At 47.7% G+C, this 57,671-nt stretch carries 53 protein-coding genes, 3 tRNA genes, 1 other RNA gene and 1 pseudogene (2 of these 58 cut by a window edge); 22 read left to right on the forward strand and 36 right to left on the reverse strand.

Annotated elements, in window-relative coordinates:
• The 3 genes from dnaX to ffs form a co-directional block, all read right to left on the reverse strand.
• A protein-coding gene (gene dnaX / locus FA954_RS00955) for a DNA polymerase III subunit gamma/tau (RefSeq protein ID WP_037996555.1) crosses the window boundary here: on the reverse strand, positions 1-1,638 show its 5' portion. It extends 72 nt beyond the left edge of the window; only the first 1,638 of its 1,710 coding nucleotides appear in the window; its start codon is at positions 1,636-1,638; its stop codon lies off the left edge, out of view.
• Positions 1,639-1,776: 138 nt separating this feature from the next.
• A complete protein-coding gene (locus FA954_RS00960; RefSeq protein ID WP_170151243.1) occupies positions 1,777-2,787 on the reverse strand; it encodes a two-component system sensor histidine kinase NtrB in 1,011 nt (336 codons plus the stop codon).
• Between the two features lie 445 nt (positions 2,788-3,232).
• Positions 3,233-3,497, reverse strand: an RNA gene (ffs, locus tag FA954_RS00965) — signal recognition particle sRNA large type.
• Between the two features lie 193 nt (positions 3,498-3,690).
• Here ffs and FA954_RS00970 point away from each other — a divergent pair.
• The 3 genes from FA954_RS00970 to treR are packed head-to-tail and all read left to right on the forward strand — an operon-like array spanning position 3,691 to position 7,699.
• Entirely contained in the window at positions 3,691-5,268 is a 1,578-nt protein-coding gene (locus tag FA954_RS00970) for a PTS transporter subunit EIIC (RefSeq protein WP_138614818.1), read from the forward strand.
• 17 nt (positions 5,269-5,285) lie between these two features.
• Complete coding sequence (gene treC / locus FA954_RS00975; RefSeq protein ID WP_037996538.1) at positions 5,286-6,977, forward strand: alpha,alpha-phosphotrehalase; 1,692 nt, start codon at positions 5,286-5,288, stop codon at positions 6,975-6,977.
• Positions 6,978-6,988: 11 nt separating this feature from the next.
• Positions 6,989-7,699 (forward strand): trehalose operon repressor, encoded by a 711-nt coding sequence (treR, locus tag FA954_RS00980; protein WP_121874259.1) that lies wholly within the window; start codon positions 6,989-6,991, stop codon positions 7,697-7,699.
• Between the two features lie 170 nt (positions 7,700-7,869).
• On the opposite strand, the gene FA954_RS00985 is transcribed toward treR, so the two are convergent.
• From FA954_RS00985 to FA954_RS01015, 7 genes are all read right to left on the reverse strand, one after another.
• Positions 7,870-8,679, reverse strand: a complete 810-nt coding sequence (locus tag FA954_RS00985) for a lipoate--protein ligase family protein (RefSeq protein ID WP_037996535.1) — start codon at positions 8,677-8,679, stop codon at positions 7,870-7,872.
• Between the two features lie 279 nt (positions 8,680-8,958).
• Complete coding sequence (locus tag FA954_RS00990; protein ID WP_037996534.1) at positions 8,959-9,339, reverse strand: hypothetical protein; 381 nt, start codon at positions 9,337-9,339, stop codon at positions 8,959-8,961.
• 43 nt (positions 9,340-9,382) lie between these two features.
• A complete protein-coding gene (locus FA954_RS00995; RefSeq protein WP_037996532.1) occupies positions 9,383-9,910 on the reverse strand; it encodes an NAD(P)H-dependent oxidoreductase in 528 nt (175 codons plus the stop codon).
• Between the two features lie 49 nt (positions 9,911-9,959).
• Entirely contained in the window at positions 9,960-11,522 is a 1,563-nt protein-coding gene (locus FA954_RS01000) for a DHA2 family efflux MFS transporter permease subunit (protein ID WP_049720783.1), read from the reverse strand.
• A 38-nt stretch (positions 11,523-11,560) separates the two neighbouring features.
• A complete protein-coding gene (locus FA954_RS01005; protein WP_037996530.1) occupies positions 11,561-12,196 on the reverse strand; it encodes an HlyD family secretion protein in 636 nt (211 codons plus the stop codon).
• A gap of 23 nt (positions 12,197-12,219) precedes the next feature.
• Positions 12,220-12,882 (reverse strand): HlyD family secretion protein, encoded by a 663-nt coding sequence (locus FA954_RS01010; protein ID WP_037996529.1) that lies wholly within the window; start codon positions 12,880-12,882, stop codon positions 12,220-12,222.
• Positions 12,879-13,346, reverse strand: a complete 468-nt coding sequence (locus FA954_RS01015) for a MarR family winged helix-turn-helix transcriptional regulator (protein WP_037996527.1) — start codon at positions 13,344-13,346, stop codon at positions 12,879-12,881. Before FA954_RS01015 ends, FA954_RS01010 begins: the two co-directional genes overlap by 4 nt.
• An 859-nt stretch (positions 13,347-14,205) precedes the next feature.
• Between FA954_RS01015 and FA954_RS01020 the strand changes: the two genes are divergently transcribed.
• Positions 14,206-15,078 carry a YitT family protein gene (locus FA954_RS01020; protein ID WP_138615198.1) on the forward strand — a complete coding sequence of 291 codons (873 nt, stop codon included), beginning with the start codon at positions 14,206-14,208 and terminating at the stop codon, positions 15,076-15,078.
• A 176-nt stretch (positions 15,079-15,254) separates the two neighbouring features.
• Positions 15,255-15,731 carry an SgrR family transcriptional regulator gene (locus FA954_RS01025; protein ID WP_062843200.1) on the forward strand — a complete coding sequence of 159 codons (477 nt, stop codon included), beginning with the start codon at positions 15,255-15,257 and terminating at the stop codon, positions 15,729-15,731.
• On the opposite strand, the gene FA954_RS01030 is transcribed toward FA954_RS01025, so the two are convergent.
• Together FA954_RS01030 and FA954_RS01035 are read right to left on the reverse strand one after the other, a co-directional pair.
• Positions 15,728-16,714: a glycerophosphodiester phosphodiesterase family protein gene (locus FA954_RS01030; RefSeq protein ID WP_062843303.1), complete on the reverse strand. Its 987-nt coding sequence runs from the start codon at positions 16,712-16,714 to the stop codon at positions 15,728-15,730. The two genes, FA954_RS01025 and FA954_RS01030, sit on opposite strands and share 4 nt — an antisense overlap.
• Before the next feature lie 155 nt (positions 16,715-16,869).
• Positions 16,870-17,079, reverse strand: coding sequence for a BCCT family transporter (locus FA954_RS01035; RefSeq protein ID WP_138615199.1), 210 nt, complete (start codon positions 17,077-17,079; stop codon positions 16,870-16,872).
• A gap of 21 nt (positions 17,080-17,100) precedes the next feature.
• Between FA954_RS01035 and FA954_RS01040 the strand changes: the two are divergent.
• Positions 17,101-17,268 (forward strand): annotated as a pseudogene (locus FA954_RS01040) (helix-turn-helix domain-containing protein); the annotation flags it as partial.
• Positions 17,269-17,303: 35 nt separating this feature from the next.
• Here the strand turns inward: FA954_RS01040 and FA954_RS01045 are convergent.
• The 4 genes from FA954_RS01045 to xylB all read right to left on the reverse strand — a co-directional run bounded on the left by FA954_RS01045 (position 17,304) and on the right by xylB (position 23,410).
• A complete protein-coding gene (locus tag FA954_RS01045) occupies positions 17,304-18,335 on the reverse strand; it encodes an aldose epimerase family protein (RefSeq protein ID WP_049720778.1) in 1,032 nt (343 codons plus the stop codon).
• A gap of 13 nt (positions 18,336-18,348) precedes the next feature.
• Complete coding sequence (locus FA954_RS01050) at positions 18,349-19,725, reverse strand: MFS transporter (protein WP_037997743.1); 1,377 nt, start codon at positions 19,723-19,725, stop codon at positions 18,349-18,351.
• Between the two features lie 76 nt (positions 19,726-19,801).
• Positions 19,802-21,880, reverse strand: coding sequence for a beta-glucosidase family protein (locus FA954_RS01055; protein ID WP_049720777.1), 2,079 nt, complete (start codon positions 21,878-21,880; stop codon positions 19,802-19,804).
• 24 nt (positions 21,881-21,904) lie between these two features.
• Positions 21,905-23,410 carry a xylulokinase gene (xylB, locus tag FA954_RS01060; RefSeq protein WP_049720776.1) on the reverse strand — a complete coding sequence of 502 codons (1,506 nt, stop codon included), beginning with the start codon at positions 23,408-23,410 and terminating at the stop codon, positions 21,905-21,907.
• 349 nt (positions 23,411-23,759) lie between these two features.
• On the opposite strand from xylB, the gene FA954_RS01065 reads away from it, so the two are divergent.
• Complete coding sequence (locus FA954_RS01065; protein WP_138614819.1) at positions 23,760-24,965, forward strand: ROK family transcriptional regulator; 1,206 nt, start codon at positions 23,760-23,762, stop codon at positions 24,963-24,965.
• Between the two features lie 99 nt (positions 24,966-25,064).
• On the opposite strand, the gene FA954_RS13570 is transcribed toward FA954_RS01065, so the two are convergent.
• Complete coding sequence (locus FA954_RS13570; RefSeq protein WP_156097769.1) at positions 25,065-25,211, reverse strand: hypothetical protein; 147 nt, start codon at positions 25,209-25,211, stop codon at positions 25,065-25,067.
• A 202-nt stretch (positions 25,212-25,413) separates the two neighbouring features.
• On the opposite strand from FA954_RS13570, the gene FA954_RS01070 reads away from it, so the two are divergent.
• From FA954_RS01070 to gndA, 6 genes are all read left to right on the forward strand, one after another.
• The gene (locus tag FA954_RS01070; RefSeq protein WP_037997750.1) at positions 25,414-25,785 is read left to right on the forward strand and encodes an ArsR/SmtB family transcription factor; all 372 of its coding nucleotides are present in this window, start codon (positions 25,414-25,416) and stop codon (positions 25,783-25,785) included.
• Positions 25,772-27,886 (forward strand): heavy metal translocating P-type ATPase, encoded by a 2,115-nt coding sequence (locus tag FA954_RS01075; RefSeq protein WP_138614820.1) that lies wholly within the window; start codon positions 25,772-25,774, stop codon positions 27,884-27,886. Before FA954_RS01070 ends, FA954_RS01075 begins: the two co-directional genes overlap by 14 nt.
• A 153-nt stretch (positions 27,887-28,039) precedes the next feature.
• On the forward strand, positions 28,040-28,759 hold the full coding sequence (locus FA954_RS01080; RefSeq protein WP_037996607.1) for a GntR family transcriptional regulator: 720 nt from the start codon (positions 28,040-28,042) through the stop codon (positions 28,757-28,759).
• Positions 28,752-30,287 (forward strand): gluconokinase, encoded by a 1,536-nt coding sequence (gntK, locus tag FA954_RS01085; protein ID WP_049720771.1) that lies wholly within the window; start codon positions 28,752-28,754, stop codon positions 30,285-30,287. The genes FA954_RS01080 and gntK overlap by 8 nt, the downstream gene beginning before the upstream one ends.
• Positions 30,288-30,318: 31 nt before the next feature.
• The gene (locus tag FA954_RS01090; RefSeq protein WP_037996619.1) at positions 30,319-31,671 is read left to right on the forward strand and encodes a GntP family permease; all 1,353 of its coding nucleotides are present in this window, start codon (positions 30,319-30,321) and stop codon (positions 31,669-31,671) included.
• Positions 31,672-31,684: 13 nt separating this feature from the next.
• The gene (gene gndA / locus FA954_RS01095; RefSeq protein ID WP_138614821.1) at positions 31,685-33,127 is read left to right on the forward strand and encodes an NADP-dependent phosphogluconate dehydrogenase; all 1,443 of its coding nucleotides are present in this window, start codon (positions 31,685-31,687) and stop codon (positions 33,125-33,127) included.
• 58 nt (positions 33,128-33,185) lie between these two features.
• Here the strand turns inward: gndA and FA954_RS01100 are convergent, their stop codons facing one another.
• The 4 genes from FA954_RS01100 to FA954_RS01115 all read right to left on the reverse strand — a co-directional run bounded on the left by FA954_RS01100 (position 33,186) and on the right by FA954_RS01115 (position 35,615).
• Positions 33,186-34,100 carry an ADP-ribosylglycohydrolase family protein gene (locus tag FA954_RS01100; protein ID WP_309485134.1) on the reverse strand — a complete coding sequence of 305 codons (915 nt, stop codon included), beginning with the start codon at positions 34,098-34,100 and terminating at the stop codon, positions 33,186-33,188.
• Positions 34,101-34,202: 102 nt separating this feature from the next.
• Positions 34,203-34,688: a GNAT family N-acetyltransferase gene (locus FA954_RS01105; protein WP_037996603.1), complete on the reverse strand. Its 486-nt coding sequence runs from the start codon at positions 34,686-34,688 to the stop codon at positions 34,203-34,205.
• A 51-nt stretch (positions 34,689-34,739) separates the two neighbouring features.
• Positions 34,740-34,946 carry a hypothetical protein gene (locus FA954_RS01110; RefSeq protein WP_049720768.1) on the reverse strand — a complete coding sequence of 69 codons (207 nt, stop codon included), beginning with the start codon at positions 34,944-34,946 and terminating at the stop codon, positions 34,740-34,742.
• Positions 34,947-35,036: 90 nt separating this feature from the next.
• Positions 35,037-35,615 carry a hypothetical protein gene (locus FA954_RS01115; protein WP_037996599.1) on the reverse strand — a complete coding sequence of 193 codons (579 nt, stop codon included), beginning with the start codon at positions 35,613-35,615 and terminating at the stop codon, positions 35,037-35,039.
• A gap of 456 nt (positions 35,616-36,071) precedes the next feature.
• Here FA954_RS01115 and FA954_RS01120 point away from each other — a divergent pair, with 456 nt between their 5' ends.
• On the forward strand, positions 36,072-36,713 hold the full coding sequence (locus FA954_RS01120; RefSeq protein ID WP_037996597.1) for an RNA-binding protein: 642 nt from the start codon (positions 36,072-36,074) through the stop codon (positions 36,711-36,713).
• A gap of 376 nt (positions 36,714-37,089) precedes the next feature.
• Here the strand turns inward: FA954_RS01120 and FA954_RS01125 are convergent.
• The 6 genes from FA954_RS01125 to FA954_RS01150 form a co-directional block, all read right to left on the reverse strand.
• Positions 37,090-37,180: transfer RNA gene (locus FA954_RS01125), tRNA-Ser, on the reverse strand.
• Between the two features lie 109 nt (positions 37,181-37,289).
• Positions 37,290-37,772, reverse strand: a complete 483-nt coding sequence (gene tadA, locus FA954_RS01130) for a tRNA adenosine(34) deaminase TadA (protein ID WP_037996612.1) — start codon at positions 37,770-37,772, stop codon at positions 37,290-37,292.
• An 84-nt stretch (positions 37,773-37,856) separates the two neighbouring features.
• Positions 37,857-38,285: a Fur family transcriptional regulator gene (locus FA954_RS01135; RefSeq protein ID WP_037996594.1), complete on the reverse strand. Its 429-nt coding sequence runs from the start codon at positions 38,283-38,285 to the stop codon at positions 37,857-37,859.
• Positions 38,286-38,309: 24 nt separating this feature from the next.
• Entirely contained in the window at positions 38,310-39,176 is an 867-nt protein-coding gene (locus FA954_RS01140; RefSeq protein ID WP_037996592.1) for a metal ABC transporter permease, read from the reverse strand.
• Between the two features lie 35 nt (positions 39,177-39,211).
• The gene (locus FA954_RS01145; protein ID WP_037996590.1) at positions 39,212-39,955 is read right to left on the reverse strand and encodes a metal ABC transporter ATP-binding protein; all 744 of its coding nucleotides are present in this window, start codon (positions 39,953-39,955) and stop codon (positions 39,212-39,214) included.
• Complete coding sequence (locus FA954_RS01150; protein WP_121874262.1) at positions 39,936-40,880, reverse strand: metal ABC transporter substrate-binding protein; 945 nt, start codon at positions 40,878-40,880, stop codon at positions 39,936-39,938. The genes FA954_RS01145 and FA954_RS01150 overlap by 20 nt, the downstream gene beginning before the upstream one ends.
• Before the next feature lie 130 nt (positions 40,881-41,010).
• Here FA954_RS01150 and FA954_RS01155 point away from each other — a divergent pair, with 130 nt between their 5' ends.
• Entirely contained in the window at positions 41,011-41,631 is a 621-nt protein-coding gene (locus tag FA954_RS01155; protein ID WP_138614822.1) for a poly-gamma-glutamate hydrolase family protein, read from the forward strand.
• Between the two features lie 14 nt (positions 41,632-41,645).
• Here FA954_RS01155 and FA954_RS01160 read toward each other — a convergent pair whose 3' ends face one another.
• Positions 41,646-43,676, reverse strand: coding sequence for a YhgE/Pip domain-containing protein (locus tag FA954_RS01160; RefSeq protein WP_037996587.1), 2,031 nt, complete (start codon positions 43,674-43,676; stop codon positions 41,646-41,648).
• Between the two features lie 90 nt (positions 43,677-43,766).
• On the reverse strand, positions 43,767-44,369 hold the full coding sequence (locus tag FA954_RS01165; RefSeq protein WP_037996586.1) for a TetR/AcrR family transcriptional regulator: 603 nt from the start codon (positions 44,367-44,369) through the stop codon (positions 43,767-43,769).
• A 340-nt stretch (positions 44,370-44,709) separates the two neighbouring features.
• Here FA954_RS01165 and FA954_RS01170 point away from each other — a divergent pair, with 340 nt between their 5' ends.
• On the forward strand, positions 44,710-45,279 hold the full coding sequence (locus tag FA954_RS01170) for an NAD(P)/FAD-dependent oxidoreductase (protein ID WP_037996583.1): 570 nt from the start codon (positions 44,710-44,712) through the stop codon (positions 45,277-45,279).
• 49 nt (positions 45,280-45,328) lie between these two features.
• Here FA954_RS01170 and FA954_RS01175 read toward each other — a convergent pair whose 3' ends face one another.
• Positions 45,329-45,769, reverse strand: coding sequence for a Dps family protein (locus FA954_RS01175; protein ID WP_037996581.1), 441 nt, complete (start codon positions 45,767-45,769; stop codon positions 45,329-45,331).
• A 168-nt stretch (positions 45,770-45,937) separates the two neighbouring features.
• Between FA954_RS01175 and FA954_RS01180 the strand changes: the two genes are divergently transcribed.
• Together FA954_RS01180 and FA954_RS01185 are read left to right on the forward strand one after the other, a co-directional pair.
• Positions 45,938-46,014, forward strand: a tRNA-Arg gene (locus FA954_RS01180).
• Between the two features lie 374 nt (positions 46,015-46,388).
• The gene (locus tag FA954_RS01185) at positions 46,389-47,600 is read left to right on the forward strand and encodes an MFS transporter (RefSeq protein WP_037996578.1); all 1,212 of its coding nucleotides are present in this window, start codon (positions 46,389-46,391) and stop codon (positions 47,598-47,600) included.
• Between the two features lie 136 nt (positions 47,601-47,736).
• Here FA954_RS01185 and FA954_RS01190 read toward each other — a convergent pair whose 3' ends face one another.
• Positions 47,737-49,074, reverse strand: coding sequence for an APC family permease (locus tag FA954_RS01190; protein ID WP_037996576.1), 1,338 nt, complete (start codon positions 49,072-49,074; stop codon positions 47,737-47,739).
• 139 nt (positions 49,075-49,213) lie between these two features.
• Positions 49,214-51,058: an asparagine synthase (glutamine-hydrolyzing) gene (gene asnB, locus FA954_RS01195; RefSeq protein WP_037996573.1), complete on the reverse strand. Its 1,845-nt coding sequence runs from the start codon at positions 51,056-51,058 to the stop codon at positions 49,214-49,216.
• Positions 51,059-51,227: 169 nt separating this feature from the next.
• Here asnB and FA954_RS01200 point away from each other — a divergent pair, with 169 nt between their 5' ends.
• Positions 51,228-51,965, forward strand: a complete 738-nt coding sequence (locus tag FA954_RS01200; RefSeq protein WP_049720756.1) for a sporulation protein — start codon at positions 51,228-51,230, stop codon at positions 51,963-51,965.
• 19 nt (positions 51,966-51,984) lie between these two features.
• On the opposite strand, the gene FA954_RS01205 is transcribed toward FA954_RS01200, so the two are convergent.
• The gene (locus tag FA954_RS01205) at positions 51,985-53,301 is read right to left on the reverse strand and encodes a hemolysin family protein (protein ID WP_037996568.1); all 1,317 of its coding nucleotides are present in this window, start codon (positions 53,299-53,301) and stop codon (positions 51,985-51,987) included.
• A 104-nt stretch (positions 53,302-53,405) separates the two neighbouring features.
• Here FA954_RS01205 and FA954_RS01210 point away from each other — a divergent pair, with 104 nt between their 5' ends.
• The 3 genes from FA954_RS01210 (at position 53,406) to FA954_RS13575 (ending at position 56,019) form a co-directional block, all read left to right on the forward strand.
• A complete protein-coding gene (locus FA954_RS01210) occupies positions 53,406-54,077 on the forward strand; it encodes a response regulator transcription factor (RefSeq protein ID WP_175413221.1) in 672 nt (223 codons plus the stop codon).
• On the forward strand, positions 54,064-55,488 hold the full coding sequence (locus FA954_RS01215; RefSeq protein WP_121874264.1) for a sensor histidine kinase: 1,425 nt from the start codon (positions 54,064-54,066) through the stop codon (positions 55,486-55,488). The genes FA954_RS01210 and FA954_RS01215 overlap by 14 nt, the downstream gene beginning before the upstream one ends.
• Positions 55,489-55,857: 369 nt before the next feature.
• On the forward strand, positions 55,858-56,019 hold the full coding sequence (locus FA954_RS13575; RefSeq protein WP_156473336.1) for a hypothetical protein: 162 nt from the start codon (positions 55,858-55,860) through the stop codon (positions 56,017-56,019).
• A gap of 316 nt (positions 56,020-56,335) precedes the next feature.
• Here the strand turns inward: FA954_RS13575 and FA954_RS01220 are convergent, their stop codons facing one another.
• From FA954_RS01220 to serS, 3 genes are all read right to left on the reverse strand, one after another.
• A complete protein-coding gene (locus FA954_RS01220; RefSeq protein ID WP_037996561.1) occupies positions 56,336-56,533 on the reverse strand; it encodes a hypothetical protein in 198 nt (65 codons plus the stop codon).
• Between the two features lie 322 nt (positions 56,534-56,855).
• Positions 56,856-56,945, reverse strand: a tRNA-Ser gene (locus FA954_RS01225).
• Positions 56,946-57,047: 102 nt separating this feature from the next.
• Positions 57,048-57,671: the end of a serine--tRNA ligase gene (serS, locus tag FA954_RS01230; RefSeq protein ID WP_037998261.1), read on the reverse strand. The gene runs 654 nt beyond the window's last position; the window shows 624 of its 1,278 coding nt (coding positions 655-1,278); the start codon falls outside the window, past its right edge — the gene reads right to left on this strand; it ends in the stop codon at positions 57,048-57,050.

Raw genomic sequence — 57,671 nt, forward strand, 5'->3', positions numbered from 1 at the left:
AATGTCTTCTTGCAAAGACTCCGGTTCCGGTTGCGGGCCGCTCTTGTTACCGGAAGCCGGAAGATTCTGTGCGGAAGCTTGTTTCTTCCAATCATCCAGCATCACGGTTTTCAGTTGCATCCGTTGCCCCGTCATCTGTGAAAGAATTCCTTCAATTAAAGACTTGTTGCTTTCCTTTTCCGTCGTTTCACGGTGAATTTTGCTTTTAAAAGCAACGATCACGGCATCATCGGTGGCTCCGACCGGTTCACCGTCAATCAACCAAGCATGAACCGTGATTTTTTCCTCTTTGACCCGTTGAAGCAATTCAGGCCAGATCTTTTTGATCCGGGCTCCTTGTTTCCCGGACAGCTTCTCCAACCATTGCCGGCTGAACGCCGGTTCGGAAGATTTGACAACCGGAGAAGACGGGCCTGGACGGTTCCCGGAGGCCGGGGAAGCTTCTTCCTTCACGGCCGCGGTGTTTTTTGCCTGGCGAATCCAACTTTCCAACTTTTCGATCCGCTCTTCCAGCCTTGCCACCAGATCCGGCTCCACATTTTTTGGATCGCTTCCAAAAACATCCGCCAAACGGACCAAGGCCATCTCCAATAACACGCGGGGATGGGTCACCCATTTCATCTGCTGTTCGGAATGAACCAACACATCCAGCATCCGGGAAAGACGTTGATGTGTCAACTCCCCTGCAACCTTTTCCACCGATTTCATCCACTGTGTTCTTCCTTCGTGCTCCATCAAAGAAGGTGCGGTTTTATACATCAACAAGTCCCGGCAAACATGGATGAAATCTTGAATCAACTTTTCCGGTTCCACGCCGCTTGCAATACACTCCTCCAGCTTTTGCAAGGCGGAAGGCATCTTCTGTCCGGCCAAATCAACGAAAATTGAAAGCACCATCTCCCTCGACGCACTTCCCGTCACGGCTTGCACCGCTTCAATGGTCAAGGAATCCCCACTGAAGGCCAGCGCTTGATCCAAGAGACTCAGCGCGTCCCGCAGTCCGCCGTCGGCGGTTTGCGCAATGGAGATCAAGGCTTCTTCATCAAAGGAAATATCCATCGACCGGCAGATCGTTTTTAAACGGTTCACGATCTTTTCAAAGGAAATGCGGCGAAAAGTAAATCGCTGACAGCGGGAAATGATCGTTGGAGGAAGTTTATGCGGCTCCGTGGTAGCCAGAATAAAAATCACGTGCTCCGGAGGTTCTTCCAATGTTTTCAACAGCGCATTAAATGCTTCTGTAGTCAACATATGAACCTCATCAATGATATACACCTTGTAACGGACTTCGGTCGGCGCATATTTCACCTTGTCGCGCAGATCACGGATCTCATCCACCCCCCGGTTGGATGCCGCGTCAATTTCGACCACATCCATCAGGGAACCTTCGGTGATGCGCCGGCAAGCTTCGCATTCATTGCAAGGCTCTTTGGCCGGACCGTGAACGCAGTTCACTGCTTTGGCCAAAATCTTTGCCGCGCTGGTCTTCCCCGTTCCGCGCGGTCCGTTAAACAAATAAGCATGGGTAAGGTGTTTTTCGCTTAATGCATTCATCAATGTTTTTGTCACATGTTCCTGACCGACTAAATCCTCAAAGCGTTGCGGTCTCCAAACGCGATACAATGCCCGATAGGACACACCCAACACTCCAACTTGTTCCCCCTCAACGGGGCATATTCATGGTCTTTACTATCATACTACACTGGAAACCTTTTTTCCAAAAGAAACAACCCACTGCCTGTGGGAAAAGATCCGTCGTCTTATCGGCAGTGGGTTTTATGTTTTGATAAGCGGCAAGCAGACTTTCACCTTGGTTCCTTTCGGTCCGGACTCAATTTTGATTTCTCCGTCAATCTCCCGCAAAATCTGACGGCAAATGGGAAGTCCCAGACCGGTTCCGTTCTCTTTGGTTGTAAAAAACGGTTCATATATTTTTTCCAAAACATGAGGTGGTATTCCGGGACCGGTATCCATGATCTCCACAACCACATGTTTTCTTTTTTCATATGTTTTGAGCCGAATCGTCAGCAGGCCGCCATCTTTCATTGCTTCAATCGCATTTTTGGAAATATTGAGAAAAACCTGTTTCAACAACTCCCCATCTGCTTCAATCATCGGAATCGTCGTCAGTTGCCGTTTGGTCACCACATCAATGTTATAAAGAAGTGCTTCGTTTTTGATGATGGGCAGGATATCGTTGAAGACCTTTGTCACATTCACGGATTGGACGTTTAAATGCCGTGGTTTGCTCAGCATCAAAAATTCCCCGACAAGGCTGCTGATCCGGCTGATCTCCCTTAACATGATATCGATATACCCGTGTTCTTTCTGCTGCCCGTTCTCCTTCATTTTGTGCCCGATCACCTGTAAAAAGCCCCGGATCGCCGTGAGGGGATTGCGTATTTCATGCGCGGTTCCGGCTGCAATCTGACCGATGGTCGCCAAACGGTTGTTTTGCTGAACCTGCTGCCTCAAAAGTTGCATCTCGGTTTGGTCCTCAATCATCAAAATTTGCCCTTTCAAGCCGCTTTCACTGTCTTCAAACGTGTGAAACCGCATCAGCAGGCACCGCGGTTCTTCCCCGTCCGGGCACCAGTCCAATTCCAGCTTCCGTTTCTCTTTGCGGGAATGCAAAATCGAAAACAACCGTTCCCTGTACTTTTTCGGCAACCCCAGCTGAATCACGGCATCCCGGAACGACCGGTACATCATCTTTGACTTTTCCAGCCCCAACAGCCTTGCTGCTGCTTGATTGATTTCCACGACATTCAACCGGTCATCAACCACGATAACTCCCAAGTGGATTTTTGAAATTAACTGGACGGCCAAACGCTCATAGGGTGTCACAGGATAAAATGTGTATAAATGGATTGACCCATCTCCATTTCCTGCTAACGCCTTTGTGTTCATATTCATCATCTTCGCACCGCCACATTAAAAGCTTCCCTTCTATCCTTCGTGCTTACTTTTTGCAACGAACGATTCATTGGAATCACATGAGATCCACAAGTGAACAACTTCTCCCATCACAACCGCAAACAACCGACATCAAAATGGGAAGTTCCCATCTTTTTTGACAACAACCTGCTGTGTACGGGCAACATGCCCCAAATAATTCTACCTTTTTATTCGCTGTTTACCTTTTTCTTCCTTCTTTAAGAAAAAATTTTCCATTCAAAACCTAAAAAAAACACCTTGTGCCCAAGGTGCGTTTTTCAAAGATGTCTATGTACCGCGCACCTGTCTCCGACGTGTCTTGCCCGAGCGGCCCCTGAACCATCAGCTCAGACCAGGCACCCCTGCGGCACACGACCGGTCTCCCTTAGTGCTGCTTCCGTCAGGACCTGACACGGTTCGGAAGTGATCGTTGCGCAGGACCCGGTCATCAACACGGATGATCCAGACCAGCCTCGCACAAAGCACGCCTCGGACAGGCGTCAACCCCGTTATAGCGGATTACGGGTTACAGGGCACCGCTACCTCCCCGTCTAGCGCGGTGTATTCATCATAACACAAGCTTGGCGTCAGAATCAATGGCAGGATCAGGATTTCCCGGAACCTCCCTCCTCCATTGACAAACCTGTATAGACAGGAGTACAATTTGGTTAAATGAAAGGCTTTTCATTTTTTTATATTCCCTTTCCTGTATATACAGGCGACTGATTCCAACACGGGGATAGGAGGAAAATAATGGCGAAAGGTTTCTCTTTTGACTTTTTTCAACGTGTCGGCCGCTCCATGATGGCCGTGGTTCTCATTCTTCCGCTTGTTTCGATTTTGATGGGTCTGGGCGGTGTGATTTTAAATCCCAATGTTCAAGAATTGATTCCTTTCTTGAGCAGCAACGGCTGGCAAGTCACCGGGGAATTGATGCAACGGGCAGGACAAGCCGTTTTTAATAATCTTCCCGTCCTGTTCGCCGTGGCAATTGCCGTCACTTGGACAGGCAAAGGAATGGCTGGTTTCTCGGCACTGATTTCGTTCTTCATCATGCATACCACCCTCGGGGCGTTGATTGATATCACCGGAATCAACCTGAACGAAAAACTGCTGGGAACCGAACTTGGCATCGAAACCATGCAAATCGGTGTGTTCGGCGGGATCTTAATCGGTTTTTTGACCGCCTATCTTTACAATCGCTTTCATAAAGTGGAATTGCCCGATTCGATTTCCTTGTTCAGCGGAGAACGGCTGGTTCCCATTGTTTCTTCGTTCGGGGCCATCTTGTCTGCGGTGGTTCTTTACTTCATCTGGCCGCCGGTCGGAAACGGGATTTTTGTTTTGGGGAACTATATTGCCACCCATACCAACCCGTTGATTGTGGGGTTGTACGGCGGGATTGAAAAACTGCTCATCCCGTTCGGTTTGCATCATATTTACAACACCCCCTTGCTGTTCACGGATATCGGCGGCGCTTACACTTCGTTGGACGGCGCCCGCATCGTGGGGGACCAAAACGTTTATATTTCCCAAGTCATCGACAAACTGCGTGACCCGTCGATTGCCATTACCGGAGGCACCTACATCGCTGGGAAATTCATCCCGGTGATGTTCGGACTGCCGGCTGCGGGACTGGCCATCATTCACACGGCAAAACCGGGCAAAAAAACAAAAACCAAATCCTTGATCGTGGCGGCTGCCGTCACCGCTTTGTTGACCGGAATCACGGAACCGCTTGAATTCACATTCCTGTTTGTTGCCCCGGTGTTATATGCCATTCATGCTGTTTTGACCGCCATCGCTTTCGGGCTTGTCAATGCTTTGGGCATGCACGGCGGTTTTGCCGGCGGATCCGGGCTGATTGACTTCATCTTGTTCAATGTACTGCCCAACCACTCCAATGCATGGCTTGTCACCATCGGACTCGGCCTTGTCTTTGCGGTTATTTACTATTTCACGTTCCGGATTTTGATCCAAAAAATGAACCTGAAAACACCGGGACGTGAAGATGATAACGAAGAAACCCGTCTCCGCACCAAAGACGAGTTCCGCGAAAAAATCGGCATCCAATCCGGAAGCAAAGAAAAAGAAAGCACAAGCAGCCAAGCCGCTCTCATTTTGGAAGCTTTGGGCGGCAAAGATAACATTGTCAAACTGGACGCGTGCATCTCCCGCCTCCGGGTCGGGGTCAAAGAAATTGACAAAGTGGATGAAAACCGTCTGAAAGCATTGGGCGCCGCCGGTGTCATCAAAAAAGGCGACGGGATTCAGGCGGTGTTTGGAACGAAATCATCCATTATCAAGGAAGAAATCCAAGAGTTGATGTAGCTTACAAGGAGGTTTTTTTGTTGGCGGAATGGTGGAAAAAAGCTGTTGTCTACCAGATCTATCCAAAAAGCTTTTATGACACGACAGGGAGCGGAACAGGAGATTTAAGAGGAATCATTCAGAAGCTGGACTACCTGAAAGAGCTGGGGGTCGATGTTTTGTGGCTGACGCCGGTTTATGAATCCCCGCAAAACGACAACGGGTATGATATCAGCAATTATCACAAAATCCATGAAGAATACGGAACGATGGAGGATTTTAAAGAACTTCTCCATCAAGTGCACCAACGCGGCATGCGATTGATCATGGATATGGTGGTCAACCATACTTCCACCGAGCATGAATGGTTTCAAGCGTCCCGATCTTCCAAAGAAAGTCCGTACCGTTCGTATTACATCTGGAAAGACGGAAAGGACGGAAAGGAACCGAACAATTGGCAATCCAAATTCGGGGGTTCCGCTTGGAAACGGGACGAAAAAACCGGCCAATACTACTTGCACTTATTTGATGAAACCCAAGCGGATTTAAACTGGGAAAATCCGGAGCTGAGACAAAAAATTTACGAAATGATGCGTTGGTGGCTGGATCTGGGCGTGGACGGATTCCGGTTGGACGTGATCAACCTGATCTCCAAAGATCAGCGGTTCCCCGATGACGACGGATCCGTCCCTCCCGGGGACGGCCGCAAATTTTACACCGACGGGCCGCGCATCCACGAATTTATGCAGGAGATGAACCGGGAAGTCTTTTCCCGCTATGATATCATGACCGTAGGCGAAATGTCGTCCACGACCATCCCGCACTGCATTCAATACACCCGTCCGGACAACCGCGAGTTAAACATGGTTTTTCAATTCCATCATTTGAAAGTGGATTATCCGGACGGGAAGAAGTGGGAAACAGGCCAAATGGATTTTGAAGCATTAAAACGAATCCTTTCTTCCTGGCAGACGGAAATGCAAAAAGGCGGCGGCTGGAACACCTTGTTTTGGTGCAACCATGATCAGCCGCGGGTGGTTTCCCGCTACGGCAATGACGGACCATACCACAAAGAATCGGCCAAAATGTTGGCCACCGCCATGTATTTGATGCATGGAACCCCGTTTATTTTCCAAGGGGAAGAAATCGGCATGACCAACCCGGATTTTACGTCCATCGACGAGTACCGGGATGTCGAAACAAGGAATATGTATCACATTTTGCGGGAGCAGGGGAAAACCGAGGAAGAAGTGATGCGGATCATCCGGCAAAAATCCCGTGACAACGCGCGCACCCCGATGCAATGGACAGCGGGGAAACACGGGGGCTTCACCCAAGGGACCCCTTGGATTCCCATTGCACCGAATTACCGGCAAATCAACGTGGAACAAGCCTTAAAGGACAACAACTCCATTTTTCATCATTACAAACGTCTCATTCAGCTGCGAAAAGAGCACGATGTCTTGATCAACGGCACTTTTGAACCCGTTCAATTGGATCACCCGGATGTCTTTTCTTATCTGAGGTACGGCCGGAATGAAAAATGGCTCGTCATCAATAATTTCTTTGCTCATTCCACCCGTTGGCATCTGCCGTCTTCCCATGTGCCGGAAGACTGGAAAGGAGAATTGGTGCTCTCCAACTATCCGGATGCGCCGGACCATTTCCGGGAAATGACATTGCGTCCTTACGAATCCCTTGTTTTCCGTTTAACGAAAACCAATCATTGAGGGGAAACAAAGTGGGAAACATTTATCTGACCATTTACCATGAACTTGCCGAACAAATCGAAAAAGGAAAGTTAAAACCCGGAGGGAAACTTCCCTCCGAACATGATCTTTCCAAACAATACCAAACCTCTCGTGAAACGGTGCGAAAGGCACTGAACTTGTTGTCCCAAAACGGCTATATCCAAAAAATCAAAGGCAAAGGATCTTTTGTGTTGGGAATTCACCGGTACGACTTTCCGGTTTCGGGATTGGTCGGTTTCAAAGAATTGTTCTCCAAATTAAATAAACAATGGAAGACCCATGTGAAGAAATTGGAATTAAAACCGGCGGATCCGACAATCCACGCGGAACTTGGGTTAAAGCGCAAGGAACCGGTTTGGGAAGTTGTCCGGATCCGTGAAGTGGACGGGGAAAAAATCATTTTGGACAAGGATTACTTCCGACAGGCTTATGTTCCCGAGTTGACCAAAGAAGTCTGCCAAGATTCCATTTATGAATATCTGGAAAAACAGTGCGGGCTTTCCATCAGCTTTGCCAAAAAAGTCATCACCATCGAACCCATTACGGAAGAAGACCGGAACTTCCTTGACCATCAAAAAGAGCCTTATGTGGCGGTGGTCCGAAATTATGTCTTTTTGGAGGACAACACGCTTTTTCAATACACGGAATCCCGCCATCTGCCGGAAAAATTCCGTTTTGTCGACTTTGCAAGGCGTCATTAAAAAATCTGCCCGCGAGGACAGAAAATCAAAAACGGGTCCGAATAATAATATGAGACCCGAGACCTTCTCGCATCCGTCTGTGCTGCAGCAGGCGGGTTCATTATAACCCAATCCCTTTTTCACAGCGTTTTCCTACGTGTTTAGCCACTCCTCACCGGAGTGGCTTTTTGTCATTTTCCGTATCTTGTTTGGATCTTCGTCAACATTTCCCGAACCGGTCCTTCATACACCGGATCGTAATCATGTCTTTCCTTTTTCCGTCCGTCACCAACCACTTCTTTGACCCGCGATACAAACCGGTCAACGGTCAGATCCTGGTTCCATTCGGACAAGGCAGCCATTTTGCCGGGTTCCACTTTGGGGAAATCCGCGCTGAAATCGCCGCCTGACGCCAAATCATAAAATTGTTTCGCTTTCTTTCCTCTTTCCTTTCCGTTTCCTTCCACCAGAACAAATGCCTGAATCACAAAGGCCCGGATCTGTCTCCGCTGGGCAATGCCGCAAAACTTCCGCCCGTCAATGCTTAAATCATAATCCCCCGGGCAGTAGGATCCTTCGATTTCCCCTTTTTCAACGGGGGGAACCAAAGGTTTTAAACACTCCCGCATCAGCTGATACATGATTTCAAAGTCTTGTTTGATTTCCACTTTTCCCCTTGGTGAAGGCAAAATCAAAGAAAGATTGACCACCCCCGGATCCAAAGGAACAGCGGCTCCCCCGGAATTTCGGACTCCCACACGGGAACCAAGTGATTCCAACCAACCGATCGCTTTTTCAGCATGAGGCAATTTCCGGTCCCGGATTCCCAGGATAAAAGCATTTTGATGCCGCCAAATATGAAGCACCGGGGGAAGATGGCCGCTTCCCACTTCCTTGCAAAGAATTTCATCCACCGCAAATGGATATAAAGCCTGGCCGGTTAATAAACCGGCAGAGGTATCGATGATTTCCCGAACCTTTTTGTACGCATTTTGTCCCATTCGCTCGTACTCCTTTTTCTTTCAACCAAAATACCATGCTTCCCATTCATGCACAGCATTCCGGTTCCCTTCGGTTATCGTTCCATCCAAATCCAACCAGCCAAAAGTATAGCCCATTCCTCCTTCCGGCGCCATGGGAAGAATGACCATCCTGAATAATCCGCATGAAGTGCCCGTCCGTGAACCTCTTTTCAACCAAGGGATAAAACCGGCAACCGATGGGAACACTAATAAAAAACCACCCTGCATTTCACAGGGCGGTGCATTCCGGGACTTCGTTTACCGGTTGGATTCCTTATCTTGATTCAATTGCTTATGCATCGAACGAAGAACTTCCCGGTATTCTTGGTCACTGTACCGGTCGGGATCCCGGGGCGGCTCTTCTTTCGTTTCCGTATCTGTTTGTTTTTTCAAGCTTCTGCGCAAGGCTTCCCGATACTCATCATCGGTCATGGTGTATCCGGAGGAATCCGTTTCTTTCCCGGTCACTTTTTTCGCCGGAGATTCATTGTTTTGAGGCGCTTCTTTTTGGGACGGGACCTCCGCGGTTCCCGCCTGCTCTTCTTCCTCAACATTTTTCCCGGCACGGGAATTGATGGCATACAACACTATTCCGCCAAGAACAATGAGCGCCCCGTAAAAAAGAATCAAAAAAGTCAATCGACTCCCCCCTTTTGTTCCGGGTTTAAAGCATATCAACTTTTTACTTCAACTTTTTCGCAACGTTGGCCACACGGCGTCCCAATGCTCTTCCGAGTGACAAGTCATTTTCGCCCGGTGAATCTTCTTCCCCATCCGTGACCGGACAAGTCACAGACAATCCGTAATAAGAGCCCAACATGACATTTTCCGGCAAATTACTCGGCAGTCCGACAATAATCATTCCATTATGAAGCATCGGCGTAATCAAATTCCACAATGTCATTTCCGCACCGCCGTGCAGGGTTGCGGTCGTGCAGAAAACCGCTCCCACTTTTCCAATCAATTTTCCGTTCGCCCACAGATGTCCCAAACGGTCAATCCATGACTTCAATCCGGAACTGATTGTTCCGAAATGGCCGGGGCATCCCCAGATGATCGCATCCACATCGTTTAACTCCCGCACATCGGCTTCATTGACGTGACGGAGGATCACCTCCGCCCCTTCCACTTCGCGTGCGCCCTCTGCAATCGATGCGGCCACTTTTTCCGTATGTCCGCTTTCACTGTCATATACCACATAAATCTTCATGAATCACTTCTCTCCCTTCCACGACATTCCGAGTAATTTCAGGAACCATTCAACCGGATACTTTCTTGTCTTTCCGCACATCCCGCAAGAAGAAACTCAAAATCAAACCAATAAACGCAAAAACGGTGGCCCAAACAAAAGCATCATTGATTCCCAAAACTGAAGCATGTTGGGCAGCTTGCCCGTACAATGTGCTGGTCATCAAACTTTGTGCTTGTTCCGCCGGCAAGCCGACAGCTTGGGCAAAACCGCTCAGTGCCGAATAAAAATGATCGCTGTAAGCCGGATCCATCATATTGGCTTGATCCGCCAGTTTCCCTAAATGATATTGGGTGCGGATGGAAAAGATCGTCGTAAACACACTGATTCCAAGTGATCCGGCGATTTGCCGTGATGTGTTGGCCATCGCCGTGCCGTGACCGTTCATCTCTTCCGGCAATTGGTTCAAACCGGCCGTCATAATCGGCATCATCAACAGGGACATTCCGAAAGAACGGATCATATAGATGATCAAGATCCAAGTATAACTGGTTTCCAGGGTTAAATGCGTAAATTCATAAGTGGTCACCGTGGTGATCAACAGCCCGATCACCGCCAGAGGACGGGGCCCCACTTTATCAAACAACACACCGGAAATCGGGGACATCAACCCCATGATAATCGCTCCCGGCAGCAGCAATAACCCGGATTCGAAAGCGGTAAAGCCGCGCAGGTTTTGCAAGTAAATCGGAATCAAAAACATGCCCGCAAACATGGCAATGGTGATAATCGCATTAATCACGCTCGACAGGGTAAACATATCAAATTTAAACACGGAAAAATCGAGCAACGGTTTTTTCGAACGAACTTGCAACAGCACAAACACATAAAGGAAGAACACACCCAGCACAAGGGTGGAAACCACCACCGGATCATCCCAGTCTTTGTTCCCGGCTTCACTCAATCCGTACAGCAACAGACCGACGCCGAGCGAAGAGGTGACGGCCCCCCAAAAATCAAATTGCGGCTTGGTCTCTTTTCTCAAACCATCTTTTAAAAGGAAGAATGCAAAACCAATGACGATCAGACCAAGCGGCACCATCCCGTTAAACAAAATGCGCCAATCGTAATGTTCAATGACCCATCCTGACAACGTGGGACCAATGGCCGGGGCAAAAATCATCCCGAGCCCGAACAGACCCATTCCTTTTCCGCGCGCCTCCGGCGGGAAAATATGAAGGGTCACCACCATCACCAGCGGCATCAGGATTCCGGCACCAACCGCCTGAATCAGACGACCGATCAACATCATGGAAAACGTGGCGGCCAGCCCGCAGATGAGTGAACCTGCTGTGAAAAACACCATCGAAGCGATGAAAAGCCGCCGGATTCCGTAACGGTCAACCAAATAAGCGGAGAAGGGAATCAAAATCCCGTTGACCAACATATAACCAGTGAGCAACCATTGTGCCGTGCTTGCCGTCACATTGAATTCATTAATCAAACTGGGAATGGCCACATTGAGCAAAGTCTGGTTCAATACCGCCAAAAACATTCCCAGCATAATCACGATCATCAGCGGCAAATGCTGTCGGAATCCGCCGCCGTCCGCTGTATTTTGATTCGCACTCATTCTTTTCCTCCTTTCCTGACAAATCTGTTTAAATCAACTTATTTATGAATGAGGATCGTTGCATTCATACCCGGCACCACGGTATCCGGATAGCTTTCCATTTCAATGACCACCGGAATGCGTTGGACCACTTTGGTATAATCACCACTGGCGGTTTGTTGCGGCAACAGGGAGAAGACGGAGTTGGTCGCTTTTCCGATTTTCTTCACCGTTCCTTTGATTTTGGTGCCTTCTTCCGCATCGATCTTAATGTCCACTTCTTGTCCGACACTTACATCTTTAATCTCGGTTTCCTCGATGTTCGCTTCAATGTAAAGTTTGTTCAAATCCACCATTTGGACCAAGGTTTGGCCTGCGGCAACCATTTGCCCCTCAGAAAAATCGCTTTTCACGATGGTTCCGTCCATCGGAGCTTGAATGTCCACGGTTTGCTGTCCGGTGTTTACTTTCCCCAGAACCTGACCGCTTTTCACTTGTTGCCCTTCTTCAACCTTCCATTCTTCCAACTTTCCGTTTCCGACCGAAGCCACCGGAATCAAATCCCCTTTTACCCGGGCATCTTCGGTTTCAATATAATTGGATTTCATATAATAGAAGTAATAGCCGCCAATTCCCAATCCCATGATAATAAGGAACACAAGCGCATTCGTCAAAACAAGACGTCCTGTTTTCATGAGCCATCACCTTTCCCCTTGATTTAAGACTGTATTTTCACCTCAGCATTCATTCCGGGCATCAAATTCACGTTGATTTGGTCATCAAAGACGATTTGTACCGGAACACGCTGAACCTTTTTATTTTCATTTTGGCTGTCCGTGCTTGCCGATGGATTGGTGAAATCCCCGGCCGTCGAACCAATCTTTTGCACTTTTCCTTTAAAAATGCGGTCTTTGAAAGCATCCACCGTAATGTCCACTTTTTTGCCCGGTTTGACCCGGTCGATTTCTGTCTCATCAATGTAAGCAACGATGTATTTGTTCGATAAATCGGCAACCATCGCAACCGGTTGTCCCGGTCTGACCACCTTTCCGGGAACGGCATTGCTTTTGACAAGGACACCCGAATATGGCGAAGTAATGGATTGTGTCAACGGAGCATCGGATTCCTCGTCAGACGGCCGGCCGGACTGCAGAAGCGTCTCCGTTCCCAGGATCTGACCTTTTTCCACGGAATCCCCTTCTTCAACCGCCCACTCTTTCAGCACACCGGCCTGATCCGGATAAACCGGAACCATCTCTGCCGTCACTTGGGCAATTTCACTGGTCACATAAAGGGATTGATTGGTAAGATAGTATCCCGCACCGATAACCATCCCCAGCACAAAAAGGACCAAAATCAAGTTGTTCACCGCACGCTTCAATGCTTTGTCCCTCCTTTCTCCAACCGGTTTTCGTGTACCCCCTCGATAAACCTTTGCATATTTTCAATGAATCGCTCCATTTCCTCAGAAGAAAGATTCAACCTTTTGACATGCGCATAAATCTTGTTTCTCTGGGAGTCGGAGAGTTCATCAATCATCTCCCGGCTTTTGTCCGTCAGCCGGATCTGTACGATTCGCCGGTCTTTCTGATCCCGTTTCCTCAAAACCATACCCATCTCTTCCAAACGCCCGATCATTCCGCTCAGTGAACTCAGCGGTATATCCAGATGCTTGCTGATCTCCACCAGCGGGGAGGCTCCTTTGACATTGAGAAAATGAAGAACCAGCGCATGGGAAAAAGTTAAATGATGTTTTTTTAATTCTTCCCGCAGCAAGAGGTGACAGAGCGCCATTATTTGGTGAAACAGGCCAATCAAATTGTCCATTTGATCATCACGAATCACAATCACCTCCCCCAGGGAAATGATGTTTCGATTATCGAATGATTAATACAATAAAATATTAACCTGCATAAGTCAATATGCGTCACAAGATGTTCAACAACCATCCAAAATTACTTCGATGACCGAATGATTCATATCATAAAATATCAACCTTTCAAAGTCAATCACATCATCAAATGATTTGGATCTCTTTTTTCCGGTGCCACATAAAAGGAAAAACATGGATTAGAGGAATTGTTCTCTTTTGCAGGGTTTTGTTGGAAACCACGTTTAAATATTTATTTTCTATCTTGTAATAAAAACCCTCTTTTTTTATTTCTTTTCTATCCTCTCGTTTGAATCCAATCGTTTTCTGCTTTTTTCAAAAGGAAAAGAACGAAATTAATTCATATGGAAAATTATTCAGCCACCTTCCCATTCGCTTCAATTTGTTTTAATATGAATATGAATAATTTATTTTTTATTTAACAATTTATTTTGTTTATTGGATATATTCATAATGATAAGTGAATAATCTTTGTTTTTTCGGGATAATCCAAAAAAAGAGGGAGAGATCAACCATTTCCATCCATATCAAGCATATTTTGTGCGAAAAAAACCGCTTTATTAATGGATGATCTTGGAGCCCAAAAACCGAACCGCCTTCCGGTTTCATCCTCTGTACATTGGTTTTAATTTTTAGACATTTAAATATTTAAAACACGTATGAAATAATTGTGATATAATTAAAGAATCATTGTTATGGAAAGAAATTGAAAACCTCGCCATTCCCCTTTTTTGTAACCTGATCCCCTCTTGGATAACACACTGTCAAAAAGGGGTTGTGAATCATATGGAGTTATTAACTTCTTCCAATGAAATGGAACAAATGGAAAAGCCGAGAAAGTTGATTTGGTTAAATACTATCAAAAGAATTTTCTTTATTTTGGTCGGTGCCTTTTTGTTTTCGCTCGGTTTGGAAGTTTTCCTCGTACCCAATCAGGTGATTGACGGCGGCATTGTCGGTATCTCGATCATCATTTCTCATTTAACCCAATGGAATCTTGGATTGTTGTTAGTCGTTTTTAACCTTCCGTTCCTTTTCTTGGGGTATAAGCAAATCGGGAAAACTTTTGCTTTTTCCACCATGTTTGGGATTGTTGTGATGTCCGCGTTTACCAACATATTTCATCACGTTCCGGCTGTAACCAAAGATCCGCTTCTTGCCGCCGTGTTTGGCGGAATTATTCTGGGAGTCGGAGTCGGTCTGGTCATCCGGTACGGCGGTTCCTTGGACGGAACGGAAATCCTCGCCATCCTCATCAATAAGAAAGTTCCTTTTTCCGTCGGTCAAATTGTGATGTTCGCCAACCTGTTCATTTTGAGCAGCGCCGGCTTTGTCTTCAGCTGGGATCGTGCCATGTACTCTTTGATCACTTATTTCATCGCTGTTAAAATGATTGACATCGTCATTGAAGGTTTTGAAGAAATGAAATCCGTTTGGATCATCAGTGACAAAATCGAAATCATCGGCCAAGCGATTTCCAACCGTTTGGGACGCGGTGTCACTTATTTGGCCGGGGAAGGCGGCTACAGCGGAGAAAACAAAAAAGTGATTTTTTGTATCATCACAAGGCTGGAGGAAGCGAAATTAAAATCCATTGTCGAGGATATTGATCCGAATGCATTTTTGGCCACCGGAAACATCCATGATGTGCAGGGCGGTTCCTTTAAAAAGAGAGATATTCACTAAGAGGAAAAAATTCAGAGGCGATCAGGTTATTGAAAAGCGGGATAAAGAGGCGTGTCCGGAGGGCACGTCTCCATTTATACCCTCCGCGGTGGATGAGCCCGGGAACTCAGGTGGTAAATTTCCGGCCCTTCCGTTAAGATGATTTCAAACAAACCGATTGGCACCAAGGTGATGGCATGAATATCATCGAGTATTATTTGTTGCTCAGACTTCAATATCAAGAGTACCGTTGTCATCAATCGTTTTATGTCAGTTTGAACGAATTGGCCCGGGTCTTGTGTTGTTCCACCCGCAACGTAAAACGGTTGTTGCGAAAAATGGTGGATGACCAACTGATCTTCTTTAAACCGGGCGGCGGGCGCGGCAAACGCTCCAAGTTGCAATTCAGACGGCCGCTACACCATGTATTCCCTTTATACATACAATTTTTGATTCAACAAGGACAATTCCGGGAAGCCGTCCGCTGGATCAAAAGAGAAGGAATCCCGGCAAAAGTGCGCGAGCAGTGCTATCGCGAACTGCTCCGTCACTTGAGCTTTCCCGGAATTCCTCTTCATGAAATCAACGGGTTTCAACAACATCCCTTTCCGGTGACACCGACCATGATCGCTTCTTCCACCGGAAAATGGTATCTGGTGGAACGAAATGATTAATCCTTAAAAAGCGGGGCCATGCGATCAATCCGGTTTGTCCAGATCCACCGGTTGTAACCTTCGGGGAGACGGTATACATCTTCGGCTTGGTCAAATCCATCTGAAAAGCCGCCGCTTCCCTTCACCAGAATCACCCGGGTGTCCACCCGGTCCATCCTTTCCAGGAACCGGTCAGGCCATCCCCACAGCCAGGGAGCGATCTCATCCGGAATATGAATCTGGGTTTGCCGGCAACTTGCCGGGACATAACCGCTCCAACCCACGGCCAGATAAGAAAGCAGGCAACTTTTCAATGATGCTTTGCTCATCGTGCGGAGCTCCGGAAGCTGTTTTTGCAATTCTTCCACCGGTTGGTCTCCGCCATACACCGCCAATTGACGGAGGCGGTCTGCAGGGAGCGATTTAAGTTTTTCTGCAAGCACGATTCCCTCTTGGGGATCATTGCTTTTCACATGAATGAGCAGCATTTTTCCGGGGAAGGCCTGAAGCACTTCGTCCAGTGACGGCATCAAGCCGACGCCTTTCCCGCGAAAGGGATGCGTTTTTCCCCCATCGGCCGTATAACCATACCCCACATCCAATTTCTTCAGTTCATCCATGGTATAATCGCGTACTTTCCCCTTGGCATTGGTCCGGCATTCCAGCATATGATCATGGAACACGGCAAACTGATGGTCTTTGGTCAGCTGAATATCCAGTTCGACCATGTCCGCTCCGGCCTGAAAAGCCGCACGCATGGAAGGAAGCGTGTTTTCCAGATAAGAATGTTCCGGCGGATGGATCCGCTCGGCGGTGCAGGTGTCATTTTCCACCCCCTCCAAGTCAAAGGTTTGTGCCAGCCCGCGATGAGCCATGAGATACGGATCGCCAGAACGCGGTTTTGCCAAAAGAGAAGTGTTGTTGACATAAACCAAAGAGACGAACAGCAAAAGAACCACAAGAATCCAAATCCATTTGCGCTTGCTTTTTTTGATTCCTGCCAATTCCCTTTCACCCTTTCCTGTGCATCGTCCGGTTGAATGATTCCTTTGTTTATCATAGCCGGCCGGCTGAATAAAAAAAGATCCTTCTTTCCCCGCTTTTGTCCCCTTTTTCAAGCAAAAAGCGGAAAGGTGTTTTCTCCTTTCCGCGCACAACCTTAACCTTTCTCTTGCCTTAAGGATTTGATCAGGGAAAAACTCATCAAAATCAATATGATTGTAAAGGGAAGAGCTGAAATCAAGGCGGCGGTCTGCAATCCTTCCAAGCCGCTGCTGATGATGAGAACGGCCGTAATGGCGGCCATCAACGTTCCCCAGATGAAGCGGCGCAGGATGGAAGGATCGGAGTTCGCGCCGGATGTCATCATCCCCAGCACAAATGTTGCCGAATCAGCCAAACTTCCCGGGCCCTCAATTTGCACCGGCAATCCCTGGTGTACCGTCTGCGCAAAATTGAATCGTTGACCGGACGGTCCCTGGAAAATCCCGATGATCTGTTTCTGCTTGACCTGAGTATCAAACTGTGGACCACGGGAATGGTTTTGAATCAGAAATAAAAAAAAGCGGCCCGTTAGGGCCACGCCATCTGCCACTATTTGATTCCAAACGAAAAAACCGTTTTTTTGCGGTAAACTTCATCCCTCTTTAAAAGCACGGACGGAAACCTCTGATCATGCAAGGAGGCAGGCGATGCTTGTGTTTCAAAACAAACTCCCAAATATTTTCTCGACCATCCCCCCGCCAGCATCCGGTCCTTTTTCATCTGATTGGATGTATACAAGACCATCCCCGGCTGGTTTGTAATGATTTGCATCATCCGGCCGCTTTTTATTTCTTCGACTGACACGCATCCCGGGTTGGAAGCAAAGAAAAAATAGTGGTCATATCCGCCGCCAACCATCCGGTTTTGCGGATGGCTGCCGGTAAAACCGTCTTTCAGATTTCGTCCCTGCCCAAAATCAAACGGGGTTTGGCGGACGGAAAGGATTCTTCCCGTCGGAAGCAACGCTTCGTCCAATTCCGCAAAACGGGAAGCATTCATCCGCACCCGGTGGTTTTCAACGGTATCCTTCAAGTTCCCCGACAAATTAAAATAGGAGTGGTTGGTCAAGGTAACCGGGGTCGTCCGGTCCGTGACAGCTTGATAATCCATGACCAACTCATTTTTCCGGTTCAGCCAATAGATCACCGTTACTTTGACGTTTCCGGGATATCCGCTTTCTCCGTCTTTGCTTTCATAACACAGCTTCACGCCGACACCCTCCGGTGTTTGAAGCGGTTCCGCTTCCCAAATCACTTGGTGAAACCCCTGCGATCCGCCGTGCAAATGATTGTTCCCCTCATTTTTTTCCAGTTTAAATGTTTGATCATTCCATTGAAATTCGGCCCCTTGGATCCGGCCTGCCACCGGCCCGATCAACGCCCCCAGATAATAAGGATCCGTCTCATAATCCTTCTCCTTTTCATATCCCAAAACAATATTTTCCACTTTGCCAAAGCGATCTGGGACCATGATTTTTTGGATGATCCCGCCATAATTTAATACATGGATTTCAATTCCTTCCCTGTTTTGGAGAATGAATTTTTTCCATTTTTCGTGGAGCCGGATGGTTTGAACATGCACCGGATTCCCTCCCTCAATGATTTCGGCTTTGAATTTCCTGTCTGATTTTCGGCATTTTTTTCTCATAATCCAACAACATGAGCACCCCGAGCATCAAGAGAATGACGAGGAACGGAAAATACATAAACATCGACTTGATCGCGAAAACGGCACTTTCCGACTGGACGCCGGCATTGGCCACGTACCCTCCGATTTGCAGGGCCCAACCGACCAGAGCGGAGGTGAGTCCTTGTCCGATTTTCATGCCGGCGCTGGTCAAGCTGAAGACCGAGCCTTGAACCGGCACGCCGGATTTCCAATAAACCAGATCCCCCACATCCGCCACGATGGCACTCAGCCCTGCCTGCAAGGGAACCAATCCGATGGCGTTGATCACAATGCCGATAATCAAGGCGATTAAATTTTCGGAAAACACCATCATGATCAAGGACCCGGCGGCTGAAATCAACAACCCGTAACAGGCGCTTTTTTTCATTCCGAATTTACCTACCACATACGGGGCAAAAAAGAGTCCCGCCAGCAAAGGAATCAATCCGGCTGTGCTTAAGACGCCCATCAGATTCGGCTGATGGAAAATGTAAGACGCATAATAAATTCTTGCCCCTGTTTCCGTTTGGCGCAGATACCACAACAAGTACAAAATCAAAGCCAGAATAAAGTATTTGTTGGTAAACAGCACCTTCATGGTCGGGAAAAAAGAGGTTTTGGTTTCTGCTTTTTTCTTTTTGGCCACATTTCTTTCTTTGACAAACCAACCGGTGATCATCAGGGGAACGGCGCACAGCATCCCGTAAATGGCCGCGGTGACGGTCCAACCTTGCTGGCCGCCGCCGAATGTTCCGACCAACACGGTGGTGAACGTGGTGATAATCCATACCGCCGCATTGGCGAAAATAAACCGGATGCTTCCCAAAGCGACACGGTCTTTTTCACGGTTGGTCATGAATGAGGTCAACGAAGCATAAGCGACATTGTTCGCCGTGTAAAAAACCGCAGAAATTAAAAGATAAACCGTAAAAATATAAGCAATTTTCCAAATATCACTGATATCATCCGGCACATGAAACAACATGAATGTCAGGATTCCGAGAACCGGAGCCGTCCAAAACACCCACGGTTTGGCTTTCCCCATTTTTGTCCGGGTATGGTCAATGATGTTTCCCATGAACAGATCCGTGAAGCCGTCAAAAATCCGGGCAATCAAAATAATCGTTCCGATCACCCCGGCTTGAATCCCCACCGTATCCGTCATGTAAATCGTGATAAACGAAGCGATGAAGGTCCAACTGAAATTGGCACCGAAATCCCCGATCCCAAACGTCAGTTTCTCCAGCATTGTCAACTTCGGGGTTTCCCCGGCCTTCGGTTTGTACTCCCTGATGTGTTCCATACAAATCCCCCAAACACTTTAAATTTTGGTTGGGACACGGAAAAGACCCGTCCGGCCTTTTCCGCGCGCAAAAGAATCACAACGTGACCTTGCCTTTGATCAAATCCCGCTCATGGCTGCTGTTTCCGATATAGACTTCATACTCCATATGCTCCAGCTCCCACTGGCGGGTTTTGGGATTAAACCACATCAGCTTATCAACGGGGCACCGGATCTCCACTTTTTTGGCCTCTCCCGGTTGAAGGCGGACGCGTTCAAACCCGCGCAACACTTTCACCGGCCGGTCCACTTTGGCCTGGCTGAATCCGACATACATCTGGATGACTTCATCCCCCGCCCGGTTTCCGGTGTTTTTGACCGTACAGCTGGCAGTGACCCACCCGTCGCCGGCGGAAAACCCGGCATCATACAGATCAAACGTGGTGTAAGACAAGCCAAACCCATACGGCAAAGACGGTTCGACCCCTTCTTTTTCCAATTTGACATAACCATGGTCATATCCATAGACAATCTCATCGGCTTCCCAATCGACCGGTGGGAGATGGCTCTCCTTTTTGGGGACAACAAACGGCAGCTTTCCGCCGGGATTCACATCGCCGAATAACGTTTTGGCAATCGCAGTTCCGCCTTCCATCCCCGGATAATAAGCCATCAGAATGGAGGAAACGAAATCTTTCCACTCCTCGATCATGATCATGTTCCCGCCGATCAAAACGACTGCAGAATTTTGATTCACCGGCCCCACGGCTTGAATCAACCGGATCTCTTCTTCATGGAGCCCCAAGGACCGGACCCGGTCTCCGCCCACCGCATCAAACCCGGCACCGATGGCGGACAATCCGCTGTCATCCTGAGCATTGTTGATATATTCACCTTCATCATCATGGTCATAGCCCACCGCAAAAATGACCGCATCCGCCGTGGCGGCCAATTTTCGGGCCCGCCCGATGTCTTGTCCGTCATCAAAAATCACTTCGGCACCGGGGACAATTCGCCGGATTCCTTCCACCGGTGTCACCACATATTCGGGATAAACCCGGCTGGAACCATGATCGCCCGTATTTTCTTTGCTCCCCAGCCGGCCGATTACTGCGATGCGCTTGCAACGTTCTTTGGAAAATGGAAGCGTCTCATGCTTGTTTTGTAGCAGGGTCATCGACTTTTCCGCCGCTTCCAGCGCCAAAGCAACATGTTCTTTGCAGCCGACAACCTCTTCGCCGTATTTTTTTTCATCCGCTTCCGAAAAAGCCAGAAGCGTCCGGACAATGCGCACGGCGGCTTCATCGATTTTCTTTTCGGGAACTTGGCCGTTTTTGACCGCTTCCACCAATTTTTCGCCAAAGTATTTCACAGCGTTCATTTCGATGTCCATCCCGCCGTTGGCCGCTTCAACCGTATCCCGGACTCCCCACAAGAAGTCGCTGATCACAAATCCGTCAAAGTCCCATTCGCCTTTGAGCACCTGATTCAGCAAATAATCATGATGTCCGCAATACGTTCCCCGGTATTTGTTGTAAGCACTCATCACACAAGCCGCCCCGGCGTCGATCACGTCTTTGAAATGGGCCAGATACACTTCCCGTTCCGTGCGCTCGTCCGCTTTCACATTGACCGTAAACCGGGCATTTTCCATGCTGTTAAATGCAAAATGCTTGACGCAGGCAATCACGTTTTCACTCTGGACTCCTTTGGCCAGGTGAGAGCCCATCACCCCCAGATGGAACGAATCCTCCCCGTACGTCTCCTGGCTCCTTCCCCATCCGGGATGGCGCGGAAGATTGATGCAAACTCCCCCGAACAAGTTCCCGCCAAGTGCTTTCACTTCTTTCCCGATCGCCTGTCCGATTCTTTCTTCCAAGTCTTTGTCAAAGGTCGCCCCTCTGGCCATGGAAACCGGGAAACAGGTGCTTCGATTTCCCGACACCGCCCCGCGCGGCCCGTCGACAAACTTGACGGCCGGCACGCCCAGGCGTCGGTTCCCACCCGCTTCATAAGGAACTTCATTGTAGCGGATGCCTTTTTTGTCTTCCTCAACCAAGTCTTCTCTCGTCAAATTCCCGCTCATCAGATACACTTTTTCTTCCAAGGTCATTTGGCTGACGATTTCCTTGGCCTTTTCGGTGAAAGATAACCGGTATGCTTTGTCTGCCTTCACCTTCGCATCCTCCTCTTTAAAAGATCATCCTCCATGGCGGAACGCCTGCAATTGACGGCTCAGTCCGCTGGTAGCCGGATAAATTTCCCGGTAGATCCGAAACAGTTGCCGGTATTTTTTCACGTTTTCCGGAATCGGCTCGTAAACCCGTTCCTCTTTGACGAATTGCTCCGCACATTCTGATAACGATTCAAACCAGCCGCATCCGGCAGCCGCCAGCATGGCCGCTCCCATCCCCGGGCCTTGTTCGCTTTTCAGTTTCACGACTTTGGCCCCGAAAATATCCGCCTGCATTTGCAGCCATGTTTCATTTTTGGCCCCGCCGCCGATGGAGATCACCTGATCCACCTTTTTGCCGTTTGCACGAAACATTTCCACGGATTCATTCAGCGAAAAGGTGATTCCCTCCAACACGGAACGGACCAAATGCTCCTTTTGATGCGAACTGTCCAGTCCGATCCAACTTCCGCGAATCAAGGCATCGGCATGCGGTGTTCGTTCCCCGGCAATATAAGGGGTAAACAGCAGGCCGTCCGCCCCGGCGGGAATCCGGTCGATCCCGTTTAACAGTTCGTCAAAATCCCCGTCGTTGGCTAAGACCTCTTTCAACCAGGACAAACTGTACCCGGCGGCCAACGTGACGCCCATGGTGTAAAACGCATCGGGGGCGCCATGGTTAAAATAATGGACTTTTCCGCCAAAGTCTTTGGTTCCGTCTTTTTCATACGTTAAAACCACTCCGGAAGTCCCGATGCTGACAAGCGTTTTTCCTTCTTTTAAAATTCCGGCCCCAATCGCGCCGCAGGCATTATCCGCCCCTCCGGCAAAGACGCGGGTCGCCGGCGACAAGCCGGTCTCTTTTGTGATTTCCGGTGTGACCGTACCGACTTCATCTACCGAGTCAATAAGTGGCGGACACAGGCGCATGTCCACCCCGACCCGTTCCCCGATTTCCCGGCTCCATGTTTTTTCCGGCACATTCATCAAAAGGGTGCCCGCCGCATCGGAATAGTCCATATGAAGTTTCCCGGTGAGCTTAAAGCGCACATAATCTTTGGGCAGGACAAAAGCGCCGGCTTTTTGATACAAATGTGGTTCATGCTTTTTCACCCAGAGGAGTTTCGGCAAGGTGAACCCTTCCAAGGCCGGGTTTTTGGTGATTTCGAGCAACCTTTCTTTGCCCACCCGCTCTTCGATCTCCCGGCATTCTTCCGTCGTGCGCGTATCATTCCACAAAATGGCGTTTCTCAGCACTTCCAGGTTTTCATCCAGCAGCACCAAGCCGTGCATCTGCCCGGAAAAACTGATCCCCTCAATGTCTTCGGGATCCCCCGCAAATTGGTGCAAAAGCTCTTTTAATCCGCTGATGGTGGCCTTCACCCAATCATCCGGGTTTTGTTCGCTCCACCCAGACCTTTCCTGAATCAGCGGATAGGATTTGGAGACTTGTAATACCACTTCCCCCGGCTTGTTGACCAGAAGAAGCTTGACTGCACTCGTCCCCAAATCGACACCGATGACATATTTCATATTGAACCAGCTCCTGTCTCCATGTTGCCTGCAGGTTTCTTTCAACCGCAAATTTAGAAAGAATATTATGCCATTTGACGGAATTTCCTGACATCCCGGAAACCTTTCCAGCCCACACTCAGCGAAACTTTGTTTAATTGTTAAACTAAGATTAACACTTTGATGAAAGCGTTGTCAATAAAAATAAGAATATATCCAAATATATAATTTCTATATATAATAAAATACAAAATCCACGGCGGTTGGCAGCATAACTTTGTATAAACCATAAACAATCATTGCGCATGAACCGAACCATGGAGTATGATAAAATTTCAACAACAGAGGTTGCAGTAAGGAGAAAAAAGAAATGAAAGCACTCAGAACCGGTGATCAAAACCTGGTCAAACAGATCAATAAATCCGTTGTTTTCCACACCATCAAAAACAAAGGCCCGATCTCCCGGGCACAAATTTCCAAAGAAACCGGTTTGAATAAAGCCACGGTGTCCACCATGGTTACCGAATTGTTGAAAGAATCCTTCGTCAAAGAAATCGGCGCCGGCCAATCCAGTGGCGGCCGGAAGCCTGTAATGCTTTATTTTCATCATCACGCCGGTTACGCCATCGGCATGGATGTCGGCGTGAACTATCTCTCGGGAATCTTAACGGATTTAAGCGGAAATATCGTCGAAAAAACCACGAGCAAATTAAAGTCAACCCGGCTGGAAACGGTCGTGGACCAAATGACGGCCGTCACGGAGAACCTTATCCAAAAAGCTCCCGACAGCCCGTATGGCATTGTCGGCATCGGCATCGGGGTCCCGGGACTGGTTGATTCCGGGGGACAAATTTTATTCGCCCCCAATCTGAAATGGAAAAACGTGGATTTAAAACAAGTGATGGAAGAAAAATTCCACATTCCGGTCAAAATCGAAAACGAAGCCAATGCCGGCGCCCACGGGGAACAGTTGTACGGATCCGGCAAACACATTGCCAATTCAGTGTATATCAGCATCGGCATCGGGATCGGAACGGGGATCGTGATCAACCATCAACTCTATCGGGGCTTTACGGGGATTGCCGGGGAAATGGGACATATGTCCATCGACTTTCAGGGCAGAAAATGCTCGTGCGGCAACCGCGGTTGCTGGGAATTATATGCATCGGAAAGCGCCCTTTTAAATGCGGCTTCCAAACGGAACCTCCCGGAAGGACATCCGGAAGCCGATTTGGATGTTCTTTACACCGAAGCCCAAAAAGGAAACGTTGAAGTCATTCAACTGTTGAACACTTTGGGAGAATACATCGGCATCGGCCTGACCAATGTCATGAATACGTTCAATCCCGAAGCCATGATCATCGGAAACCGGATCGCCCGCTTTGAACCCTGGATTAAAAACCCCATTGAACGCGTTTTGGAAGAGCGGCTGTCCAACCATCATCCCTTCCCAACCCGCCTTCGCTTTTCCAAGCTGAAAGATGATTCGACAGCCCTTGGCGCCGCTTCGTTTGCCATTTCAGCTTTCTTTTCCAATCAAAAGATCACGGAAATGGAATCCCTCTCCTTCACCTGAAAAGCATCAAAACCGGCTTTCCCCTTTTGATGAAAGCCGGTTGAAGTCGTGACAGCCCCTCTTTTCCTCTTCACGACATCGGAAACGGACCTTGCAGTTTCAATCCTCCCCGCCGGCTTTGACAGTCTGATCGAGGATCCGGATCAGTTCCCGGCTGTATGTTTCCAAATCCACTTTTTGCATGAGACCTGAATCCAGCATGTATTCTCCGATTGATCCCTGAATGACGTGAACCATCACATCCAAATGGAAGTCTCCAAAAACTCCTTCTTTCTGCCCTTCCCTAAAAAATCAAAAAGGAACATTCCAAACATGGATCCAAAAGATATTCAAAAGGATATTTGAATCTATGCCGCTTGGTGTTATCATATAATCAAACAATCATTTGAATATTTGATGGTAAAAACCGGCCTGTCCCCGATATTTCCAAAGAAACGAGGTGCCATCGTTGAGTAAAGACCGTTGTGAAATTTATTGTTTTGATGAAGAAAAAGTCGAAAGAGCCCGGTCTTCCCTGAAAGACACAAATTTCAGCGATACGTCACAAATGTTTAAAGCTTTGGCTGACCCGACCCGCTTGAAAATCGCTTATGCTTTATTAAAGGAAAGTGAACTATGCGTTTGTGATGTGGCCAATATCATCCGGTCTTCGCCGGCAACCGCCTCCCATCATTTACGCTTGTTGCGGAATATGGGCCTGGCCAAATACCGGAAGGAAGGAAAAATGGTTTTTTATTCACTGGATGATGATCACGTCAAAGACTTGATCCGGTTGGCCTTTGATCACAGTAAGGAGTTACGCGAAAATGGAAACCAATGAAGCGAAAAAAATTTACCGTATTCACGGGTTATCCTGCGCCCATTGCGCTGCACAATTTGAGAAAAATGTTTGCAATCTGCCCGGTGTAAAAGATGCCAAGGTAAATTTCGGGGCTTCCAAGATCACGGTGCTTGGCAATGCCACCATGGAAGAAATTGAAAAAGCCGGCGCCTTTGAAAACTTGAAAATCTCACCGGAGCATGAAATCCCGGGTGAAAACCGCCTTTCATTTTGGAAGAACAAAGCGAATTATCCCGTCTTTCTCTCTGCTTTCTTTCTGATTGCCGCCTGGATCTTGAGCCGGCAATCCGGCGAAAATCTTCCCGTCATCCTCTTGTATGCGGCTTCCATCCTCACGGGAGGATACCGGTTGTTTATCCACGGTTTGAAAAACCTCATCCGATTTGAATTTCAAATGAATACCCTGATGACCATTGCCATCGTCGGTGCCGTCGCCATCGGAGAGTGGGGGGAAGGCGCCATGGTCGTTATTTTGTTCGCCATCAGTGAAATGCTGGAATCATACTCCATGGATAAAGCGCGCACATCGATTCGCTCGCTCATGGATATCGCACCGAAACAGGCCTGGATTCGCCGCAACGGGGAAGAAAAACTCATTCCCGTCCAGGAAATTGAAACGGGCGACATTATGCTGGTCAAACCCGGGCAAAAAATAGCCATGGACGGGATGGTCATCAACGGAGCTTCCACGGTCAACCAGGCCGCCATCACCGGCGAATCCGTTCCCGTGGCCAAAAGCACCGGGGATGAAGTGTTTGCCGGAACCTTAAACGAAGAAGGATTCCTGGAAGTGCGGGTGACCAAACGGGTTGAAGACACCACCCTGGCCAAAATCATTCATTTAGTGGAAGAAGCCCAGGCCGGACGGGCTCCGGCGCAAGCCTTCATTGACCGGTTTGCACGGGTGTATACCCCGGCGATACTGGCTGCCGGCATTCTTTTGGCCATCCTCCCTCCCCTGATCTTCCGGGCAGACTGGAGCGAATGGATTTACCGGGGGTTGTCGCTGCTTGTTGTCGGATGTCCCTGTGCTTTGGTCATCTCCACCCCGGTTTCCATCGTCACGGCCATCGGCACGGCCGCACGGAACGGGGTGCTCATCAAAGGCGGAATTCACCTGGAATCCGCGGCCAAACTCAAAGCCATCGCTTTTGACAAAACCGGCACCCTGACCAAAGGGACACCGGCAGTCACGGATTTCGTGCCGCTTTGTTCAAGGTCCGCAGAAGAACTGCTTGCCATTGCGGCAGCGATCGAAAAAAACTCCCAACATCCGTTGTCGTCAGCCATTCTCAAAAAAGCGGAAGAATGGAATGTTCCTTTCGGCTCCCGCGTGGTGGAGGATTTTTCCTCGCTGACGGGAAAAGGCGTGCGGGCCAAAGTGGACGGCATCCTTTACGAAATTGGAAATCCAGGGTTATTCCGTGACCGGATGCCCGATGATCTCAAAGATCGGGTCCAATCGCAACAAGCCCAAGGCAAAACCGTCATGTTGATGGGGAACGAAGAAGAAATCCTGGCTTTGATCGCTGTTTCGGATGAAATCCGGGAGTCCGGGCAAAAAGTGATTCAAAAATTGCATTCCCTGGGAATCCAAAGAACCGTCATGTTAACGGGAGACAATGCTTCCACGGCACAAGCCATCAGCCAAAAACTGGGGGTCAGCGAAGTCCGGGCAGAGCTTCTGCCACAGGAAAAATTGAAATGGATCAAGCAGTTGCAACAAGAGGCCGGATCCGTCGCCATGGTGGGAGACGGCATCAACGACGCACCGGCGCTGGCCGCATCCACTGTCGGCATCGCCATGGGCGGGGCCGGGACCGACACGGCGCTGGAAACCGCAGATATTGTGCTGATGGGGGATGATTTGGAAAAACTCCCGTTCACCATCCGTCTGAGCCGGAAAGCCCTAAGCATCATCAAGCAAAATATCACGCTGGCCATCGCATTGAAATTAATCGCCCTTTTGCTGATCATTCCGGGATGGCTGACACTTTGGATGGCCATTTTCGCGGATACGGGAGCCACCTTGCTGGTCACTTTAAACGGGCTCCGTCTGCTTCGCAACCAAAATGCATAAAAGAAGCCGGATGGTCACACCCTGATCTTATTGGATCAGGGTTTTCTTTATGAAACATTTGTTTCTTCCCACCAGACCGAAACCGTTTACAAACCAACCGTTTCCTGATAGGATACTTGTATACAAGTATTCAAAACCAAAAGAGGTGATGATTTGAAAGGGCTTTATCCGGAAAAAAGACTCGCAAAGTCCTCGATCGGCCAACAAGTGGCTGCCGATTTGCGAATGAGGATCCTTTCCAGGGATCTTAAAAATGGAACCGTTTTATCAGAAAACCGGCTGTCTGAGGAATACAACGTCAGCCGCTCCCCCATCCGGGAAGCATTGAGGATACTGGAACGGGAAGATTTGGTGCAATTAAACCGGATGGGCGCCAAAGTGGCCGGCATCACGGAAAAAGACATTGATGAAATTTATGATGTCCGGCTGATGATGGAATCTTTTGTTTTTAAAAACTTATTGGAGCGGGAAAATAATGATTCTCTGCTCCGGGAACTAAATAAAATCCTGGAAATGATGAAGGTTGCCATCAAATACAAAGATGCCGATGAATTTTCGTTTCGGGATATCGAATTTCATGAAACAATCATCCGGTCCATCCAACACCGGTATCTTTTCATCCTCTGGTCCAATATCAAACCGGTGATGGAATGCCTCATTTTGCTGGACATGCGGCATCGGATGAAAAACAACGATGCGGATTTTGGCCGGATTATCCAAAACCACCAACTCCTGATCCAGTCCATCGAAGAAAAGGACATGCGATTGGTTGAAGAAGCTTTTTACAAAAACTTCAGAGACGTAAAGAGAAAATCGGACGGATTGTGGACAACCCCGGAATTTTTAAAGAAAGCGAATGAGCAATATGAATGAGAACAAATGGATGATGGGTGTGGATATCGGAACCACCAGTACGAAAGCGGTATTGTACAAGGAAAACGGAGAGATTGTCGCATCGGAAAACAACGGCTATCCATTGTACACACCGGACAGCCACACTGCCGAACAAGATCCGGAAGAAATCTTTGAAGCCGTTCTCCTGTCGGTTCGCCATGTCATGAAGAAGTCGGGAATCAACCCCGAGAATTTGTCGTTTATCGCCTTCAGCAGCGCGATGCACAGTGTCATTGCCGTTGATGCCAAGGGACACCCCCTGTCACGCTGCATCACTTGGGCCGACAACCGCAGTGCAAAATGGGCGGAAACCATCAAAACCGAACGGGACGGACATGCCATTTACCAACGAACCGGAACCCCGGTCCATCCCATGTCCCCGTTATGCAAAATCGCCTGGCTGGAACATGATGTGCCGGAAATTGCCGTCAAAACCCATAAATACATCGGGATCAAGGAATATGTGTTTTTCCGTCTTTTCGGCGAATACGCCGTCGATGTTTCCATCGCCTCGTGCACCGGGTTGATGAACCTCGAATCAATGGACTGGGATCCGAAAGCGCTTCAAGTCGCGGGCATCACGGAAGAAAAATTATCTCGGATTGTCCCGACCGGGGAAGTGTTTACCGGATGCAACCCGTCTTTTGCCGAACAAATGGGAATCCTGCCTGAAACCCCGTTTGTCATCGGTGCAAGTGATGGCGTCCTGTCCAATCTGGGGGTTGGTGCCGTCAAAAAAGGGGAAGTGGCCGTCACCATCGGAACCAGCGGCGCCATCCGGACCGTGATCGACAAACCCCAAACCGATCCCAAAGGCCGCATCTTTTGTTATGCATTGACCGAGGATCACTGGGTCATCGGCGGCCCTGTCAACAACGGCGGCATTGTGCTTCGCTGGATCCGCGAAGAACTGGCCGCGGCGGAAGCGGAAACGGCAAAATCGTTCGGCATGGATCCTTACGATGCCTTGACCAAAATTGCCGGCCAGGTCCAACCGGGAGCAGACGGGCTGCTGTTTCTCCCCTACTTGTCCGGGGAAAGGGCGCCGCTGTGGAACGCGGATGTCCGGGGCTCCTTTGTGGGTCTCACCCTCAGCCACAAAAAAGAACACCTGATCCGCGCCGCCCTGGAAGGCGTGCTATACAACCTGTACTCCGTCTTTCTGGCTTTGGTGGAAGTCATGGATCATCCCGTCACTTCCATCAGGGCAACCGGCGGTTTTGCAAGATCCGAATTGTGGCGGCAGATGCTGGCAGACATCTTTGACCAGGAAGTGATCATCCCGGAAAGCCATGAGTCTTCGTGCCTGGGGGCCTGCCTGCTCGGGCTTTACGCTTTTGGAAAAATCGACTCCTTTGACGTGGTGACTGAATGGATCGGCAAAACCCATCAGCACAAACCCGTTCCTTCCCATGTCCGGGAGTACCGCAAATGGATCCCGGTCTTCATCCGCCTTTCCCGGGTTCTGGCACCAGAGTATAACCAATTTGCCACCCTCAAACCATAACGGATGGGAGTGAAAACCAATGCAAAACATGTTGCCGCTTTTGATTGTGGCACTCGGCATCATCTTTTTGCTTGTTTTGATCACCAAGTTCAAACTCAACACATTTATTTCTTTGATCATCACTGCCTTTGCCGTCGGGCTGGCGCTCGGTATTCCATTGGGTAAAATCGTCGAATCGATTGAAGGCGGAATGGGAGCAACCCTGGGCAGTATCGCTTTGATTTTCGGACTGGGAGCCATTCTCGGAAGATTGGTCGCCGATGCTGGCGGGGCCCGGCAAATCGCCGTGACGCTCATTGGCCGGTTTGGCCAAAAACGCATTCAATGGGCAGTGGTCATTTCATCCTTTATAATTGGAATTGCCCTGTTTTTTGAAGTGGGGTTGGTGCTGTTGGTGCCAATTGTATTTCAAATCGCCAAGGAATCCAAAGTTCCCGTTTTGTATTTGGGAATTCCGATGGCGGCGGCCCTTTCGGTCACCCACGGATTTTTGCCCCCGCATCCCGGCCCGACCGTGATTGCCCGGCAGTATGATGCAAATATCGGAATGGTGCTGCTTTATGGAACCATCATTGCCATTCCGGCCGTGATCCTTGCCGGACCGTTATTTGCCCGGTTGGTCAAAAAAATCAGCCCTGATTCTTTTCATAAATCGGAAGCGGAACAAATCGATTCCCTTGTCAGCAACAAAGAAATTCAACCGGAAAAGCTTCCCGGATTCGGAATCAGTGTTTTCACTTCCTTGTTGCCCGTGATTTTAATGGCCATTGCAACCTTGGTTGAACTCCTTCAGGATTTGGGGGTGGCAGGCGACAACCTGTTCTTTGACGCCATCCATTTGGTCGGAGAACCGACCACGGCTTTATTGATCTCCGTATTGCTCGCCGTCTATACCATGGGCATCAAGCGACACATTCCGATGAAACAAGTGATGCAATCGGCAGAGGAAGCCGTCCGTGCCATCGGGATGATGCTGCTGGTCATCGGCGGCGGCGGGGTCCTGAAACAAGTTTTGATCGATGGCGGTGTGGGAGACTCGGTATCCGCACTGTTTGCCGGCAGCCACATGTCGCCGCTTTTGCTGGCTTGGTTGATCGCCGCCATTTTGAGAATTGCGCTCGGTTCCGCAACGGTTTCTGCACTGACCACTGCCGGTCTGGTCATTCCCTTGATGCAAGGAGCCGATGTGGACCCGGCCCTGATGGTTCTGGCAACCGGCGCCGGCAGCCTGATCGCTTCCCACGTCAATGATGCCGGTTTTTGGATGTTTAAAGAATTCTTCAATCTGAACATAAAAGAAACATTTGCAACCTGGACTTTGCTGGAGACCGTCATCTCAGTCACCGGTCTGGCAGGAGTCCTGATTCTCAATCTGTTTGTCTAAAGGGTGGAATTCAATGAAGAACAGCATAGGTGTTTATGGTTTAGGTGTGATGGGGTCCAATTTGGCCAGAAACATGGCCAATCACGGCGAAAATGTCGCCGTCTACAACTACACGCCGGATCTGACCGACAAATTTGTCAGCCGACATGCACACAGCCGGATCGAGGCTTATTATGAACTGGAACCCTTTGTCCGTTCCTTAAAAAGCCCGCGCAAAATCTTTCTGATGGTATCCGCCGGGGCGGCAGTCGATTCCGTCATCGAATCCCTTCTGCCTCTTTTGGATCAAGGGGACATCATCATGGACGGCGGAAATTCCGACTTCCATGATTCCAACCGGAGATACCGGGCTTTAAAAGAACGGGGAATCCATTTCATCAGCGTGGGCGTCTCCGGCGGGGAAGAAGGTGCATTAAACGGTCCGGCGCTGATGCCAAGCGGCGACAAAGAAGCTTACCGCCAAGTGGCCCCGATCCTGGAAAAAATCGCTGCACAAGTCGACGGAAAACCCTGCTGCACCTACATCGGCCCTGAAGGTTCAGGGCATTATGTCAAAATGGTGCATAACGGAATCGAATATGCGGACATGCAATTGATTGCCGAAGCCTGGCAATTCCTCCATCAAATCGTCGGGCTTTCCATCCCGGAAACAGCTGATGTATTTAAGTCCTGGAATGAATCGGAACTCAAAAGCTACCTGATCGAAATCACCGCAGAAATCCTTTCCAAAACCGATCAGGAAACGGGAAAACCGATGGTGGAAGTGATACTGGACAAAGCCGGGCAAAAAGGAACGGGGAAATGGTCCAGCCAGGATGCGCTGAACCTCGGCGTTCCCACCACCATCATGACCGAATCGGTCTTTGCAAGATTTTTATCTTCCTTGAAAGAGGAAAGAATCCAAGCCGAATCCCTTTTGGAAGGACCTTCCCCGTCGGGAGAAGAAGCCGACAAGGCATACTGGATCGAACAAGTGAAGCAAGCACTTTTCATGGGGAAAATCTGCGCCTACGCCCAAGGGTTTCAGCAATACAAAACAGCTTCCGAACAATACGGCTGGTCGCTTGATTTGGGGGACATCGCTCTGATCTTCCGCGGCGGGTGCATTATCCGGGCCGACTTCTTAAACCGCATTTCCGAAGCCTACGAGGAAAACAAAGGCTTGTCCAATCTGCTTTTGGCTCCTTATTTCTTGGAAAAAACCAACCGCTATCAGGCATCATTGCGGAAAGTGGTCATCAAAGGATTTGAAAACGGCCTGCCGCTGTCGTGTCTCAGTTCGGCCCTCGCCTTTTACGACGGATACCGGTCTTCCACCGGTTGTGCCAACCTGATCCAAGCCCAACGGGACTACTTTGGTGCACACGGCTTCGAACGCACCGATCAACAAGGAACCTTCCATGCCGGCTGGATGGAACCCGGAACCGTCATCCCATCCGTTAAAGTAAACAAATAGGACGCAAAAACCCCGACCGTTTTTTCACGGCCGGGGTTTTTTACAACAGAATTTTTATTCAAAATCCGGGAGTTGCAGCGCGTTCCGGTGAAGCCTTTTCCGTTTCGTTTTTTCGTACTTGCCACAGCTGTTCCGCCAGGGATGCCAGCTCTCCTTTGATTAAAATCGCTTCTTTATATTGCGGGGGAATGGATTCAAATCCCCAGTAAAGGCCGGCAAGACCGCCGGAAATAGCTGCGATGGTATCGGAATCTCCCCCCAGATTGGCCGCCTCTTGCACCACTTCTTCAAAAGAAGAGGCATGCCACAACAGGTACAACACCCATTTGAAGGTATTTTCCACATAGCCGTTGGGCGGAACTTGGGGTTTCTCTTTGACGGCCTCAGCATATCGGGTGTCTTGAATCTCCTCTTCCAACGCCGTTTTCAGGGATTCCCCGCAAAGAACCCGGTGAGCGATGCGATTGTACAGCACACAGGCTTCTGAAGCCAAATCATCATAATGCGTCATTTTCGATTGCAAGCGGCTGATTTCCGTGATTTTGGCCGGATCACCGTACACGAGGGCAACCGGCAAACAGCGCATCAAGGTTCCGTTCCCTGCACTTCTTCCGCTTAACACTTGATGGGCCTTTTCCGCTGCTTCAAACCAGTCCCCGTCGTAACAATCATATGTTGTGCGAATGATGTTCCCGATGTCCCGGGGATTCTTTTCAACCCACTTTTTGATCTCATCGCCAATCCATCCCAACGGATTGTCAGGGTTTTTCATCAACCCGTTGGCCACGGCAATGGTCAATTCCGTATCATCGGTCGTTTCCCCCGGTTTTAGATTCAGCCATCCTCCACCGGTGATTTCGGTCAAATATCCATATTGCTCCTCAATTTCCCCCCGGCTCATAAATTCGGTGGTCGCCCCCAATGCATCCCCGATTGCCACTCCGAATAAACCGCCTTTGATCTTATCCAGCATCTTCATAACTCCCTAAGCAAAACTTAAAAGTCTCATCATTCATTTTAGCGCAGAGCGGCCCCTTCCACATGTTCATTTAGCATGAGTCTTGTGACAAATCTTTTAAATCAAAATATCCTTTTTCATCCGGACCGTTCTTAGATCATGTCCGAAAAAAGGCTCTGTGTACACTTTCACCACCCGAAACCCCTTGGCTTGATAAAAGCAAAATCCCGTTTCATTGCCGGATTCCACATCCACGAGCCACGCTTTGGCCTGTTTCAGCTTCCCAAAAGCCGATTGGAACAGCCGGGTCCCCATCCCTTTTCCTTGGAATTCAGGCAACACATAAATCGCATCAATCACCGCCATCCTCCCTTTTTCCGTCACCTGAATAAAACCGGTTGCTTTTTCTCTTGCCACGGCCACCAAAAAAATGGATTCTCCGATTCGCCGCTTCAGCATTTCATCGGAATAAGCCACGGACAGAAACTGTTGCCGGACCGGTTCCGGAATCAGGTTTTCATACGTATGATGCCAGGTAATGCGGGCAATCTCACGAATCGCGCCGATATCGGAAAAAACAGCCGGACGAATTTGAACAGCCACACTGTCACCCCCCTAAAATTTCACCTTGGCACCAACGATGCACACACCCTGTCAACTGCAAAACCGAATAAACTTATCCCACTGGTCATCACTCAAGTAAAAACCGTCTGCTCTTAGCTCAAACTTGATATTCTTTTTCTCCATGCACGGGACACGGGCCGACAAATCCCCCCGATTGGTCATTTTTTCTTCAGAACAACCTGCCACTCCCGTCAGCAGGAACGTACATACCAAGATCATCGATACTTTTTTCAACATCACATCGTTCCCCCATGTTGTTCTCGTGAAGCTGCTGTCATCCGTCACATGATAACATACCGACGCCGGGGGAACTCCCAAGCGATCGCTTTATACAGTCACAAAGCCGCTTTTTTTCATTATGTATTCGTGAAACTCCGTAAGCCCTTGGTAATCATCAACCGGCACTGGTATGCGCGGTTCCAAACCGATGCGGATATACATGCCGTCTTCTTTTGCTTCTTCGTACGGATACCTTTTAAGCAACCACAACGCATTTTCCTTGAAATCCGCGATATCCGAAGCAAACGAGCATCCGCTGTAAATCATACCGATTTTTCTGCTTTTCATTTGTTGATACGCTTGAGTGTTTCCTTTTCTTTTTTCCCTCATCATTTGGACATAAAAACCGACAGCTCGCGGCGGGAATCCCAAAGTCATCCCCAAAATGCGGTCTGTGTCCGCTAACGAAAAAGTGCTTTGTTTCAACTCTTCTTCAAACCGGTGACGCATGAAGTCGGTTTGAAAAAACAAATAAAACCGGTTACCGGACAATAAGTCGTAATCACGATGACTCACATGCGGATAGTTCGCCAATAAAAAATTCAAGTGCTTTGTCGTCTGTTTCAAGCCGAGTATTTCCAAAAATGCAGGCTTGTATCCCTTTAAAAAAGCATCTGCCGTTTTCAATGGACTTTGACTCCTTCAATGGATGTTGCTAATACTTATTCCACAGGATCATTCTTATTACCTTGGTATAAAAAGAAAACTCCCGCTGTGCGGGAACAACTCATCCCTCATATTCTTCATAATCACATTCGTCACAAACCACATATCCGTCTATGGTTTTATGCAGCTTCCCTTCTCCACAACGGGGACATGTTTTCAAACCGGGGCTTATCTCTTGAAAACGGCTCACGCCAACACACCTCCTCCTTTATTATATATAAAATTCAATCATTTCTGTATATTATTAATAAACTTGGAGAAGATTTGAATAAGACGCGACCCAATTATCAATCTGTAATTGGTATAAAAATAAGAATAACAATAAAAATCAAATTAAATATCATCTATATAAAACTCTTGAATATTTTTATAAATCTAGTGATAATAGAATTAATTAAGTGTAAAGGAGCTTAATATATGAAAAAAATTTTTATGTTATTCACATTACTAACACTAACAATTAGCTCTTTCATTCCTTCTTACAGCCATGCAGCAGGAATTAAAATGAGTGATGCAGAGCTGGACAGTACATATGAGGTAGTTGATGGAGATGAACTAGTAACAAACTTGCCGAGCACTGGGGAAAGCCTAACACTAGAACAACTCTTTCAAAAATACAATTTAGAACCCGCAACTAATATCCCTCAAGGAACAGAAGTCATTAAATTTGATAGTGTTGAGGCAGCTGATAAATTCTTTACAAAAATCAATAAGGACGCTGAAAACCCAATAATCGAAGACTCTTCATTTAGTACCCTTGCGTTAGGAACAACTCAAGTAAGATCTGTATCGTTTGGATTCTCAAAAATTAATCTTTATGCCGATATTACTTGGAATAGTAATAAAATAATTACAAGCTGCCGTGCTTGGACAACACATACAGGTGTGACTTTTTCTCTTGGGTGGGACCAAAAATATGCTTATTGTACTCCAACAAGCGGCTCAAGAACCACTATGGTAAAAGGTGGAGGAACAGGTAAATGGGTTGTATTTGTTCAGGGAGTCGGAACCGTTTACTCTAAAGACATCAATATTCACTATGGATATACTGTACCGTAAAATTTCAATATACTCCACCATAACAAAATCAACAGGAGTTGGTTAAAATATTTAGTATCGCTACTCTTCTGTACCAGACATTGATGTTTGTATTTGGCATTGTCATCATTGGGGCCATTATTTATTGGGTGAAGAAAAAAAACAAGTAATGCTGTGTAAAGGGGATTCGTCAGAAGGAATCCCCTTTACTTTTATATATTCACCAAAAAAAGAGGCGAGCCAAAGGTCACCTGAAAGGAGGAAATGAAATCACCTGTAAAAAATCGCACTCTATGTTAACAACTAAGAAAGTATCCTTCAATCCTATACTGTCTGTCTTGTCCATTTTGAAAGCAAAACAAAAAAAGAGCTCCGCTGTTGCGAAGCTCTTGGCGTTTGGCGGAGAGGGTGGGATTCGAACCCACGGTACGGGAAGCCCGTACAGCGGTTTTCGAGACCGCCTCCTTAAACCACTCGGACACCTCTCCAAGATGATATCCTGATCATACAGTTGTATATTGTACAGGAGAAATGGATGTCTGTCAAGGGAAAAAGAGAAAGAGGAATTGCCGTGAGTTTTGTGGATATGAGCGGCAATCAGGATTTTTCCTGCATTTTTTGTTCTTTTTTCCGGCGGCGGAGTTCTTTGAAGAAAGAAGTCAGGATGGTGCTGCATTCTTCTTTCATGACTCCGGTGATCATTTCGGTTTGGTGATTGAACCGCCCGTCCTGAAGGATGTTCATCAAGGTTCCGGCACATCCGGCTTTCGGATCTTCTGTCCCGTAGACCACGGTGTCGATGCGTGCTTGGATGATGGCGCCGGCACACATGGGGCACGGCTCCAGGGTGACGTACAAGGTGCAATCATTTAACCGCCAGCTTCCCGTTTTCGCGGCGGCCTCGCGAATGGCGATCATTTCCGCATGGGCGGTCGGGTCATTTCCCGTTTCCCTGAGATTGTATCCGCGTCCGATCACTTCCCCGTCTTTGACAATCACCGCCCCGATCGGGACTTCGCCAATTTCTCCCGCTTTTTTCGCTTCGGCCAGCGCTTCTTTCATATACGTTTCATGATCCATTCCGGACTTCACCTCCTTTGTGGACCGCCCGTGCAAAAAAGGACCTGCTTTTTTTTTGCAAGTCCCAACCCATCCCATTTTTCCCTATTGTGTTGTCTGCTCTCCTCCACAATCGGAACAAATTCCGTAGATCTCGAACTTGTGTCCGGTAATGGCGAAGTTTTCCGGCTCTCCCAAAATGGAATGCATCGGGCAAAGCTGGATGGCACGGGTCCGTCCGCACTCCGTGCAAATGATATGATGATGGTGTGAATCCCGGTCACAGTGAAAACGATACCGCCTTTCCCCGCCCCATTCCGTTCCTTCGATGATACCCAACCGTTCAAAAAGGGAAAGGTTCCGGTACACGGTGTCAAAACTGAGCCCGGGAAAATCCTCCTGCATTTGGTCCAACACTTCTTTGGCCGTTAAATAGCGGCCTTCTTCCCAAAAAATATGCATCATGGTTTCCCGCTTGCCGGTGTATTTATATCCATTTTTTTTCAGCACTTCCAATGCCTGTTTTAAATCCATCCCTCTCTCTCCTATTTTCCACCATTACTTTCCCTTTATTTTATAATAAATTCTTCCCGTTTTCCTCGTCATTTTTTTGAAACACAAAATAAAAAGCCAAATGATCAGCGAAACGATGACAATGGTTCCTCCCGAAGCCCAGTCCAGATAATAAGCGGCAATCAGTCCGCTGAATACGGCCAACTCCGAAAAAAGCACCGACCAAAACAATGCTTCTTTAAAGCTTTTCGCCAGTTGCAACCCGGCCGCCACCGGAAGCGTCATGAGGGCGGAGACCAATAAAATCCCGACCACCCGGATGGAAGCCGTAATCACGAGCGCCACGATCACCAAAAACAAAAAGTGCAAGGTTTTGCGGGGAATGCCTGTTAAAACGGCATGTTCCTCATCAAAGGCAAGGGCAAACATCTCTTTGTAAAAGATCAGGATGAATAAGACCACGATTCCCCCGATGGCTGCCATAAAGCCCAATTCCTCACGGGTAACGGCCAGGATATTTCCGAACAAATACCCGGCGATATCGACATTGAAACCGTCCGCCGCACTGATGAGCACGACGCCCAATCCGATTCCGCCCGACAACAAGATCGGGATGGCGATTTCTTCAAAGGATTTGTACAAGCGGCGGATTTGTTCCACCAAAACCGAACCGGCGACGGCAAAAGCCATGCCGACATAAAGCGGGTTGACCGCATAAAAAAGCGGCAGCTCTTTTTGCAACAGCATTCCGGCCGCCACCCCCGACAGTGTGATATGGGACAACGCATCGGCAATCAAAGACATGCGCCGGACCACCAAAAATACGCCGACAAGCGGTGAAATGAACCCGATGATGATTCCGGCATAAAACGCGTTTTGCATCCATTCATATTGCAAGATCTCCATCATCATAGGAAAAAAGCTCTTCCCTCCCTGTCTTTCTCCGGTCAGACGCCCATCAGTTCATATTGATAGGCTTTGCTCAAAATTTCCTGCTGTCTTTGTTGAAACTCCCCGGGATCGCCGTGAAAGATCAAGCGCCGGTTGAGGCAGGCCACCTGATCCGCCAACCCGGACACCGCTTGAAGATCGTGATTCACCATCAGCAAGGTCAAACCCTCTTCCCGGTGAAGCCGGTTTAACAAATCATAAAACTGTCCGGTTGTTTTTTCGTCCACCCCCACGGTAGGCTCGTCCAATACAAGGAGCTCCGGTTCAGCCACCAATGCCCTGGCGATAAAAGCCCGTTGCTGCTGACCGCCGGACAGTTTGCCGATGCTCCTGTTTTGGACGGACGTCAAACCGACCAGATCGATGGCATTTTCCACCTGTTCGATATGTTCTTTTTTCAGCCGCCGAAATAACCCCAGTTTTCCATACAAGCCGGATTGAACCACTTCTTTCACCGTGGCAGGAAACATCGAATGGAAACTGTTCGCTTTTTGGGAAACGTAGCCGACATTCAGCCGGTCTTGCAGTTTGGAGACTTCCTCGCCTCTTACCCGGATGCGTCCTTGCCGGGTTTTTAAAAAGCCGAGCAGGCACCGGACCAAGGTCGATTTGCCCGATCCGTTTGGCCCCACGATCCCGAGGAATTCCCCTTCCTCCACAGTCAAATGGATATCTTCCAGTACGGGTTGTTCCGCATAGGCATAATGTAAATGCTCAATTTCAATCAGAGGCGTTTTCATCTGTAGAAGAAACCCCCAATGCTTTTGCAAGGTTTTCCTTATTTTCACGCATGACACTAAAATAATCCTTCCCTTGCTTCATTTCCTGTTCCGTCAATCCTTCCAGCGGGTTTAAAACCAGAACTTCGGCTCCGGCTTCCTTTTTCACCACATTGGCAATCCGGTTGCTGACCAGGGTTTCAAAGAAAATCACATCAATGTCATGGGATTTGACTTGTTCCACCACTTGTTGAAGTTCTTTGGGGCTCGGTTCGTCGGAAGGACTCAGTCCGGAAACGGCGATTTGCGTCAGTCCGTAACGCTTCGCCAGATAGGAAAATGAGGCATGGGAAACGGCAAACTCTTTTTTGGCGGCTTTCTCCGTCATGTCCCGGTATTCCCGGTCCAGTTGATCCAGCCCGGCGGCCAACGCTTCATAATTTTTTTCATAGTCCTTTTGGTGTTGGGGATCCAGCTGAATGAGGGCATCCAAAATTGCCGATGCCTGCTTTTTCGCCAACATCGGATCCAGCCACACATGCGGATCGGTTTGTCCCCCGTGTTGATCATCACGGAGCAGGGATATCGGTTTGGATGCTTCGACGATTTTGGTTTTCTCCGGATTTAACATCCGGCTCACCCGCTCGATCCACGGTTCAAACCCGCCGCCGTTATAAACAAATAAATCCGCTTCACTCATTTTGCTCATATCACGCGCTGTGAATTCAAAGTCATGCGGCTCAACCCCCGGAGGCACCAGATTGGTCACCACCGCATGCTCGCCGCCGATTTTTTTCGCAAAGTCGTAGAGCGGGTATATACTGGTATACACTTGTATTTTATCCCCAGGCTGTTTGGCCTCCTTTTCCGGGGTTCCCGCCGAACAGCCCGTGAGCGCAAGGACCGTGAAAAGAATCCAGCACACGGCGCTTTTCAGGTGTTTCATGTTATGGATCACCTTCTCAAGACAAAATTCGTTCACAGATCTTTTTCATTATAACCCCCTTAGACATCTATGTAAATCGTAAATATTACGATTTAAATCTTTTTCGTTCCAAAGGAGAATTCTTTTCAAAATGGATAAGTATGCGAATTATAAAGAATTGTCGGCACATCAGCAAATCGGAAAAGACTATACGATTCACATTCAGTATGCCCTTCCCGACATCGTGATTTTAGCCATTCACGGCGGGAGGATTGAAGCCGGCACCAGCGAAATTGCCCGGGGCATCGCCGGCGAAAGGTGGAGCTTTTATGATTTCCGCGGGAAAAAAAAGAAAAATAACCGGGATCTCCACATTACTTCCACCTGTTTTGACGAACCGCGCGCCTTGAACCTGGTGGTCCATGCCTCCCGTGTGGTCACGGTTCACGGAACCAAAGGCGACAAACCGTTCGTTTATCTTGGCGGCCGGGATGAGGCGTTGTTGAAAAAAACCCGGCTTTACCTGTTGGATGCATCCTTTCCGGTCGGTGTCACCCCCGGCCGTCTTAAAGGAACAGACCCGAAAAACATCGTCAATCGCGGCGCCCGTGGCAAAGGACTGCAAATCGAACTGACCCGGGGCATGCGTTCGGAGCTTTTCAAGGATTTGAGCCGGCCCGGAGGAAGTGAGCCTTCCCCCCGCTTTCAACCATTTGTGGAAGCGATCCGTTCCGCCATTCACAGTCTTCCCCAAAAAAAGCGTCCGGATTAATCCGGACGCTTTTTTTATGCTTTGCTCCATTTTAATTTGATTTGCTGCACGCCTTTTTTCAGCAACGGTTTTCCGATTTGAAGGTGGAACTGGGTGATCACAATCGCCGCGGTCATAAACGCGAGCAAAATATACATGCAGTGTTCCACGATCTCCATGTTTCCGCTGGACAAAATCGCACGCAATCCCTGAACGGTGTAAGTCATGGGCAAATAATCGTGGATCGTGCGGAAAAACGAAGGCAACAACTCCACCGGATATGTCCCGGCACTGGATGCCAGTTGCAGCATCAAAATCCCGATTGACAGGAAGCGGCCCACATTGCCCAAAAAGACATTTAACATATGGTTCAAAGCGATAAAGGTGATCGACATCACGATACTGAACAGATAGAGCCATCCCGGAAGTTCCGGCTCGATCTTCAGGCCCCAGATGATGGCCGTGATAAGCAACACTGCCTGCCCGATGCCGATCAATCCGGCGGCCGGCACGGAAAGCGGCTCTTTGCGGTGGGAAAACACTTGATACAAATCGACCACGGTAAACAGCAACATGGCGCCCACCCAGAGCGACAAAGAGATAAAATACGGGGCAAATCCGGTTGCATAGTTCGGTACATCATGATGAACATTTTCCTTTATCTGTACCGGATCGGAAATCACTTCTTCTTTTTGTTCCGAACCTTGAAGTTGGTCTTTGGCTTTATCCACCCCGTCACTCAAGCCTTGGGCCAACTCACTTTGTCCGGACTGGATTTTGCCCAATCCTTCCGACAGTTTTCCTGCTCCCGTTTCCAGCTGTCGGATGCCGCTGACCAGCTGTTGCTGTCCGTCAGACAGCTGGGAAGTCGCCTGAACCAACTGGCTCGCTTTTCCTTTTAACTCCTTGGCTTTCGCCACTGCCTGATCCACTTTTTGTGTCAACTGATTGGCATGGTCCGCCACTTTTTGTCTTTCGTTTAAAAACTCTTTCCAATGTTTTTCCCAGTCGGGGATTTTTTGGTCGATCTCGCGGAACCGGTTCATTCCCGATACGTTGCCCGCCTCCGCTTCTTTTAAAGACTCCTTCATGGAAAGAACCGACGGGTCTTGGGCCAGTTCCGGATGTTTTTCGATCAACCGGTTTAAATCCGCTTCGGTTTTTTGCAGATCCTCCGCGGCTTTTTTCACCGACCGTTGCCCTTCCGACAGCGGTGTTTTAAGATCCGGGGGATCCTCAGGCAGCGGAATCCTGGCAAGCTTTTGAATCTCATCATTCACTTGATGAATGATTTGTTGCGCCTTTTCCATATCCTCCATCGGAATCTTGTTGATTTCCTTCTCCGCTTGGGTTGCTTTTTGATTAAACAGTTGCAAATACCCGAGGATTTTGGAGGCGCCTTGATCCAACTTGGATAAGCTGCCGGTAATGGTTTCGGAACCGGATTGGGCATCCCCGGTTTTTTCCGCCAACAAGCCGGCCCCGTTTGCCGCTTTTTGCAATTCTTCCACTGAATCCGACAGTTGCGCAAAAATTTGTTCCACGTAAATTTTGCTTATCTTTTCATCCAGGTTCATCTCCAATTCCCGTTTGATGGAATCCCCGATCGTCCCGGACAAATAGTTGTTGCTCTTATCCACGTGATACTCCAACTGCCCTTTCAGCGGTTCCGGAGAATCCACGGAAACCACGGCTTGCGAGAAGTTCTTGGGGATGACGATTCCCATGTAATAGGTCCCTTTATCCAGACCTTCCTCCAGCTTGTTCCGGTCGGTCACTTCCCATTTCACCTTGGAATCCTTTTGCAGTTCCTCCACCAGTTCATTTCCGACATGCAAGTTCTCTCCGTCCCGAACGGCTCCCTGGTCTTCATTCACCAACGCCACCGGCAGGTACTCTAAATTTTCATAGGGATCATAAAACGCCGACAGGTAAATGACGCAGTAGATCAGGGGGATCAAAAGGATCCCGACCAAACCGAGGCGCATGGGCTTGGATGCCCATAACCGCTCCAAATCCTTAAAACCGGACAAAAACAAAAATTTGTTCTCTTTCCTCCTTTTCATCATTCCCCTCCTCACAGGGATCGCAAAAACTGACTGGTCAGTATAAATGATATTATACTACTCCTATTCGCATAAACAAGTATAATTTCCTTAAAAATATGGCGAATTTTTAATACTGCACAAAACAATGTGCTGGAGACTTTCAATCATTTGCGGAACATCTTTCTCGATTTGTTCGGAATCCAATTCTTCCAAACTATACAATTTTTGTAAAACCACCACGCTGGCCGCCCCAAAAAATGCACTGGCCGCTTCCGGAACATGCTTGACACAGAATTCACCGATCTGGTTTCCTTCCTCCATCACTTTCTCAATCAACTTCAAATATTCGCCAATTTTAATCCGGAACTGATGTTGCCTTGTTTTCGTTCCGAACGCTTCGCTCAACAACAGCTTGGCCAATTTTCCGTTTTGCACATAAAAATGAACCTGATTCTCCACCAATGCCAACAATTGATCCGTCGGCGACTCGTGTAAATCCACATTCCGCTGTGCACTGTCAATCAGCTTTTGGACGCCTTCATTCATCAAACCGACAAACAGTTCTTCTTTGCTTTTAAAGTGATAATAAATGGTTCCCTTCGCAACGCCGGCCGCTTTGGCGATATCATCCATTTTCGCCTGATCAAAACCGCTTTCCGCAAACACTTCAATGGCAGCTTTAAAAATCAAATCCACTTTTTCATGACGCATAAATAAGTCCTCCCAGTTTTCTGTCAATCCGATACAAACCCATTTAAAATCAGTATACGCTAAAACAATAATATATTGAAGTAATCAAACAGAAGTTTAGAAAAAAATAGAATCCCGTCTCCATTTGCGTTATACTACAAATAGATTTTCATTTTTTATTTACCAGCCAAATAAGCTATGTCTTTTAAGAAGACTACATAAGGCAAAAAGAGTCTGTCCCCCACAGACTCTTTTTCCTGCAATCAGGGACCTTTTCATCTTGTTCCAAATCGCAAGGAATAAGGATAGAATATTCTATATAAATCATTTATACAGAACCTTTTCACAGGAGGGTGGTTGCATGTTTGACATCGCCATCGTCGGAGCCGGTCCAACCGGTGCAAGCGCCGCGATTTTCGCAGCCAAAGCAGGAAAGAAAACCATACTGATCGATCATGAAAAAACCCCCATTGGAAGAGCTTTGTTAAAAAATTATCCCGGTATCAAGGAAATCAACGGGGCTGATTTGCTGAAAACCATTCAGGAACAAGCCGTTTCGTTTGGCGCGGAATGGGTGAAAGACAACGTGTCCGACATCCGCAGAGAATCGGAATATTTTGTCATCGAAACTGATAACAGAGAACCCATCCAAGCCAAGCAAGTCATTCTGGCCACCGGAATGGTTGCCAAACTTGCCGACAAAACCGGCATCCAAACCAAGCCGGGAACCGAACCATTCATCAAAACCATCTTTGAAGTGGATGAAAACGGAAAAACCAATATTGATGGGATCTGGGCGGCCGGAATCTGTGCCGGCGCGAGCTTCCACACCGTCATTGCCGCCGGGGACGGAGCCCGGGTCGCCATCAATGTAATCAGTGAATTAAACGGGGAAAGATATATGGATCATGATGCCCTCCCCAAAAAGTAAAAACGAAAGAAGGCATCTTCCCAACCTCCCGGAAGGTGCCCTCTTTTCTTCACTTGGCCAAGTATGACGTCAGCATCCAAATGTGTTTTTCAAGGTTTGTCCGTATGTCGGTCAACAAATCGGCACTGGAATCATCTTCGGCGCGTTCCGCTTCTTTGATGCCTTTTTTTGCCTCGTCCACCACCACTTGGAAATCTTGAATCAATTGCTCCACCATTTGTTCAGCGGTTTCGTTGCCCACCGCTTCTTGGATGGTGGCATGATCCAAATACTCTTTCATGGTGCTGAGCGGAATGCCTTTGATGGCCAAAATCCGTTCTGCAATTTCGTCAATGTAAGATGCCGCTTCTTTGTAGAATTCCTCGAATTTGGCATGGAGTTCAAAAAACTTTTCTCCTTTGACAAACCAATGATAATGATAAAGCTTAAAATAAAGAACGCCAAAATTGGCCAGTTGCTGATTCAAGGTCTTATGCAATTCTTGCATCATCATCCCTCTTTTCCATGCGAAGTCCACGTCCCTATTTTTTTTCAAAACGCGTTTTATTATGCATGGATGAAGGAATTTCCGGCCAAATACACCTTTTTCGGCCATCCGCAATATCTGGACATTTTTATTCCCAAACGTTATAATGAAGATTGGATCATTAAACATTGAGCGCCCGTAGCTCAGCAGGATAGAGCAGCGGTTTCCTAAACCGCGTGTCGGAGGTTCGAGTCCTCTCGGGTGCACCAAGCCGGACAGGATGCAGGGTTTCACAGTTAACCGTGAAAATTCCTGATCCGTACGTACAGCCGCCACTTTACCATGCAATTGCCGGTAAAGAAAGGCGGCGTTTTATTTTATGAGAAGCCGGTAAGCCGACCGTCTGAATAAGAACCGATGATTATTGAAGAAAATTCGATGATATGGTATATTTAGGGTATCGAAATATTTTAACCGTGTGATTGCGGATTTTCACCCGCGTGCCGGGGGTTCCAATCCTTCCGGTGCTCCAGGAAACGCGCTGACTCTGTTGTGGAGGGCGCATTTTATTTTGCTTTAAAAAGAAGTCGCCGATCGGGGCCGGCTTCTTTTTCATTACATGATAAAGGAGTGATGGTTTTATATGGAAAATGACAAGCTGTGGACGAAAAATTTCCTTTTTTTATTTTTGTCCAATTCTTTCGTGTCCCTAATTTTTTACTTATTGATGACCACCATGGCCGTTTATGCCGTGAAACAGTATCATGCCTCCGAAAGCTCGGCCGGACTGGCTGCGGGGATTTTTGTCATCGGGGCATTGGTTTCCCGGTTGTTTGCCGGAAAATACATTGAAGTGATCGGCCGAAGACGCCTGCTTTTGGGAGGATTGTTTTTTTACCTGATTGCCACCTTGTGCTATTTTCTTGCTGATCATTTGATTTTGTTGCTGTTGATCCGTTTTCTTCACGGAGCTGCTTTCGGGTGTGCTTCGACGGCCATGCAAACGGCGGTCATGGACATGATTCCTCATCATCGGAAAGGTGAAGGCATTGGTTATTTCACCTTGAGCACCACCGTGGCAACCGCCATCGGTCCGTTTCTCGGCCTTTTCATTTCCCAACACGCGGATTACCAAGTGATCTTTGAGTTTTGTGCACTCTTTTCATTCCTTTCCTTGCTCTTCGCTTTTTTTGCGGACATTCCTCAAGTCTCCGTCACCGAGGAACAGCTGCAGGCGATGAAAAGCGGATTCAGCTTCTGGGATTTTTTTGAAAAGAAGGCTCTTCCGATTTCTTTATACATGGTTCTCATCGGGATCACTTACTCCGGCATCGTTTCGTTTATCAATTCTTATGCCATCGAAGTGAATTTGACTGAGTCTGCCGGCTTCTTTTTTATCGTCTATGCCGTCATGCTTCTGATCTCGCGCCCTTTTGCCGGGAAACTGCTGGACTTGAAAGGGGAAAACATGGTTCTATATCCGGCCATCATTTTGCATGCGCTTTGTTTCCTGTTCCTCAGCCAAGCCCGGAGCGGATCCGTTCTGCTGTTGGCAGGTGCATTGCTTGCGCTTGGGTTCGGCGCCCTCATGTCCTGTTGCCAGGTGGTTGCCATTAAAGAATCCCCCAAGCACAAAGTCGGTTTGGCCACTTCCACCTTCTATTCTCTGGTGGATGGCGGCGTGGGCATCGGCCCTTACTTGATCGGGATCGTCATCCAGTACATGGACTTCCGGAGTATGTATTTGATGCTTTCATTCCTTGTTCTCCTGTCGATTTTCCTGTATTTCATCTTGCACGGCAAAAAAGCCGCCTTAAGAAAAAAACAGCAACAACGCTCCCAACAAGCGGCCTGATCCACCCGGGGGAAACCCCGGCTTTTTTCTGCCATGGGGCTGGATCCCCGGTTCCGGTAATACACGGCTGGAGAAATTCGGGCTATCAGGGATACAAAAAAAGTGTCGCCGGAGCTGAAATACCGGCGACACTTTTTTATTGATCCGCAAGTTTTTCTTTTCGTTTCATCCATCCGTAAAACGGCAAACCGGCCAAAGCAATGAGGATGGTGATCACGGCTCCTTCCAAGTCGTGGGTCAGCATACTGAAGACCACAAACAAAGAACCGATAATCGCCAGAACCGGAGTCACCGGATAAAGCGGCACCCGGTAATTCCCTTTTTCGCGAACCCATTCCGGGTCTCTTTTTCTCAGCAAGAATACGGCAATGAAAGCCTGGATGTAGAAAATAAAAATAGCAAAAATGGCGATTTCCGACAAACGATCCGGGTCACTCAACACCATGAACAGGACAGCCAGCAGGATTTGCAACAAAATCGCGCGGATCGGCGTGCCAAATTTGGGATGTACCTGCGACAAGAAGTTTCCTCCCGGCAGCAGGCGGTCATTGGCCATGGCAAACGCAAGCCGGGGATAGCTTAAAATTTTCCCGTTTAAACCGCCAAAAATAGAAATGATAATACCGATACTGATGATTTGTTGTCCGACCTCTCCAAACAAGAGACCGGCTGCCGTCCCCGCTGCATTTTCACCCAACGCTTGAATCTGGCCGGCCGGCATGACGGAAAGCAAAGCCAGATTGACCGCAAGATAAGCGACAATAATGACTACCAAACCGAGACTCAGCGCCTTGGGAAGGATTTTCGCCGGGTTTTTCATTTCCCCCGCCACTGATGAAGCCGCAATCCAACCGTCATAAGCAAACATGGCGGCAAGCATGGCAGCCCCCAGTCCTTCTTTGCTTCCCCCGAAGGTTGCGGAAGAAAAGATGTCGCCGGAACCTTGCCACAATCCAAATGTGGAAATCAGGACAATGGGCACCAATTTGGCAATCGTGGTGATCACTTGGATGATTCCGCCGTATTTCACGCCCAGACTGTTGACGATGGTCAGAAAAAGCACGGTTCCAATGCCAATCCACAGATGCCAGGATTCAGCCAAAGATAAATAATTCCCTGTCAACAATCCGAAGTAAAGCCCCATGGATCCGATCAGCGCCGGCTGATAAATCACCGTCTGCACCCAGCCGCTTAAAAAACCGGAAAACCTTCCGTATACGTTCTCCAAATAAATATAAAGCCCGCCGGTTTTGGGAATCCGGGCACTCAGCTCGGCAATGGTCAGGCCCGCGGCCAGCATCAATAAACCGCCCAATAACCAAGCCAATAAGGCCAGAGAGGAGTCCCCTCCCACATAATCCAGCACCGTACCGGGCTTGACGAAGATTCCCGAACCAATGACAACTCCCACCACCAAGGAAATCGCAGGCCAGAAACCGAGATCCTTTTTCAACTTTGTTTCTTGATTTTGCATCGTTTCTATCACCGTCCGATAAAGTACAATCATGCTCCATCCATTATAACGCCATTGCTTTAATGAAGTAAATTATTAATATAAAAAAGAACGGTGTTATTTTATGCCAAAAAACGCGGGATTGAATTCATTCCCGCGTTTATTGGATCACCACTTTATACCGTTTCATCCATTCATTGATTTGCCACCAGTAAGCCAACAAGGCCGGCACGTTCATCAATTGACCAAACCAAGGCAAATGCAACTGGGTCAAATCCTGATTCATGAAATTTTCGACTTCCTTTGGATCCAATAATTGAAATAACGGCGCCGACGGGTCATCCAGGATTTCGCGAATTTGTTTTTTCATCAGGCGCAAATAATCGGGATGATGGGTCTTGGGATAGGGGCTTTTTTTGCGCTCAACAATGGGTTGGGGGAGAACCTCTTTCATGGCATAACGCAGTAATCCTTTTTCCCGGTTTCCATGCTTTTTCATCGACCAGGGGATGTTCCACACATATTCCACCAAATGATGATCACAAAACGGCACGCGCACTTCCAAACCGAATGCCATGCTCATGCGGTCATTCCGGTCCAGCAAGGTGGGCATCCATCGGGTTAAATTCAAATAAAACATTTCCCGCATCCGTGCTTCCCGGGTGTGATCTTCACAAAAGCGCGGAACTTCCGACAAGGCTTCTTGATACCTTGCTTCCACATATTCCAACAGATTCACCCGTTCTTTTATTTCCGGGGAAATAAAAGGAAGCCGTTTTTCAACCAAGCGCGCCCAAGGGAACGTATCGGCATTCACCATCTCTTCCCGGTGAAACCACGGATACCCGCCGAACACTTCATCCGCGGATTCCCCGGAAAGAACCACGGACATTTCTTTCTTGATTTCTCTGGCAAAAAGGAGCATGGAAGCATCGACATCGGCCATCCCCGGCAAATCCCTTGCCTCCATCGCTTGGATGATACTGCGAAACAGTTCATGATTATCCAGTAAAATGGTATGGTGCTCAGACCCGATCTCTTCCGACATCATTTTGACCCAAGGGGGATCGGCATTGGGCTGAAATTCATTGACATGAAAGTATTTTTCATTATCAATATAATCCACCGAAAAAGTATGCAACGGCCCCCGGTTTTCTTCTTTATAAACCTGTGCCATGCATGTCGCGATGGCACTGGAATCCAATCCCCCCGACAGCATCGTGCCCACAGGAATATCCGAAACCAATTGCCTTTTCACCGCATCCCGGAAAAGTTCGCGCACTTTTTCGGCCGTGGTTTCCAGATCATCTTCATGCTCGCGGCTGGTCAGCTCCCAGTAAGTCCACGTTTTGAGGCCGTTCCGGTCATAACGGAGCATCTGTCCGGGACGCAATTCATGAATGTCTTTAAACACTCCGCATCCCGGGGTTCTTGCCGGGCCTATCACCAAAATTTCGGCCAACCCTTGATCATCCAATACCGGTTCCACTTCCGGATGGGCCAGAATGGCTTTCAACTCGGATCCGAACAGAAAAGCATCTTTTGTTTTGGTATAAAAGAACGGTTTTACCCCCAACCGGTCCCTGGCCGCAAAACAAGCCTGCTTTTTTCCGTCCCAAATGACAAAAGCGAAAATTCCATTTAAATGCTTGGGACAATCTTCCCCCCATTCCAAGTACGCCGTCAAGATCAATTCCACATCGGACCGGGTCTCAAAGGTATGCCCCAATGACCGGAGTTTGAGGCGGAGTTCCTCCATGTTGTAGATTTCGCCGTTATAATTAATGACAAATTCATACCCATCCACTTTTTTCACCATCGGTTGGTTTCCGCCTTCCGGGTCAATCACGATCAGCCGCCGGTGTCCCAAAGCGGCATGTTCGGAAAACCAAAACCCTTCTCCATCCGGTCCTCTGGATTGGAGCGTTTTATTCATCCGGCGTAAAATTTCCCGTTCCCGGGTCAAATCCCTCGTAAAATCTATCCATCCGGTAATTCCGCACATGGACATCCCCCATTTTTCTGATAAAGTGTCTTCTTCTCATACTATGTAGAAACCCCGGAAAAGTGCCCATAAAAAACAGAAAAATATTCAATATCGGGAAATGTCTTATTTTGTGTTATGATATAATTGGTCTTTTTAACCAAATTCTCGCCCAAAGGAGGGATACCTGTTGATTTTCAAATCATTAGCCAGCTTGGGAATCGGAGCCGCACAAGTGGACACCCGCCTGAACCAAGAAACTTTTTACGCCGGCGATTCAGTTCAAGGCGTTGTATTTATACAAGGCGGACAAGCCGAACAACAAATTGACGATATTTATTTGTATCTGGTGATTCATTATTTAAGATACAATAAAAAAGTCTCTTACATCCTGCAAGAATACCAGTTGTCCAAATCCTTTGTCATTCAAGCCAATGAGACCAAGGAAATTCCTTTTCAGATTCATCTGCCGATTGTCACACCGATGTCCACAGGCAGTTACCCCATTTACTTAAAAACCGGATTGGACATCAAAATGGCCATCGATCCCAGTGACGAAGACCTGATTGAGGTGCTTCCCCATCCAACCGTGCAAAATTGCCTGAAACAAATCGAGGAGTCGGAATTTATTTTGTATCAGATTTATAACCAATATGATCCGGAAGCCAAGCCTTTCGGTTTTCAACAAGTATTCCAATTCCGGCCCATCGGGCGTTACCACGGTTATATCGACGAGTTGAATGTGGTTTTCAATCTCTCTGACAGCGAAGTGTTGATGAACCTGGAAATGATCCGGGCCAATCAGTCTTTTTACACCACATTGTCCTGGAATCCTCACGAACTGGGACAGGTTTATGTCAACGGACAACAAACACTGACCAACCCCACCAACAAATTAAAGGAAATCCTGAGCCGAAAATTGGTTTAACCCGCAGGGCGATGCCCTTTTACCGGACTACATCGCCCTTTTTTTCGGCGGTGTTATGTTGTTCGACCAAGATGCGGGAAATGCGCCACTGGTCCATTTCTTTGACCGTGAACACAAATCCCTCAAACTCCACTTGATCCCCGACGCTCGGCACTTTTTCCAGCTTGGAAAACAACCAGCCCCCGATGGTGTCATTATCTTCGTCCTCAATATGGATGTTAAAATAATTGTTGATTTCTTCAATCAACAACCCGGAATCAATCAGGATGCCTTGTTTTTCTTTTTGGAAAAATGGCCTTTCATCATCAAATTCATCTTGAATCTCGCCGAAAATCTCTTCGATGATATCTTCCGTGGTAACCAGCCCGGATGTCCCGCCAAATTCATCGATAACAATCGCCATTCCTGTTTTCTTTTTCTGCAATTGGCGAAGCACATCCTTGATTTCCATCGTTTCCGGCACAACGACAACCGGGCGTACCAACGCCGTTAAATCGGGCTTTCTTCCTTCCACCAGTTGCTCATAAACATCCCGGATGTGAATCAGTCCCTGGATATTGTCTTTGTCATATTTGCACAAAGGAAAACGGGTGTGATGAAACTGCTTGATGATGTTCAGATTTTCTTCGAGCGGTTTTTCCACGTACATACAATGCATTCGCACACGGGGAACCATCACTTCCCTGGCGACGCGTTCGGTGAAATCAAACACATTGTCAAACAGCTTGAGTTCGGTCTGGTCAATGAAACCGCTGCGATGGCTTTGAGCAATCAACATGCGGATTTCTTCTTCGGTATGCGCTTGTTGCGTTTCGCTCGTTCCGACGCCAAATCTTTGGAGAAACCAATTAGCGGACTGGTTCAACAAAAAAATAAACGGGCGAAACAACCTGTAAAATCCGTGCAGAAAAACAGACGTCCATAAAGTGATCCGTTCCGACTGGCGAATGGCAAGCGATTTGGGGGCCATTTCCCCGATCACAATATGCAAAAAGGTGATCAAGGAAAAGGCAATCGCAAAAGAAATTGTATGAATCAGAAGTTCCGGAATCCCGACCCAACGAAAAAAGGGCTCCAAAGACCGTGCGATCGCCGGTTCCCCGATCCATCCAAGCCCCAAAGACGCCAAGGTGATTCCCAATTGAGTGGCCGATAAATATTCATCCAGATTGGACAAAACCTGTTGTGCAACTCTTCCCCGCTTGGTGTCAATCTGCGCGATCCGGCTGGAACGGACTTTCACAATGGCAAACTCGGAAGCCACAAAAAAACCGTTTAACAAGACAAAGATGAGGACCAACAAAAGATAAAAAAGATGGCTGATAAGCTCCTGCATAACAACTCCTCCACCTGAAGCGGACCACTTTTTCTTAGTATGTCCCGTCTTTTCATAAATAAATTTGCTATCATAACAAAAGAAACGAAACGATACGGAGGGTCATCATGCCATACCATATTTTGGTCATCGAGGACGACGCTGATATTCAGGAGCTGATTCGTGAATTTTTAACGGTTCAGGATTACTATGTCGATGTGGCCGGTGACGGAAAAGAAGGAATCCAAAAATTTATGGAAACGAATCCGGACCTGTTGATTTTGGATGTCATGCTCCCGGAGATGAACGGATATCAGGTATTGAAAGCCATCCGCCGACAATCCGGTGTTCCCGTGATCATGCTGACGGCTTTGGATGAGGAAGCCGACCAACTGAAAGGATTTGAGCTGGGGGTGGATGATTACATCACCAAACCGTTTTCTTTTCATATTTTGATCAAACGCGTCGAAGCCGTGCTGCGCAGAACCTATCAGACAGCAGAGTCAACGCGAAAATTAAAGTACCAGGAAATCACATTGGATTTGGACGGCTATAACGTTTATGTCGGCAAGCATCAAAAACACTTGACGACCAAGGAATTTGAAATTTTGCAAACCCTGATGAAACACAAAGGGAAAGTGTGTTCAAGAGAGCTTTTGCTCAACAAAGTTTGGGGATTTGATTATTACGGAGATCCCCGGGTTGTCGACACCCATATCAAAAACTTGCGCAAAAAATTGGGGGTCCCCTACATACAGACGGTAAAAGGAGTGGGCTACAAGCTTGATACAGCATAAAAAAAGCATTACCCTGAAAATTTTTTGGATCACCAGCCTGCTGATCGCTCTGACCACCAGCATCCTGTTTGCTGCCTTTTATTTTTTGTTGCCTTCTTTTTATTATGAATACAAGATCAATAAATTAAACCACGGCATCGACCAATTGTTGGCCGATGTTTCGGAGGTTCCCGTTTCCCAAGCACAAAACCTTTTATACGAATTCACCCATGACTACAACATCCATTTGCTGATCCGGGATCAACAGGGAAACATGATTTCGATTCCGTCTTCCTCTTCTCCTTTGGTTAAAATCCCGTACCGTAATAATTACGAAAAGGAAACAGATGGCATCCCGCCGATCCGGATCATCGAAAAACCCATCTCCTTTCAGGACGGCCGGTTTATCGCCATTTTTGTCGCCACCTTGCAGCCTATCGATGAGGCTTCCAATGCCATTTTGATGCTGATGCCGTACATGGGTTTTTTTGTCCTGTTGATCTCCATGGTTGGTGCATTTCTCTACACCAAACTGATCACCCAACCCCTGCTTAAAATTAATCAAGTGGCCAAGCGAATGGCCAAACTGGATTTCAGCCAGAGGTTGGAAAACCGGTCCGATGATGAAATCGGGGAATTGTCCCAGAGCCTGAATGAATTGTCGCAAAATCTCAAACAAACGATGTCCGAATTGCAACAAGCCAATGCGAAGTTAAAAAATGACATTCAACGCGAAAGGGAACAAGAAGCGAAGCGGAGGGAATGGATGGCGACCATTTCGCATGAATTGAAATCACCGATCACGGCCGTGATGGGGCAACTGGAAGGCATGATCCACCAAATCGGTGTGTACAAAGACCGGGATAAATATTTGCGCCGATCCTATTCGATTATCAAAAACATGGAACAACTGGTAAAAGAAATCCTGGAAGTCTCCAAACTGGAATCGGATGCATTTCATCCGCTGAAAAAAACCGTTTCTTTATCAGGCATGATTCAATCCGTCATCAAAAGGCTGGAATTTTTCCGCGAGGACAAACAAATCCGATTTGACGTGAACATCGAGCCGGACCTGTTTGTCACAGCCGATCCCGGCTATCTGCAAAAAGCGGTGGCAAACATCATCCACAATGCCATCAACTATGCTCCTTCCGGCGAAACCGTCCGGATTTCCCTTGCACAAAAAAACTCCCATATCGAATTTCACGTACTGAATACGGGAGCCTCCATCCCGGAAGCCGAACTGCAAAAAGTCTTCGAACCCTTTTACCGTTTGGAAAAATCCCGAAACCGAAACACCGGGGGAAGCGGTTTGGGGCTTTATATCGTGAAACAGATTTTGGATATCCATTCGTTCCCTTACCAGCTGACCAATGAAGAAAACGGCGTTTTGTTTACGATTCATTTTCCTTTTCCTGAACAAAATGAATAATTCCATTCTTTCTGCCGGACCGGGGCAATGCCAAACCCGGTTGTTTTCTGCCGGCAAAGTGAGACCGGTTCCACGGAAAAAAGCCGGATGATTACAACATCCTGTCAAACCAAAAACAGTTTCAAAAAAAGCTTTCAACCTTTGAATAAACCATCTTTTCCCTTGGTACAGATTTTTTAATGCATTTAAAACAGCTGATCCCGATGCCGGCCCATCAACATATCCACAACTTTATCCACATTATCCACAACATATAGTGCAATTTCGGAACAGCATGCTTTTCAACCCCAAAACAAGAACATACGTTCCTATTTCGCCGAATATATGATATAATAATAAAACAAAACCACTTCCAAAGGAGCCGATGGAATGCATAATCCATGGCTGATCTGGGCTGCCCGTATCATTGAAGAAACCCTTCCCTTGGTCCAAGAACAACTATCCCATAATCAAAGCGTGATCTTGAAAATGGAGAATATGTTTGAGGAATTAACCTTCAAAACTTCTTCTTCCAAAAACCATCATTCATAATTATGCATGTGTCTTTTTTATGACCCTTTCCATAATAATATTTCGAATCAACCGATGATTCGTTATAATGAAAATGTAAGATTTCAACGGGATTGAATCACGGGAAAAAACCGATACCCTCCGGTGAGTCGCGCTAAAAAGCCGGCTCTTTTTTTTCATTCAGTATGTTGTATAAAAATAAAATTTATCAACATATCCACAATTTTATCCACACTATCCACAACATCTTGTGCTAATATAAATGTTAAGATTGATAAAAAAAAGAGGAGGTTTCCCCCTCCCACTTTGATCATATTCAGCTTTTTGTCGGATTGTCTCAAACTTCAACCTGAACTTCTTTCCAATTGCTTTTGTCCGTACTGATATAGAAGCGGCTGGCTTCATGTTTTTTGGGAAACAAGCGAATCAGAGATTTTATGTATTCGTTGGCGGATTCTTCGGTCTCAAATCCGGCGGGGTATTCATGCGTTTTGATTTCCCCGTTTTTTTCAGTTTCAATTTTTAAGTAGAACATTCTTTACCCTCCTTGTTTTAAATGTTGAATGAGATTTTAACATTTGATCAAATCATTGTGAAAACTATATCTTTAATTCTGAATTTACATGAATCAGGCCGTTGGTTCAATCCTTTTATTTAAGAACCCCTGCTGATGAATGTCGATTCTCTTTCTATTTGATTAATTTTTTATGTTTTTTTAATGTTTTTTTCCATGAATGATATCTTTTGTGCATGAACAACCAGCAACAACATGGATCACACATCAAACGCATCCCGTAAAAATTTAACCTGGCAGTAAAGAAAAAGGTTTCGCTTTCCGCGAAACCTTTCTGTCCATTTGGCGGAGAGGGTGGGATTCGAACCCACGGAGGGCGTGAACCCTCGGCGGTTTTCAAGACCGCTGCCTTAAACCACTCGACCACCTCTCCACAATGTAAATATTCAATTACAAAGTTATATTATACTGATTTTTTGTGCGATGTCAACCAACCTCAAAAGATAAATCCCTGCAATATCTGCAGGGATTTATTTTATCCAATCTTCTCGATTCCGCCCATGTAAGGACGCAATGCTTCGGGAATCCGGATCGTTCCATCCGCTTGCTGGTGATTTTCCAAGATGGCGGCAACGGTCCGTCCCACGGCCAGTCCCGAACCATTGAGCGTATGGACATACTCCGGTTTACTTTTGGGACCGGGACGGAAGCGGATTTGTGCGCGGCGCGCTTGGAAATCTTCACAATTGCTGCAGGAAGAGATTTCCCGATAGCTTTGATTGCTGGGCATCCATACCTCCAGATCATAGGTTTTGGCGGCAGAAAACCCGAGATCTCCCGTACACAAAGCCACCACCCGATAGGGGAGTTCCAACAATTGCAAGACCTTTTCGGCATTCTCCACCATTTTTTCCAGCTCTTCATAGGATGATTCCGGATGGACCAATTTCAGCAATTCCACTTTGTTAAATTGATGAAGACGAATCAAACCGCGGGTATCCCGTCCGGCCGATCCCGCTTCCGAGCGGAAACAACTGCTGTAAGCCGTGTAATATTTGGGCAGGTCTTCCAAAGACAAAATCTCGCCGGCATGATAGTTTATGACCGGTACTTCGGAAGTGGGAATCAAGAAATAATCCGTATTTTCCGCCAGCTTAAA

Source organism: Thermoactinomyces vulgaris (genome assembly GCF_005886755.1).
Lineage (GTDB): Bacteria > Bacillota > Bacilli > Thermoactinomycetales > Thermoactinomycetaceae > Thermoactinomyces > Thermoactinomyces vulgaris.

Bases quoted from the DNA above. Each gene is read 5' to 3' on its own strand.
- asnB (WP_037996573.1), bottom strand. From the start codon at position 51,058: ATGTGCGGAATTACCGGATGGATAGATTTTACGAGGGATTTGACCCGG.
- FA954_RS00970 (WP_138614818.1), top strand. From the start codon at position 3,691: ATGGCGAAAGGTTTCTCTTTTGACTTTTTTCAACGTGTCGGCCGCTCC.
- FA954_RS01000 (WP_049720783.1), bottom strand. From the start codon at position 11,522: ATGAGTGCGAATCAAAATACAGCGGACGGCGGCGGATTCCGACAGCAT.
- FA954_RS01175 (WP_037996581.1), bottom strand. From the start codon at position 45,769: ATGATGCAAGAATTGCATAAGACCTTGAATCAGCAACTGGCCAATTTT.
- FA954_RS00995 (WP_037996532.1), bottom strand. From the start codon at position 9,910: ATGAAGATTTATGTGGTATATGACAGTGAAAGCGGACATACGGAAAAA.
- tadA (WP_037996612.1), bottom strand. From the start codon at position 37,772: ATGGATCATGAAACGTATATGAAAGAAGCGCTGGCCGAAGCGAAAAAA.
- FA954_RS01205 (WP_037996568.1), bottom strand. From the start codon at position 53,301: ATGCAGGAGCTTATCAGCCATCTTTTTTATCTTTTGTTGGTCCTCATC.
- FA954_RS01140 (WP_037996592.1), bottom strand. From the start codon at position 39,176: ATGATGATGGAGATCTTGCAATATGAATGGATGCAAAACGCGTTTTAT.
- FA954_RS01190 (WP_037996576.1), bottom strand. From the start codon at position 49,074: ATGCAAAATCAAGAAACAAAGTTGAAAAAGGATCTCGGTTTCTGGCCT.
- FA954_RS01100 (WP_309485134.1), bottom strand. From the start codon at position 34,100: ATGCTGGATAAGATCAAAGGCGGTTTATTCGGAGTGGCAATCGGGGAT.
- FA954_RS01110 (WP_049720768.1), bottom strand. From the start codon at position 34,946: ATGTTGAAAAAAGTATCGATGATCTTGGTATGTACGTTCCTGCTGACG.
- FA954_RS01035 (WP_138615199.1), bottom strand. From the start codon at position 17,079: ATGATGACATCCGGCGCGAACTCCGATCCTTCCATCCTGCGCCGCTTC.
- FA954_RS01155 (WP_138614822.1), top strand. From the start codon at position 41,011: ATGGATAAGTATGCGAATTATAAAGAATTGTCGGCACATCAGCAAATC.
- FA954_RS01120 (WP_037996597.1), top strand. From the start codon at position 36,072: ATGAAAAAAATTTTTATGTTATTCACATTACTAACACTAACAATTAGC.
- FA954_RS01075 (WP_138614820.1), top strand. From the start codon at position 25,772: ATGGAAACCAATGAAGCGAAAAAAATTTACCGTATTCACGGGTTATCC.
- FA954_RS01065 (WP_138614819.1), top strand. From the start codon at position 23,760: ATGAAAGCACTCAGAACCGGTGATCAAAACCTGGTCAAACAGATCAAT.
- xylB (WP_049720776.1), bottom strand. From the start codon at position 23,410: ATGAAATATGTCATCGGTGTCGATTTGGGGACGAGTGCAGTCAAGCTT.
- FA954_RS01185 (WP_037996578.1), top strand. From the start codon at position 46,389: ATGGAAAATGACAAGCTGTGGACGAAAAATTTCCTTTTTTTATTTTTG.
- FA954_RS01170 (WP_037996583.1), top strand. From the start codon at position 44,710: ATGTTTGACATCGCCATCGTCGGAGCCGGTCCAACCGGTGCAAGCGCC.
- FA954_RS01050 (WP_037997743.1), bottom strand. From the start codon at position 19,725: ATGGAACACATCAGGGAGTACAAACCGAAGGCCGGGGAAACCCCGAAG.
- FA954_RS01160 (WP_037996587.1), bottom strand. From the start codon at position 43,676: ATGAAAAGGAGGAAAGAGAACAAATTTTTGTTTTTGTCCGGTTTTAAG.
- gndA (WP_138614821.1), top strand. From the start codon at position 31,685: ATGAAGAACAGCATAGGTGTTTATGGTTTAGGTGTGATGGGGTCCAAT.
- FA954_RS01165 (WP_037996586.1), bottom strand. From the start codon at position 44,369: ATGCGTCATGAAAAAGTGGATTTGATTTTTAAAGCTGCCATTGAAGTG.
- FA954_RS01025 (WP_062843200.1), top strand. From the start codon at position 15,255: ATGAATATCATCGAGTATTATTTGTTGCTCAGACTTCAATATCAAGAG.
- FA954_RS13575 (WP_156473336.1), top strand. From the start codon at position 55,858: ATGCATAATCCATGGCTGATCTGGGCTGCCCGTATCATTGAAGAAACC.
- FA954_RS01135 (WP_037996594.1), bottom strand. From the start codon at position 38,285: ATGGATTTAAAACAGGCATTGGAAGTGCTGAAAAAAAATGGATATAAA.
- FA954_RS01220 (WP_037996561.1), bottom strand. From the start codon at position 56,533: ATGTTCTACTTAAAAATTGAAACTGAAAAAAACGGGGAAATCAAAACG.
- gntK (WP_049720771.1), top strand. From the start codon at position 28,752: ATGAATGAGAACAAATGGATGATGGGTGTGGATATCGGAACCACCAGT.
- FA954_RS01005 (WP_037996530.1), bottom strand. From the start codon at position 12,196: ATGAAAACAGGACGTCTTGTTTTGACGAATGCGCTTGTGTTCCTTATT.
- FA954_RS01145 (WP_037996590.1), bottom strand. From the start codon at position 39,955: ATGAAAACGCCTCTGATTGAAATTGAGCATTTACATTATGCCTATGCG.
- FA954_RS00985 (WP_037996535.1), bottom strand. From the start codon at position 8,679: ATGGGACAAAATGCGTACAAAAAGGTTCGGGAAATCATCGATACCTCT.
- FA954_RS01020 (WP_138615198.1), top strand. From the start codon at position 14,206: ATGGAACAAATGGAAAAGCCGAGAAAGTTGATTTGGTTAAATACTATC.
- FA954_RS01150 (WP_121874262.1), bottom strand. From the start codon at position 40,880: ATGAAACACCTGAAAAGCGCCGTGTGCTGGATTCTTTTCACGGTCCTT.